Annotated in this window: 51 protein-coding genes (2 of these 51 running past the window's edge); 20 read left to right on the top strand and 31 right to left on the bottom strand. The window is 31.9% G+C overall.

Annotated elements, in window-relative coordinates:
- From PQF96_RS20240 to PQF96_RS20220, 5 genes are all read left to right on the top strand, one after another.
- Positions 1-582: the 3' portion of an o-succinylbenzoate synthase gene (locus tag PQF96_RS20240; protein ID WP_271768005.1), read on the top strand. It extends 459 nt beyond the left edge of the window; only the last 582 of its 1,041 coding nucleotides appear in the window; its start codon lies off the left edge, out of view; it ends in the stop codon at positions 580-582.
- A 17-nt stretch (positions 583-599) separates the two neighbouring features.
- Complete coding sequence (locus PQF96_RS20235) at positions 600-1,532, top strand: CPBP family intramembrane glutamic endopeptidase (protein WP_271768004.1); 933 nt, start codon at positions 600-602, stop codon at positions 1,530-1,532.
- A 58-nt stretch (positions 1,533-1,590) separates the two neighbouring features.
- Positions 1,591-2,706 (top strand): AMP-binding protein, encoded by a 1,116-nt coding sequence (locus tag PQF96_RS20230; protein ID WP_109434911.1) that lies wholly within the window; start codon positions 1,591-1,593, stop codon positions 2,704-2,706.
- Between the two features lie 129 nt (positions 2,707-2,835).
- Complete coding sequence (locus tag PQF96_RS20225) at positions 2,836-4,932, top strand: YfbK domain-containing protein (RefSeq protein ID WP_271768003.1); 2,097 nt, start codon at positions 2,836-2,838, stop codon at positions 4,930-4,932.
- A 118-nt stretch (positions 4,933-5,050) separates the two neighbouring features.
- The gene (locus PQF96_RS20220; protein WP_271768002.1) at positions 5,051-6,373 is read left to right on the top strand and encodes a M24 family metallopeptidase; all 1,323 of its coding nucleotides are present in this window, start codon (positions 5,051-5,053) and stop codon (positions 6,371-6,373) included.
- 113 nt (positions 6,374-6,486) lie between these two features.
- On the opposite strand, the gene PQF96_RS20215 is transcribed toward PQF96_RS20220, so the two are convergent.
- From PQF96_RS20215 to PQF96_RS20175, 9 genes are all read right to left on the bottom strand, one after another.
- Positions 6,487-6,678, bottom strand: a complete 192-nt coding sequence (locus tag PQF96_RS20215) for a hypothetical protein (protein WP_271768001.1) — start codon at positions 6,676-6,678, stop codon at positions 6,487-6,489.
- A 204-nt stretch (positions 6,679-6,882) separates the two neighbouring features.
- Positions 6,883-7,194 (bottom strand): ribonuclease H family protein, encoded by a 312-nt coding sequence (locus PQF96_RS20210; protein WP_271768000.1) that lies wholly within the window; start codon positions 7,192-7,194, stop codon positions 6,883-6,885.
- Between the two features lie 120 nt (positions 7,195-7,314).
- Positions 7,315-8,388 carry an OmpA family protein gene (locus PQF96_RS20205; protein WP_271767999.1) on the bottom strand — a complete coding sequence of 358 codons (1,074 nt, stop codon included), beginning with the start codon at positions 8,386-8,388 and terminating at the stop codon, positions 7,315-7,317.
- Between the two features lie 24 nt (positions 8,389-8,412).
- On the bottom strand, positions 8,413-9,114 hold the full coding sequence (locus PQF96_RS20200) for a TapB family protein (RefSeq protein ID WP_143917375.1): 702 nt from the start codon (positions 9,112-9,114) through the stop codon (positions 8,413-8,415).
- A 5-nt stretch (positions 9,115-9,119) separates the two neighbouring features.
- The gene (locus PQF96_RS20195) at positions 9,120-9,821 is read right to left on the bottom strand and encodes a VWA domain-containing protein (protein WP_109434918.1); all 702 of its coding nucleotides are present in this window, start codon (positions 9,819-9,821) and stop codon (positions 9,120-9,122) included.
- Between the two features lie 45 nt (positions 9,822-9,866).
- Positions 9,867-10,490, bottom strand: a complete 624-nt coding sequence (locus PQF96_RS20190; protein ID WP_271767998.1) for a hypothetical protein — start codon at positions 10,488-10,490, stop codon at positions 9,867-9,869.
- 118 nt (positions 10,491-10,608) lie between these two features.
- The gene (locus tag PQF96_RS20185; RefSeq protein WP_109434920.1) at positions 10,609-11,358 is read right to left on the bottom strand and encodes a LytR/AlgR family response regulator transcription factor; all 750 of its coding nucleotides are present in this window, start codon (positions 11,356-11,358) and stop codon (positions 10,609-10,611) included.
- Positions 11,359-11,383: 25 nt separating this feature from the next.
- Entirely contained in the window at positions 11,384-13,222 is a 1,839-nt protein-coding gene (locus PQF96_RS20180; protein WP_271767997.1) for a tetratricopeptide repeat protein, read from the bottom strand.
- Between the two features lie 2 nt (positions 13,223-13,224).
- On the bottom strand, positions 13,225-14,853 hold the full coding sequence (locus PQF96_RS20175) for an acyl-CoA carboxylase subunit beta (RefSeq protein ID WP_143917379.1): 1,629 nt from the start codon (positions 14,851-14,853) through the stop codon (positions 13,225-13,227).
- A gap of 232 nt (positions 14,854-15,085) precedes the next feature.
- On the opposite strand from PQF96_RS20175, the gene PQF96_RS20170 reads away from it, so the two are divergent.
- From PQF96_RS20170 to PQF96_RS20135, 8 genes are all read left to right on the top strand, one after another.
- A complete protein-coding gene (locus PQF96_RS20170) occupies positions 15,086-16,519 on the top strand; it encodes a DNA/RNA non-specific endonuclease (RefSeq protein ID WP_271767996.1) in 1,434 nt (477 codons plus the stop codon).
- 232 nt (positions 16,520-16,751) lie between these two features.
- Positions 16,752-18,161 carry an alpha/beta fold hydrolase gene (locus tag PQF96_RS20165; RefSeq protein WP_271767995.1) on the top strand — a complete coding sequence of 470 codons (1,410 nt, stop codon included), beginning with the start codon at positions 16,752-16,754 and terminating at the stop codon, positions 18,159-18,161.
- Positions 18,162-18,388: 227 nt separating this feature from the next.
- Positions 18,389-18,571 carry a CAL67264 family membrane protein gene (locus PQF96_RS20160; protein WP_101449145.1) on the top strand — a complete coding sequence of 61 codons (183 nt, stop codon included), beginning with the start codon at positions 18,389-18,391 and terminating at the stop codon, positions 18,569-18,571.
- Positions 18,572-18,621: 50 nt separating this feature from the next.
- A complete protein-coding gene (gene ettA, locus PQF96_RS20155; RefSeq protein WP_109434925.1) occupies positions 18,622-20,313 on the top strand; it encodes an energy-dependent translational throttle protein EttA in 1,692 nt (563 codons plus the stop codon).
- 6 nt (positions 20,314-20,319) lie between these two features.
- Positions 20,320-21,012: an HAD family hydrolase gene (locus PQF96_RS20150; RefSeq protein ID WP_109434926.1), complete on the top strand. Its 693-nt coding sequence runs from the start codon at positions 20,320-20,322 to the stop codon at positions 21,010-21,012.
- Between the two features lie 2 nt (positions 21,013-21,014).
- A complete protein-coding gene (locus PQF96_RS20145) occupies positions 21,015-21,644 on the top strand; it encodes a chloramphenicol acetyltransferase (RefSeq protein WP_109434927.1) in 630 nt (209 codons plus the stop codon).
- 91 nt (positions 21,645-21,735) lie between these two features.
- Positions 21,736-22,860, top strand: a complete 1,125-nt coding sequence (locus PQF96_RS20140) for a helix-turn-helix domain-containing protein (RefSeq protein ID WP_271767994.1) — start codon at positions 21,736-21,738, stop codon at positions 22,858-22,860.
- A 109-nt stretch (positions 22,861-22,969) separates the two neighbouring features.
- Entirely contained in the window at positions 22,970-24,460 is a 1,491-nt protein-coding gene (locus tag PQF96_RS20135) for a S41 family peptidase (RefSeq protein WP_271767993.1), read from the top strand.
- A 16-nt stretch (positions 24,461-24,476) separates the two neighbouring features.
- Here the strand turns inward: PQF96_RS20135 and PQF96_RS20130 are convergent, their stop codons facing one another.
- On the bottom strand, positions 24,477-25,055 hold the full coding sequence (locus PQF96_RS20130; protein WP_271767992.1) for a pseudouridine synthase: 579 nt from the start codon (positions 25,053-25,055) through the stop codon (positions 24,477-24,479).
- A 341-nt stretch (positions 25,056-25,396) separates the two neighbouring features.
- Here PQF96_RS20130 and PQF96_RS20125 point away from each other — a divergent pair, with 341 nt between their 5' ends.
- The gene (locus PQF96_RS20125; protein ID WP_109434931.1) at positions 25,397-25,846 is read left to right on the top strand and encodes a cold-shock protein; all 450 of its coding nucleotides are present in this window, start codon (positions 25,397-25,399) and stop codon (positions 25,844-25,846) included.
- 98 nt (positions 25,847-25,944) lie between these two features.
- On the opposite strand, the gene PQF96_RS20120 is transcribed toward PQF96_RS20125, so the two are convergent.
- The 4 genes from PQF96_RS20120 to PQF96_RS20105 form a co-directional block, all read right to left on the bottom strand.
- On the bottom strand, positions 25,945-27,342 hold the full coding sequence (locus tag PQF96_RS20120) for a M16 family metallopeptidase (RefSeq protein WP_271767991.1): 1,398 nt from the start codon (positions 27,340-27,342) through the stop codon (positions 25,945-25,947).
- Positions 27,339-28,760 (bottom strand): M16 family metallopeptidase, encoded by a 1,422-nt coding sequence (locus PQF96_RS20115; protein ID WP_271767990.1) that lies wholly within the window; start codon positions 28,758-28,760, stop codon positions 27,339-27,341. Before PQF96_RS20115 ends, PQF96_RS20120 begins: the two co-directional genes overlap by 4 nt.
- 54 nt (positions 28,761-28,814) lie before the next feature.
- Positions 28,815-29,612, bottom strand: a complete 798-nt coding sequence (locus PQF96_RS20110) for an MBL fold metallo-hydrolase (protein ID WP_271767989.1) — start codon at positions 29,610-29,612, stop codon at positions 28,815-28,817.
- 179 nt (positions 29,613-29,791) lie between these two features.
- Entirely contained in the window at positions 29,792-30,547 is a 756-nt protein-coding gene (locus tag PQF96_RS20105; protein WP_143917387.1) for a sulfite exporter TauE/SafE family protein, read from the bottom strand.
- A gap of 126 nt (positions 30,548-30,673) precedes the next feature.
- Here PQF96_RS20105 and PQF96_RS20100 point away from each other — a divergent pair, with 126 nt between their 5' ends.
- Positions 30,674-32,407 (top strand): SulP family inorganic anion transporter, encoded by a 1,734-nt coding sequence (locus tag PQF96_RS20100; protein ID WP_333968165.1) that lies wholly within the window; start codon positions 30,674-30,676, stop codon positions 32,405-32,407.
- Positions 32,408-32,444: 37 nt separating this feature from the next.
- Here the strand turns inward: PQF96_RS20100 and PQF96_RS20095 are convergent, their stop codons facing one another.
- The 3 genes from PQF96_RS20095 to PQF96_RS20085 form a co-directional block, all read right to left on the bottom strand.
- On the bottom strand, positions 32,445-33,410 hold the full coding sequence (locus PQF96_RS20095) for a peptidase associated/transthyretin-like domain-containing protein (protein ID WP_271767988.1): 966 nt from the start codon (positions 33,408-33,410) through the stop codon (positions 32,445-32,447).
- 148 nt (positions 33,411-33,558) lie between these two features.
- On the bottom strand, positions 33,559-35,172 hold the full coding sequence (locus PQF96_RS20090) for an FAD-binding protein (protein ID WP_271767987.1): 1,614 nt from the start codon (positions 35,170-35,172) through the stop codon (positions 33,559-33,561).
- Between the two features lie 77 nt (positions 35,173-35,249).
- Entirely contained in the window at positions 35,250-35,537 is a 288-nt protein-coding gene (locus tag PQF96_RS20085) for a hypothetical protein (protein WP_143917391.1), read from the bottom strand.
- Positions 35,538-35,909: 372 nt separating this feature from the next.
- Here PQF96_RS20085 and PQF96_RS20080 point away from each other — a divergent pair, with 372 nt between their 5' ends.
- Genes PQF96_RS20080 through PQF96_RS20070 form a run of 3 tightly spaced genes read left to right on the top strand, consistent with a single transcriptional unit; the run spans position 35,910 to position 38,367 of the window.
- Positions 35,910-36,239: a helix-turn-helix transcriptional regulator gene (locus PQF96_RS20080; protein ID WP_109434939.1), complete on the top strand. Its 330-nt coding sequence runs from the start codon at positions 35,910-35,912 to the stop codon at positions 36,237-36,239.
- Complete coding sequence (locus PQF96_RS20075) at positions 36,233-37,519, top strand: type II toxin-antitoxin system HipA family toxin (RefSeq protein WP_143917392.1); 1,287 nt, start codon at positions 36,233-36,235, stop codon at positions 37,517-37,519. The genes PQF96_RS20080 and PQF96_RS20075 overlap by 7 nt, the downstream gene beginning before the upstream one ends.
- Before the next feature lie 20 nt (positions 37,520-37,539).
- Positions 37,540-38,367 carry a DMT family transporter gene (locus PQF96_RS20070; protein WP_235010912.1) on the top strand — a complete coding sequence of 276 codons (828 nt, stop codon included), beginning with the start codon at positions 37,540-37,542 and terminating at the stop codon, positions 38,365-38,367.
- A gap of 45 nt (positions 38,368-38,412) precedes the next feature.
- Here PQF96_RS20070 and PQF96_RS20065 read toward each other — a convergent pair whose 3' ends face one another.
- The 4 genes from PQF96_RS20065 to PQF96_RS20050 form a co-directional block, all read right to left on the bottom strand.
- Positions 38,413-38,664 carry a hypothetical protein gene (locus PQF96_RS20065; RefSeq protein ID WP_143917393.1) on the bottom strand — a complete coding sequence of 84 codons (252 nt, stop codon included), beginning with the start codon at positions 38,662-38,664 and terminating at the stop codon, positions 38,413-38,415.
- 232 nt (positions 38,665-38,896) lie between these two features.
- Positions 38,897-40,042 (bottom strand): PQQ-dependent sugar dehydrogenase, encoded by a 1,146-nt coding sequence (locus tag PQF96_RS20060; RefSeq protein ID WP_271767986.1) that lies wholly within the window; start codon positions 40,040-40,042, stop codon positions 38,897-38,899.
- 100 nt (positions 40,043-40,142) lie between these two features.
- Entirely contained in the window at positions 40,143-40,649 is a 507-nt protein-coding gene (locus PQF96_RS20055; RefSeq protein WP_271767985.1) for a GNAT family N-acetyltransferase, read from the bottom strand.
- A gap of 8 nt (positions 40,650-40,657) precedes the next feature.
- Positions 40,658-41,293, bottom strand: a complete 636-nt coding sequence (locus tag PQF96_RS20050) for a LysE family translocator (RefSeq protein ID WP_271767984.1) — start codon at positions 41,291-41,293, stop codon at positions 40,658-40,660.
- A 128-nt stretch (positions 41,294-41,421) separates the two neighbouring features.
- Between PQF96_RS20050 and PQF96_RS20045 the strand changes: the two genes are divergently transcribed.
- Positions 41,422-41,871 carry an Lrp/AsnC family transcriptional regulator gene (locus PQF96_RS20045; protein ID WP_271767983.1) on the top strand — a complete coding sequence of 150 codons (450 nt, stop codon included), beginning with the start codon at positions 41,422-41,424 and terminating at the stop codon, positions 41,869-41,871.
- Here the strand turns inward: PQF96_RS20045 and PQF96_RS20040 are convergent.
- From PQF96_RS20040 to PQF96_RS20005, 8 genes are all read right to left on the bottom strand, one after another.
- A complete protein-coding gene (locus PQF96_RS20040) occupies positions 41,868-44,246 on the bottom strand; it encodes a TonB-dependent receptor domain-containing protein (RefSeq protein WP_271767982.1) in 2,379 nt (792 codons plus the stop codon). The two genes, PQF96_RS20045 and PQF96_RS20040, sit on opposite strands and share 4 nt — an antisense overlap.
- A 312-nt stretch (positions 44,247-44,558) precedes the next feature.
- Positions 44,559-45,302, bottom strand: coding sequence for a hypothetical protein (locus PQF96_RS20035; RefSeq protein ID WP_109434948.1), 744 nt, complete (start codon positions 45,300-45,302; stop codon positions 44,559-44,561).
- Complete coding sequence (locus PQF96_RS20030) at positions 45,302-49,099, bottom strand: T9SS type A sorting domain-containing protein (protein ID WP_271767981.1); 3,798 nt, start codon at positions 49,097-49,099, stop codon at positions 45,302-45,304. Before PQF96_RS20030 ends, PQF96_RS20035 begins: the two co-directional genes overlap by 1 nt.
- A 332-nt stretch (positions 49,100-49,431) precedes the next feature.
- Positions 49,432-50,565, bottom strand: a complete 1,134-nt coding sequence (locus PQF96_RS20025; RefSeq protein WP_109434950.1) for a helix-turn-helix domain-containing protein — start codon at positions 50,563-50,565, stop codon at positions 49,432-49,434.
- A gap of 28 nt (positions 50,566-50,593) precedes the next feature.
- Positions 50,594-51,742 (bottom strand): helix-turn-helix domain-containing protein, encoded by a 1,149-nt coding sequence (locus PQF96_RS20020; RefSeq protein ID WP_271767980.1) that lies wholly within the window; start codon positions 51,740-51,742, stop codon positions 50,594-50,596.
- 141 nt (positions 51,743-51,883) lie between these two features.
- A complete protein-coding gene (locus PQF96_RS20015; RefSeq protein WP_271767979.1) occupies positions 51,884-52,450 on the bottom strand; it encodes a Crp/Fnr family transcriptional regulator in 567 nt (188 codons plus the stop codon).
- 127 nt (positions 52,451-52,577) lie between these two features.
- Entirely contained in the window at positions 52,578-53,303 is a 726-nt protein-coding gene (locus PQF96_RS20010; protein ID WP_271767978.1) for an MBL fold metallo-hydrolase, read from the bottom strand.
- A gap of 116 nt (positions 53,304-53,419) precedes the next feature.
- On the bottom strand, positions 53,420-54,448 hold the full coding sequence (locus PQF96_RS20005; protein ID WP_271767977.1) for an Acg family FMN-binding oxidoreductase: 1,029 nt from the start codon (positions 54,446-54,448) through the stop codon (positions 53,420-53,422).
- Between the two features lie 212 nt (positions 54,449-54,660).
- Here PQF96_RS20005 and PQF96_RS20000 point away from each other — a divergent pair, with 212 nt between their 5' ends.
- Positions 54,661-56,172 (top strand): beta-lactamase family protein, encoded by a 1,512-nt coding sequence (locus tag PQF96_RS20000; RefSeq protein WP_271767976.1) that lies wholly within the window; start codon positions 54,661-54,663, stop codon positions 56,170-56,172.
- Between the two features lie 95 nt (positions 56,173-56,267).
- Here PQF96_RS20000 and PQF96_RS19995 read toward each other — a convergent pair whose 3' ends face one another.
- Positions 56,268-56,624: a YciI family protein gene (locus PQF96_RS19995; protein ID WP_143917831.1), complete on the bottom strand. Its 357-nt coding sequence runs from the start codon at positions 56,622-56,624 to the stop codon at positions 56,268-56,270.
- A gap of 44 nt (positions 56,625-56,668) precedes the next feature.
- Positions 56,669-57,671, bottom strand: the 3' portion of a protein-coding gene (locus tag PQF96_RS19990) for an RNA polymerase sigma factor (RefSeq protein WP_271767975.1). It continues 257 nt past the right edge of the window; 1,003 of the gene's 1,260 nt are visible here — the last part of the coding sequence; its start codon lies off the right edge, out of view; it ends in the stop codon at positions 56,669-56,671.

Genomic DNA, 57,671 nt, shown 5'->3' with positions numbered 1-57,671 from the left:
GACTTTGAAACTGAGTTAAACTTGTTATCCTATATAAGATCACAGTTTTCACCAGAACAAATAGAGCTAAGAGTTGATGCTAATGGTGCTTTTAAACCCCAGAATGCGTTAAAAATATTAGACCGTCTTTCGATCTATGATTTACATAGTATAGAACAACCCATACGACAAGGTCAGTACAAAGAAATGAAGAACTTATGTGAAAAAACCCGATTGCCTATTGCTTTGGATGAGGAATTAATTGGTGTTTTTGATGTAACGGAAAAGAAAAAAATGTTACAAACTATACAACCACAATATATCATTCTTAAACCAAGTTTGATAGGTGGCTTTAAAGGGACTATGGAGTGGATTTCAATAGCAGAAGACCTCAATATTGGTTGGTGGATCACTAGCGCATTAGAAAGTAATATAGGTCTGAATGCAATTGCTCAATTTACGTACACATTACAAAACAAAATGCCCCAGGGGTTAGGTACGGGAGGTTTGTACACCAATAATATTGATTCTCCCTTGGTTGTTGATCAAGGAACTTTAATCTATGATCAAAATAAAGATTGGGCTATGGATTTTTTTAATTAAATATAGAGTATAATTATATGTATATCACACAAGGAAGACAAGGAAAATTAGGAATGTGGAAATATTTGCCGATCCCGATAGTGTTTATGGGATTAATGGGGTTTAATTATTTGGCAATTAAACTAATGGGAATTGATATTGCTTCTATAATGGAAAAAGAAATCCTTGCAAAAGGAAAAAATAGATTTTTTGCAGAAAATATGGTATTTTTTGTGGTTTTATTAGGTGGTTTGTTTTTTTGGGTTAGGTATGTTCATCAACAAAGTCTTTTATCACTTACTACTAGTAGGAAAAAAGTAGATTGGGGGCGTATTTTCTTCATTTTTATTCTGATGGCCTCATTTATTATTATTTCTACACTAATTGTATATTTTGTGACTCCAGAAAACTACGAGATTAATTTTAAGCCTATTCCGTTTCTTATTCTTACGGCTATTGCTTTGATATTAGTTCCTATACAAACAAGTTTTGAAGAGTACTTTTTCAGAGGATACCTAATGCAAGGGTTGGGGTTAGCTTTTAGGAATAAATGGATGCCATTATTTTTTACATCTATACTTTTTGGTGTTATGCATATTGCTAATCCTGAAGTGGATAAAATAGGGCCTATATTGATGATTTACTATATAGGCACAGGTCTTTTTTTAGGAATTATTACCTTAATGGACGAAGGGATTGAATTAGCATTAGGTTTTCATGCGGCTAATAATTTAGTGACAGTTCTTTTAGTAACTGCAGACTGGACGGCGTTGCAGACAGACTCTATATTTCTAGATAAATCTGATCCAACTTCTGGATATGAAATCTTACTACCTATTTTAGTGATTTTTCCAATGTTCTTATTCATATTGTCAAAAAAATATAAATGGACAGGGTGGAAAGATAAACTTTTTGGATCCTTGAATACATTTAATAATGTTCAAGAAGAGGCTTCTGGGATAACAGAATAATAATATACTGTTTACACACTGTTAACCTGTGGATATACTAGAAAATTGAAATTTGAGTATGCAAACTGATAGCGAATTTTCTTTACCAGAAATACACCAGAGTTTTTCAATAAACAAGAACTCCTTGGATAAGGAAGGACTAAGGTATTTTGCCTATAATTTTGTAAAAGATGGAGAAGTATATGAACAGGATGCAGGAAACTTTTTATTAGATTGGTTAAATGAAAAAGATCATATAATTGTACAAACATCTGGATCTACCGGGAAACCAAAAAAGATTAAGGTGTTCAAGAAACATATGATTAATAGTGCAAGAGCTACTGGTAAATTTTTTAAAGCAGAAGAAGGTACAACAGCGTTATTATGTCTTCCTGCAAATTATATAGCCGGTAAAATGATGCTGATAAGAGCAATGGTACTAGGATGGAAGATAGATTTAGTCCCTCCAAAAACAATTCCTCTTGATACAGTTTATAAGCAATATGATTTTTGCGCTATGGTCCCTTTGCAATTAGATAATTCTCTAAACAGGCTTCATTTGATTAAAAAGTTAATCGTAGGAGGGGGACCTGTTTCAGAAAACCTAAAAGAACTTGTTCAAGGTATTAAGACTAAAATATTTGAAACTTATGGTATGACCGAAACGGTATCTCATATTGCCGCACGTAGGATAAATCCAAAGAAAAAAGATAAAAAAGATGCTAATTTTTTTAAAGCATTACCCAATATAACGCTGAACATAGATAATAGAAATTGCCTAGTTATTAAAGCTCCTCAGCTCAATGAAGAAACTATCATTACCAATGATGTTGTAGAACTTAAAACATATAAAAAATTTTTGTGGAAAGGACGACATGATAATGTAATTAATAGTGGAGGAGTAAAGTTATATCCAGAAGAGATAGAAACAAAATTACAGTTATTAATTGGACATCGTTTTTTTATTACCAGTGTACCAGATGATGCATTAGGTGATAAAGTAATTTTACTCATAGAACGTGATTATGATAAAATTGCATATCTCACACTTCGGGAAGGAATACAAAATTTAAATACCCTAAACAAATACGAAATCCCAAAAGAAATTCATTTCCTCCCTCAATTTATAGGAACAGAAAATGGAAAAGTACAAAGAAAGCAAACAGTAGAGTTAGCTTTAAATTCTAAATTCTAATCTGAATTTTAAGGAATATTAAAATTAATTATATCCTTTTTACTCATCAGAAAGCCTACTTCACTCATTTTTGATTGCTAGCTCATAGAAGAACATTTAGTTTTAGTTTGTAATTAAAAACTATCCACTATGAAACTATTAAATTATATGTTTTTATTCTTCTTTTCTATAGGAGTTTTAAATGCACAAGAAATAAAAGTTACAGGAAAAGTAACGGATAATCAAAATTTAGCTTTACCAGGGGTTAATATTTTGATCAAGGGCAGTCATAAAGGAGTACAAACCGATTTTGATGGAAACTATACTATTCTTGCACATATAGGGGATACATTGATGTATTCTTATCTTGGATATGAAACCGAAGAAAAGAAAGTAGACTCCCAATCTACTACTATGCATGTAACTATGCAAGTGTCTGCTGCTCAATTGGAAGAAGTAGTAGTTGTAGGCTACGCACCAGTATATAAAAGACAAATCACCGCTTCTGCTACTGTAGTGTCTAGTGAAAGTATTTCTCGTAAACCTAGAAAACGTAGACGGAAACTATCGCGAAAACAAACTATTAATAAGGGGTATACAAATCAGAATAATAGTACGATTAGAATTCGTGGAATGAATTCAATTTCAAATGTTAATCAACCATTATATGTAGTTGATGGAGTACCTGTAAATAGTAGGGATATTGCTTTAGTAAAAGCCATAAAACCAGAGAATATTATAAAAACTGAAGTACTTAAAAATAAAAAAACATCTGCGATTTACGGCAGTCGAGCATCAGGTGGAGTAGTCTTGATTACTACAAAATCGGGCAATTATAAAGTGCAGAATGATGAATCATACAAAGAGATTATAGAAAATGATTTTAAAAGAGTCAATTTATCTCCCCTGTCTACTTTTTCTATAGATGTAGATAAAGCATCTTATAGTAATATTCGAAGAATGATCAATAATGGAACTAATATTCCTGCAGATGCAGTTAAAATTGAAGAAATGATTAATTATTTTGATTATGAGTATGAACAACCTACAGGAAAACATCCTTTTGCAATTCATACAGAATATACATCGACTCCATGGAATGCAAAAACTCAATTGGTTAAGATCGGATTAAAAGGAAAAGAGATTCCGCAAAATGAGATCCCTCCTTCCAATCTTGTGTTTTTAATTGATGTGTCTGGATCTATGAGTAATAGTAACAAATTACCATTACTTAAGAAGGCATTTAAACTCTTGGTAAAGCAATTAAGAGAGAAAGATAAGGTTTCAATTGTGGTATATGCAGGAGCAGCAGGAATGGTATTAAAACCTACATCGGGTGCAAATAAGCAAGAAATCAATCAAGCTTTACAAAATCTTCAGGCAGGAGGTTCTACAGCAGGAGGAGAAGGAATTCAATTAGCGTATAAAATAGCTAAAGAAAACTTTATAAAAAACGGAAATAATAGAGTAATTCTTGCTACAGATGGGGATTTTAATGTTGGAATAAGTAGTGATAAGGAAATGAAAGATTTAATCGAAGAAAAACGAAAATCAAATGTATTTCTTACATGTCTAGGATTTGGTATGGGAAACTATAAGGATAGTAAATTAGAAACATTGGCAGATAAAGGGAATGGAAATCATGCATACATTGATACAATGCAAGAAGCACAACGAGTATTGGGTAAAGAATTTGGAGGCACGTTATATACTATTGCTAAGGATGTGAAAATACAAGTTGAGTTTAACCCGGGAAAAGTACAAGCATATCGTTTAATCGGATATGAAAATAGACTTCTGGAAGATGAAGATTTTGTAGATGATACAAAAGATGCTGGAGAATTAGGAAGTGGTCATACAGTTACAGCACTTTATGAAGTAGTTCCTGTAGGAGTAAAAAGTGAATATGTTAAGGATATTGCAAATCTAAAATATACAGATTCAAAAATGAATACAGATTATGGAGATGAGCTATTAACAGTAAAATTTAGATATAAAAAACCGAAGGAAAGAAAAAGTATCGAAATGATTCATGTTTTAAAAACCGATAACAAATCTTCTGTTTCACAAGACTTTAATTTTGCAGCCTCTGTAGCTTGGTTTGGAATGAAATTAAGAAATTCAAAATATATTGAGAATGAGGATCTTAATACTATAATTTCTTTAGCCAGAACAAACAAAGAAAAAGATGACCAGGGATATAAAGCAGAATTTGTAAGATTGATGAATAGTTATAATGGATTATAAAGGGTTAGAATAAATGATTGAATATGAATAGACACTTGCAAAACATTGCAGGTGTCTCTTTTTTGTAATACATTTAATTTTTAATACACCTTATTAATTATCTCACACTAATCTTACAATGAAAAACCTCATTTTAGTCACGATATTTCTTTTTAGCATAACTATTCAATCACAAATCCTTAAACAAAGAGAAAGAGCGGCAGCTATTGATATGGTTCTAAAGGAAAGGTTTGATAATCTCTTACCTCAATTGATGGATAGAACAGAGTTTGATATGTGGATTTTGATTTCACGAGAGTATAATGAAGACCCTGTGCTTAAAACAATGCTACCCGCAACATGGTTGAATGCCAGAAGAAGGACAATATTAGTTTTTTATAGAGATAAAGTCAAGAATACTATAGAAAAAATGGCCGTAGCTAGATATAGTGTAGGTAAAAATATTGATTCTGCATGGGATAAAGAGAAGCAACCTGATCAATGGAAAGCACTGATCGATATCATCTCAAAAAGAAATCCTCAAAAAATAGGAATTAATTACTCTAAAGACTTTGGGATATTAGATGGTATTGTAAAAACGGACTATGAAGAGTTTATGGAGGTATTACCACAAGAATATAAATCTCGAGTGGCTTCTGCTGAGAAGTTAGCCATTGCCTGGATAGAAACTCGTGTCCAACAAGAGATGGAAATATATAAAGAGTTGGTAAAGATTACTCATGATATTATTGAAGAAGCATTTAGCACTTCGGTAATACAACCAGGAACTACAACTACAGATGATGTAGTGTGGTGGTTAAGACAAAAAGTAACCGATATGGGATTAAAAACATGGTTTCATCCTACAGTAGATATTCAACGATCTGGCGAAGTACTTAAAAGTCATATCGTTTCCTTTTCTGACCGACCAAAAGATAAAGTAATTAGACCTGGTGATTTGATTCATTGTGATTTTGGAATTACGTATTTGAGGTTAAATACAGATTGTCAACAACATGCTTATATTTTAAGAAACGAAGAAACTTCCCCTCCAGAGTATTTGGTTAAAGCTTTTACAGATGGAAATAGAGTGCAGGATATTTTTACATCAAATTTTGAAACAGGGAAGACAGGAAATGAGATATTACTGAAATCCCTGGAGCAAGGAAAAACAGAAGGGCTAAAACCATCAATATATACTCATCCACTAGGGTTATATGGACATTCTGCTGGACCTACTATTGGTATGTGGGACTCTCAAGGAGGAGTTCAAGGAACGGGAGATTACCAATTGTATGAAAATACGGTATATGCTATCGAACTGAATACCACAGTCAATCTACCAGAATGGAAGAAAGATATTCGTATTATGCTTGAAGAAGCAGGCTTTTGGGGAGAATCAGGTTTTAGGTATGTTAATGAAAGACAGACAGAGTTGATCACAATTCCTAAACGAAAGTAAAAAATAAATAATACCTCTTGTCTTGTAAAAACGAACTCCAATTATTAGAAATCTAATAATTGGAGTTTTTAATTAAATTATAGGATAATGATTTATCCTAATTTTTTACCGCTTTAGAAAGCACATAAATCAGGTATATAAAAACCATTTACCGTTACACCACATCCTCCGCAAGGGCAGTCATTATCATTCCAACATGGTCGGAATTCTGGACATACGGCTTCCAAAAAACCAGCATTAATTGATTTTTGGTCTTCTTTTTTAAGAATTGTGACCTTTTCTAAATTTAAAATGTTCTTAATCATTGCGTAAAATTTTAGATGTTAATTTAAATTAGTTTTATCCCTTACTAATTTTGAAATTCCTTAAAATCTTGCAGATAAAAAAATATAAATTAATATTCTATGTTTTATCCAATTACAATGATGAGTATTATTATGTATTGAAAATAGTAATAAACAAAATAGGTTGTTATAGTTTATACATGATATTTATAAATTCGGACTTATTTATATAAATTGTTTGATCAGCATTAGTATGCCAATACCTCCAAAAATAATTCCCCAATATTGCATCTTAATCCAAAAGAGGCTGTGATTTGGTTTTATAATAATTTCTTGCCCTGTTTGCTTGTCTATTACAATTCTCCCATCAGATTCATTCCATTTTTTGCCCATGAACCAACTAAAAACTCCAGCTATGAAGAGTCCAATAATATAGGCGTAATCACTTTGTTCTTTTGGCAAAATAGATGTAAATACGACAAGGATCACGGCCAATACTAATACCGAAAGGAATCCTCTTCCTGACCATACTATCATTTCTTAAATATTTTTAATGGTACCTACTCCTTTTTTTAAGTCCTTTTTCGGTAAGTTCAGACTTTGGTATATTTAATTATGAAAGTAAAATAATCATAATCAATATCCAGTAGTTTATCGTTATTGCTTTCTTAATTCTACTCTTCTGTTTTGTGCTTTTCCATCTTCCGTAGTATTATCTGAGACAGGTTTAGTTTCACCAAACCCCTCGCTACTTAACCTGGATTCTTCAATTCCTTCATCTGTTAATGCCATTAAAACTGCTCGAGCTCGATTTTTTGATAGTTTTAGATTTGAACTATCATCACCCACATCATCAGTATGTCCTTCGATACTAATTTTTAGGTCAGGTGAGTTTTTGAGCATTTTAACAATTTCGTCTATGATAGAGTAGGAGTCTGTTTTTATTCTTGATTTTCCAGTATCAAAATTAATATGAAGGGCTACAAATCCGTTTTTTTCAATCTCTTCTTTAATTTCATTAGCAGTAATTTTTTCAATGGTTTGTTCAAAATCTTTAACTTCAACAATACCTATTTCGCCTGTAGCAGTGTTTGAATATACCTGGAAACCTATTTTTTGAGATTGCGTTCTCAAAACATACATTCTGACTTTATCGTTTACCACATCGCCAATGTAAAAATCATGCATATGGGCATATCTTTCGTTTGGGGTATCCCCAAAATTGACCATGAGTTCTTCAGGAATTTTTTGATCAGAAATTAACTTCGCTCCAATTGATGTAAGATATTCTGAAACACTTTTATCAAATAAATACTGATTCCAGTCTTGATCAGAATTATCCTTGAGACTCATCTTAATACTCATTTTTTCAACACGTCCTTCAAAAGCAAAGAAAGAAGTGCCATCAAACATCTCTAATTTGTGGAAATCATAAGATTTTGTAGCGCTACTACTTTCACTCACCTCCATTCCCTTTGGAGGTGTTATATATGGATAATCACCAATATCTTGATTGGTAATAGGGATGTCATTCCAGTTAAATTCTTTGACAGGTTGTTTTTCTGTTTCTGTATTTTTAATTACTTCTACAGTTTCAGTTGTTTTACTATCAGGAATAGAAGTTTCTTCTTCTGTCTGTATTCGTTCTTCTTCTTCTTCTGTTTCTCCAGTGTTATTTTTACAATTCGTTAATAGTAATGATAAGCAGATTACCCAAATTACTTTTGTCATTTCGTTATATTTTTATGATTTAGATTACTGGACTTTTGTTAATTGGTGATATCCAGTCAACTTTCCTTTTTTATTGTAAGATTCAGATTTTATGACCACAACATTATCATGATACCATTCTACACCACTACCTTTTACTTTTATGATTCCGAATTTACTTTCAAAATCAAACGTTACTTTTTGGCAATCAAAAGTTCCTGCTGGAGTAGTAATACTCTCCTCTCCAACGATTTTTCTATTTTTGATATCAAAAGTCATAGTAATAAGTGTAAATCCTTCACTGTTTAGTTTTATTGTGATGTGGCCATCATCCATTTGATCTCCAACTTTACTGTTTACAGGAAATTCTAGAACATCTCCATCTATTTTCAGTTTAAGTCCTTTTTGTTGTTGTTCTGATAACTTATCGTAGTTAAAGAAACGCATCATGTCTACACTAAACAGTCCTCCTTCACATCTTGTTTTAAAGCTGGTAGTAAAAGTTTCTTTGTTTTTTTGATCTTTTCTGGTAGCTTGAATTATGGCCGTGTAGAGATTATTTTCTTGCGTAACTGATGTTGTTTCATGTACCGTTGAGTTAAGCTCTTTTCCTTTTTTATTGTAATCAGTATAAGTAAGGATAGCACCTTTTTTCATAAATAATACTTCATCACAGTTCTGAGCATATGAACGTATACAAAAAAGAGTAACAAGTATGGTTATAAGTATTCCAATTTTAATTTTCATTTGTATTACATTTTAGAAGTGATGAATGTACCTTGGTTCTCCTGTGCTAACGTTCTCATAAAGTTGTGATCAGCATCTTCGCCAAAAGCAATAGTATGTATGATAACTCCCTTGGTATTTACTTTTCGTATTTCCTCTAGTACTGCTTGAGGACCTCCATTAGGAAGACCATCACTCATTAATACAATTTCTTCAACTCCTTCTGTAGATAAGGCTTCTAATAGACCATTTAATGTATTTGTACCTCCTCCAGCTTTTAGATTTTCAACAAAAATATTTGAAGAGGTTCTAGATGTATTAGTAGCGATTCTAAGTTCTATAGATTGTTTGGTTACATTATTGTTATAAGCAAAAACAACAAATTTTTTACCATCAGGTAATCCTTTTATTGCAGGTATTAGTTTTCGTTTTACAGCACCTAATTTGGTTGCTTGTTTGGTTACCTGCTTACCAAGAATGTTACCTATCTTCCCCCCAATAGTTTTACTTACTACATTTCCAGCTTTATTGCCAGCTTCACGCATTACCTGATCTTTTACAGATCCTTCATCAATACCTTCCATACTTCCGGATATATCAATGAGATATAGTGTATTTCGATTTGATGTTTCAATGCCGAAAAACTGATCAGATTTTTTCATGACATAACATGACTGAAACATGGCTAGTAGTAATAAAAGTGATAAAATTGATTTTATCTTTTTCATTTTTTATTCCAATTAAATATTTGTGTGATGTGCTATTCTTTTTTTTTATTGCCCTAGTTGATTTAATTTAAGTTCTTTAATGGCGTTCTTTAATTGATCCATAGAGACTCTTTCTCCGTCTAGAGTAACAATGAATCTATTGGAGATTAGAAGTTCTATTTTAGAATCCTCACTACCATCGTAGCTATCTTTTTCTACTTCTTCTATAGCTTTATATCCGTTTATAGTTATGGATTTTCTATATCCAGAATCACTCTGTTCTTCGAAATCCCTGGAAAAACCTAATCGGGCAAGTGTTACCATTGCACTACCTGTTTCTCCCGCGCCATCAATTATAGAATAAGAAATAAGATCTCCATTTTCGTTTTCATATTCGGCTTCTGCCATATTCATATCGGGCATAAATTGATTTCCGATAGAGAATTTTTTTCTTGGATACCCCAATAAACTTTCTGGTAATAAAGCTTTTAGTTTTTCTTTGGAGATAGGTGTGGCATTTTTTAGTTGTTCGCTTTCTTCTTCAATTTTTTCTGCTTCATTGGCCATTTGATTAAGATCCGAAACACTTTCAATTACGTCAAATAGCCCGGGTTCTTTTTCTCCACTTTTATCTTTTCCGCAGGAAAATAATAACGCAATACATACTATTGTGATTGCAGTTTTTTTCATTGTTTTTTCTGTTTTAAAATAGTTTTATGAACTAATTTAAATCTATTAAAAACAAGATTTTTTATAAATGTGAATTTGCAGAGGAGTATTTAGAAATCAAGGGAGTTTAAAGAGAATCTTAAAACAATTGGTTAATATATTCTATTAGATTCTTTTTTCTGCTTTGTGCTACTGGTATGCAATGTTCTTGTTTAAGGATTACTTCTTCATTGCGTTTATCAAACTTAGATATATAGCTAAGATTAATTAGAAAGCTCTGATGTACACGAAAAAAATTATAACTACCTAGCTTTTCATCAAAAGATTTAAGAGGTTTTGAGACCAAAATTTCTTTGTTATTTACAAGAAGGAATGTAGTGTAGTTATTATCTGATTTTGCATATAAAATGTCTTTAATATCAACAATGTGAATAGCATCGGCATTTTTTAGTACAAGTTTTTTTGACTGATCTTTATGAGAAAGATTATGAAGAAGTGTGTTTAATTGTGATTGATAGTTTGTTTTGTGGATATCCTGAATTACTTTATCCAAAGCCAAAGTTAATTCTTTCTCTTCATAAGGTTTTAAAAGATAATCTAATGCGCTGAACCTAAAAGCATCGATGGCATATTTGGCAAATGAAGTAGTGAAAATAATTTTGAATTCGATAGTGTTAAAAAGAGCAAGAAATTCGAATGCATTTCCATCGGTTAAAAAAACATCGAGAATGATAAAGTCAGGTTTTAACTCTTTTATTTGGTTTGAAGCTTTTATTATAGAGTCACAACTCCCAATAATGTTAATGGTACCATATTTTTCTACAATAGCAGATGCATAGGTAAGTGCTTGTGGATCATCTTCAACAATAAAGCAAGATATATTACTCATAGGATAAAGGTAGTATACTTTTTGATTATGCCGCAGTAAAACTTAGAATAACCTTTGTTCCCTCGTTAGAAGAATCAATAGAAATATGTCCATCAAAATGTTTTGAAGTTTTATTGAGGTTTTTTAACTGTTCTCTAATAATCCCCATGCTCATGGATTTGTGTAATCGTTTGGCATTTTCTTTTTTAGTTTCAAAACCTTTACCATTGTCTACAATAGATACATATAATGTATTATTGTTTTTATAGTATTTTACTACGATGTTTCCTGTGTCACTATCTTTTAGCCCATGTAATATTGCATTTTCTACAAAAGGTTGGGTAATGAGAGTAGGTAACATGTCAAAATCTTCTTCTACAGTACTATCAACATCAATAGTATAGTCAAATTTACTATTATAATTAAGCTGTTGTAGATTAAGATAAGATTCTAAAGCGGTTTTATCATCTTCAACGCTAGTAAAGTTATCATCTGATTTTTCTAAAATTAGTCGAATTAATTTTGAATAGCTAGCTAAATACGAACCAGATTTTTCTTTATCATTTTGATAGATAAAATTTTGAATACTTTGCAAAGCATTAAATAAGAAATGTGGATTCAACTGTGTTTTTCTTAATTTTTGTTGCAATAACACAGTATCCAGTTGTTGTCTGGTTTTGTAACTTTTAAACCCAAAATACCCTAAAATTAATACCAGTACACCAAAAATAATCAATACGATAAGTATATAATTTTGTTGTTTTATGGTAAGTGCTTGTAATTCATTTTTTGTATCTAAAATATCAATTTGTTGTTGTTTCTTTTCAGATTCAAATCTTTCTGTTAGTTCAGCTACTTTTTCCTTTTGCTCGGCATTAGTAATAGAATCTTTGATTTGATCTTTAAGGTCGGCGTATAGAATTGCAGTTTTGTAATCTTTTAAACCAGAATAGGATTCTTTTAGATTATTGTAGATATATGACTTTAATACACCTTGCGTACCGGGCACTGCGCTATCCAGATATTGTATCGCTTTTCTATATTCTCCTTTTTTGAGATAAGAATGTCCTACATTATTATAGGAAACATTTAAAGTACTCGTCTGATTAAGTTCTTTTTTTAATATAATTGCTTTTTTTCCGTAATCAAGAGCTTTGTTATAATCAGCTCCTTCTTCTGTATAATAAGGAGCAAGGTTATTATATATTACAGATAAGATATTTTTTGCTTTATACTTTTTTGCTAAAGCTTCGGCTTCAAAGATATTATCTGTAAATTTTTTAAAGAGTTTTTGTTCCTTATAAATGTTACAAAGATTCACGAGGATCTGTAATCTCAAAATTTCATTAAATTCACTTAATGGTAAAGCTCTCTCCAAATACGTTTGCGCATTTTTGAAGTTTTTAAGTGCTGCATTAATAGAGCCTATATTCGTATACGTATTTACAAGTTGTTTAGAATTATTAGTTTGTTCTAAGATCTTTGCTGCTTTTAGGTAAATATCTAACGCTCTTTTAAAGTCTTGTTTGTAATATTGAATAGTGCCTAGATTATGTAATGTTTGCCCCTCAATATGTTTTGGTAATTCATTCTTAAGATTGTTTTGAAGTAATGAATCTGCTTCAGAAAACCCTTTTTTAAAAATAAGAACACTACTTTTTTGTAAACGAGATTTGGCTAATAACGTATCATTAGCAATTAGTTTGGATAATTTTAGAGCTTTTTCAACATAAAAAAGAGAGCTATCTAAATCTTTTTGTAATAAAGCTTTAGATTTTAATAAGTGTTGTTCTATTTTTTGAGTTTTTTCTACTTCAGATTGTGCATGTATCCCGTGTAAACTGAGTACTAGTGCATAAATAATAACAATAAAAGATACTTTCATTTTTATACCTGGATAATCCCTAAATTAAACTTCTTTTCGATAGGGGCATGGTCTGCAGCTTCAATACCCATAGAAATCCATTTTCTAGTATCCAAGGGATCAATTACACCATCTGTCCATATTCTTGCTGCGGCATAATATGGAGAGGTTTGAGCATCATATCTGCCTTTAATCTTATTAAAAAGAGCTTTTTCATCCTCTTCAGATAATTCTTCACCTTTCTTTTTTAAAGAAGCCGTTTCAATTTGTAATAATACTTTTGCAGCTTGGGCACCTCCCATTACAGCGAGTTCTGCACTTGGCCATGCGGCAATTAACCTGGGATCGTATGCTTTACCACACATGGCATAATTCCCTGCTCCGTAAGAATTACCTACTACAATAGTAAATTTTGGAACAACACTATTACTTACAGCATTTACCATTTTTGCACCATCCTTGATAATACCTCCATGTTCACTTTTACTCCCAACCATAAATCCAGTTACATCTTGCAGAAATACTAATGGTATTTTCTTTTGATTACAATTAGCAATAAATCGAGTGGCTTTATCTGCAGAATCTGAATAAATAACCCCTCCAAATTGCATTTCTCCCTTTTTGGTTTTTACAATTTTACGTTGATTGGCAACAATACCAACAGCCCAACCGTCAATACGTGCATATCCAGTTATAATAGTTTGTCCATATCCAGCTTTGTATTCTTCAAATTCAGAATCATCAACCAATCGACTAATGATTTGCATCATGTCGTATTGCTCATTTCTGGCTTTTGGTAATATGCCATAAATTTCTTCTGGGTTATCTTTAGGTTTAGCAGGTTTAACACGATTAAACCCAGCTTTTTCAAAGTCTCCGATTTTTGAGATTATATTTTTAATTGTATCCAAAGCATCTTTGTCATCTTTGGCTTTATAATCTGTGACTCCTGAGATTTCACAATGTGTAGTCGCTCCGCCTAGAGTTTCATTGTCAATAGTTTCACCTATTGCAGCTTTTACCAAATAGCTTCCTGCTAAAAAAATACTTCCGGTTTTATCAACTATCAATGCTTCATCGCTCATAATAGGAAGGTAGGCACCACCAGCAACGCAACTTCCCATAACCGCAGATATTTGGACAATACCCATACTACTCATTACGGCATTGTTACGAAAGATTCTACCAAAATGTTCTTTATCAGGGAATATCTCATCCTGCATAGGGAGATATACTCCGGCACTATCAACAAGATAAATAATGGGTAGTTTGTTTTCTATAGATAATTCCTGAGCTCTTAAATTCTTCTTTCCAGTAATAGGAAACCATGCACCGGCCTTAACCGTTGCGTCATTTGCTACGACAATACATTGTTTACCACTAATATATCCAATTTTGACAACAACACCGCCACTGGGGCATCCACCGTGTTCTTGATACATTTCTTCACCAGCAAAAGCAGCAATTTCAATACATTCAGAATCTTTGTCTAATAAATAATCAATTCTTTCTCTGGCGGTCATTTTACCTTGAGAATGAAGTTTTTCAATTCGTTTTTCACCCCCTCCTAATTTTACTTTGGCTAGTCGCTGCCTTAGGTCTGATGCTAAAAGTTTATTATGATCTTCGTTCTTATTGAAGTTTATATCCATTTGTGTGTATTGTTTGCACGAAAATACAAAAAAGGTACAGTTTATAAAGAATACATATTGAATTTAAGAATAGTTATAGTAATGTTTCTAAAGTGTTATTTTTTCATTAATTAAAGTGTTGATTATTAATTGTTTGATAACGTTTTTTTGGTAAGTGATTAACAGTGTTGTGATGCATTTACGATTATTTTGAAATTAAAATAACACAAATCAATAACCTAAAAATTCAACTATGAGACTTTTGAATGTCAATTTTTTCCCTTTTCTTTTTGTAATTACTTTACTAATTGCAGGTTGTGATACCAATGATGATTCTGTTTATGAACCCATTGAATCTGTCCCCTTAGCCATTAACGGTGAGTTTGATGTGACAACTAATTTTTATGATAATGAAGGTCCACATGAGCATAATTTTTCTGCAAAACGGTCATCAGGCTTTACAGAAGGATATGAGTCTGGTTCAAAACCAAGATATGCGAGTGGAAGTGTTAACTTATCTTCTGGAAACTGGTCATTTAACGATGCTTTGATAGGTACACTATCAAGAGATAGAAAGTTTGGAAGAAAATCTATTAGAATGAGAAATACAGGATATGCTGTAATGTCCTTTAATATGGATAATGGGGTAAGAACTGTTCGTGTTCGCCATGCCAAATACGGTAATGATGGAAATTCTTCCTGGAGATTAATAGCTTCTTATGATAATGGATCCTCGTGGTCTTTTGTAGGAGAAACTGTAAATACAACCTCTACAACATTAAACACCGTTTCTTTTGAAGTGAATGAAACCCGTAGTGTACGATATGGTATTTCCAAAGCTTCAGGAGGACGTAACAGAATTAATATCGATAATCTAGAAATTGTTACTGGTACTACCGGAGGTGGTGGTGATGGCGGCGGAGGCAACCAAGGTGGCGGAAGAAATAGTAATATTGCTTTTGGAAACCCTTCTAATGCAAATTCTAATGCAAATAATTATTTCTTGTCTAAACCAGAATTTGCTTTATCCTACAATAATAATAATGGTACACCAAATTGGGTGAGTTGGCATCTAAATGCTGATTGGTTAGGAAGCAGAGGACGTTGTAACTGCTTTCAGCAAGATACATCTTTGCCAAGTACCTTTAATAGAATAACAGAAAATGAATATAGAGGTTCTGGATTTCATAGAGGACATATCTGCCCATCTGCAGACAGAACCGTTACGGCTCAAGAAAATGAGAATACTTTTTTTATGACCAATATGGCACCACAAGCACCTAGAAATAACACAAGACCATGGGTAGGACTTGAGAGATATTTAAGAACATTGGTAGATGCAGGTAACGAAGTTCATATCGTATCAGGTGTCACAGGTACTGGTGGTACCGGAAGTAATGGTTTTAGATCAACTTTAAGTAATGGAAGGGTTAATGTACCCGATTCTTTTTGGAAAGTTGCATTGGTATTACCAAATGGCTCTAACGATATCAATAGAGTGACTACCTCAACTAGAATGATTGCTATCAATGTTCCTAATGATCAAAATGTTAGTAGTGACTGGAGACAATATATAACAACAGTTGATGATATTGAAAACCTTACAGGGTATGACTTTTTTGAAAATATACCTAATTCTATTGAATCAGTAGTAGAATCAAGATTAGATAATAGGTCTTTTAATTAAAAACATACCTTATATATTTTAAAACGGATGTTCTTATAATAGGGCATCCGTTTTTGTGTATTCTAAAATTGAAATTTAAGATAGAGATGGATCAAATCGAAAAAGTAACGTTAAAAAAAGCAAAAATAATTTGGTAGGTTTTTAATATTTATACATTTACTCCAGTTCTATTGCCATTTTAGTTTTATTGGAAATAGATGAATCAATTAAAGTAAGAATAAGAATAACAATAATGATTAGAAAATTATTTTTTTCCTTTGTCGGGATAGTGTCTTTTGTGTCCACCTCTAATGCTCAATTTGAAATATGTAATACCTCTGAAACTATACCAGAATTAAAATTATCTCTGTGTGCATTAGTAAAAACTCCGTTATTTCATGAACCTGGAAAAGAAGAAACCATTGATTTATTTATAAGGAAGTTCCCCGCAAAAGAAAAAAGAGAAGGTTCAATTTGGTTAATTGCTGGTGGGCCAGGTGAATCAGGAGCAAGCTTTTATCCTTTAATAACAAAATTTAAAGAAATATTTCCTCATTTAGATATAATTGTTCCTGATCATAGAGGTACAGGTGCCTCTAGTAAGATATGCCCAGAACAAGAGAGTTTGGAATCTGCAAATGGTATTGCATTGGCAAATGATGAATGGGGTCCATGCTTTGGACAAATGTTTGGTAATATACCGTATACCCAGGCATTTTCGATTACCAATGCAGCAAAGGATTTAGGGATACTAATAAATAACTTGAGTGGAGAAGGAAAAAGGTACATATACGGTGTTTCTTATGGTACACAATTAGTCCTTAGATTAATGCAGCAAAATATGGTAAAAGTAGATGGAGTTTTATTAGATTCTCTAGTGCCTTTACAAGATGATGGTGATTTTGATTTGAGTAAACGATCTCAGGTTACAGATAAAGTAGGGCGTATGGTTTTAAAGAATTTTGATACAATTAATCCCAAAGGAGTTAATTTAGCTTCAAGGTTAGAAAAATTGATCGAACGTTCACAGAGCGATAAGAAATTTGCAGAACAGATACCAGGTCAAAATTTATCTTCAATCTTGGGGATGATGCTTGATATTCCTGATGCTAGAAATAAGTTACCTTCGATAATAGAAGGTTTAGAAAAAAATGATTTTAAAGTATTAAATGATGCTGTGCAAGATATTACTAAATTTTATAAAGATTATGGTTCTAAATATGATACATCTCCAAGTTCAATTCCGTTGGTGCAAATAATAACAGCCTCAGAAAATAATCTAAGACCAGGAATGAAAAAAGTTGATGTTGTAGAAGAAGCTAAAGGGTTATTGTTTACAAGTCCTTTACCTAATCTTATTGCAGAAAATACGATGCCAACCTATCAACGTGATCAGTATTTTGCCACTATACCTCAAAAAATGCCTCCAACGTTAATATTTCAAGGCACTTTAGATCCTAAAACAGATTATGATGGTGCAGTTCGACATGTTAAGAAATTATCTAAAGTAGGAGAAGTGACATTGGTGAGTGTAACAGATGCTCCTCATTTTGTAGCTCTTTTTGCGCAAAATAGTTTTGCCAAAATAGCTGCAGAGTTTATTGAAGGAAAATCAATTACTCAAACTATAGTAAATGATGAATACGTAGCTTTAAAAAAATAAGTAATCTTAACAAAGAAATTTAATTTGATTTTTCTTTTGATTGTATTTAATTTTTCGATCTTATTGTAATTATCAAAACGACTTAAATGTTGTTATTGAGTGTTTTACATGCTTTACGTTATAATAAGTGGATAAAAAATCACTTTTTTTGACTATAAAATACCGATATTTGCATCTGCTTATATTTGAAAAATTACAAGTGTTAGTACTAAACTAAATAATAATTTATGGGAATGAATAAAAATACAGTATTGGCTTGGGCAACTTTTATAATGATATTAGTTGGCCTTGCACTTATTGCATTAGGAGCATTTAGATATAGAGATGTGTCAGGATATGGTTTTGCAGCTGTAGGAGTTGGCTTTTTTGCAATTGCCTGGGTTTTTAATGCTTTAAAAGGAAGAGTATAACTCTTTTTACATACAATCAATCATCAAATAAAAATATAATTTAAGGGCATATGTCAGACGATAAAAAAGTAATCTTCTCAATGTCCGGAGTTAGTAAAACGTATAAAAGTGCGAATACTCCGGTATTAAAAAATATATATTTAAGTTTTTTCTACGGAGCCAAAATTGGTATTCTGGGGCTTAATGGTTCTGGTAAGTCTACTTTATTAAAAATTATAGCTGGGGTAGATAAAAACTTTCAGGGAGATGTTGTATTTGCATCAGGATATACGGTAGGTTTTTTAGAACAAGAGCCACAGTTAGATCCAGAAAAAACAGTATTAGAAGTTGTAAAGGAAGGAGTTGCAGAAACGGTTGCTGTTTTGGATGAATATAATAAGATTAATGATATGTTTGGCCTTCCAGAAGTATATGAAAATCCTGATAAAATGCAGGAACTTATGGATAAGCAGGCAAATCTACAAGATCAGATTGATGCAAGTAATGCTTGGGAGCTAGATACCAAACTAGAGATAGCAATGGATGCACTTCGTACTCCCGATTCTGATAAGAAAATCAGTGTTTTATCAGGTGGAGAAAGACGAAGAGTTGCATTATGTCGTCTTTTACTAAAAGAACCAGATGTTCTTTTATTGGATGAACCAACAAACCACCTTGATGCAGAATCTGTTCATTGGTTAGAGCATCACCTTCAAAATTATAAAGGTACAGTTATCGCAGTTACGCATGATAGGTACTTTTTGGATAATGTTGCAGGATGGATATTAGAATTAGATAGAGGAGAAGGGATCCCTTGGAAAGGAAATTATTCTTCTTGGTTAGATCAAAAGGCAAAGAAATTAGCTCAAGAACAAAAACAAGCATCCAAACGTCAAAAAACATTAGAACGAGAATTAGAATGGGTGCGAATGGCACCAAAAGGACGTCAGGCAAAACAAAAAGCTCGTCTTAGTAATTATGATAAATTATTAAGTCAGGATCAAAAACAAGTTGACGAAAAATTAGAAATTTATATCCCTAATGGCCCTAGATTAGGAACCAATGTTATTGAAGCCAGTGGAGTAAGTAAAGCTTTTGGGGATAAGTTGTTGTACGAAGATTTAAACTTTAACCTTCCTCAGGCAGGTATTGTAGGAATTATAGGTCCCAATGGGGCAGGTAAGACGACAATATTTAAGATGATTATGGGAGAAGAACAACCGGATAAAGGAAGTTTTAATGTAGGAGAAACAGCATCTATTGCCTATGTAGATCAAAGTCACAGTAATATAGATACAGAGAAAACCATTTGGCAAAATTTTAGTGATGAGCAAGAATTGGTTATGATGGGAGGAAGACAAGTAAACTCCAGAGCGTATTTAAGCCGTTTTAATTTTAGCGGTAGCGAACAGAATAAGAAAGTATCTACACTTTCTGGAGGGGAACGTAACCGATTACATTTGGCAATGACCTTAAAAGAAGAAGGTAATGTATTGCTTTTGGATGAGCCAACCAATGATCTTGATGTTAATACCTTAAGAGCATTAGAAGAAGGTCTTGAAAACTTTGCAGGGTGTGCTGTTGTTATTTCTCATGATAGATGGTTTTTGGATAGAATATGTACACACATATTAGCTTTTGAAGGAGATTCACAAGTGTATTTCTTTGAAGGAAGTTTCTCTGATTATGAAGAGAATAAAAAGAAACGTTTGGGTGGGGATTTAATGCCAAAACGTATTAAGTACAAGAAACTAGTAAGATAGTATTAGATGTCATTTCAAAATATAAAAGTCATTGCATTTGATGCTGATGATACTCTATGGGTTAATGAAACTTTTTTCAGGAAAGCAGAAGAAGAGTTTTGTGAATTATTAGAACAATTTTTACCTAAAGAAGAGGCAAATAAATTACTTTTTGATGTGGAGATGAAAAACCTTCCATTATATGGATATGGTATCAAACCATTTACGCTTTCGTTAATTGAGGCTGCTATTACTATTTCTAATGGAGAAATGAATATTGGTTTAGTAGAAAAGCTTATTGAGAAAGGAAAGCAAATGCTTCAGGAGCCTATAGAACTAATCGATGGAATTGATAAAACTCTTAATGAGTTATCCAAGAAATATCGGTTGGTAATGGCTACAAAAGGAGATCTATTAGATCAAGAGCGTAAATTGATGAAATCAGGATTGGAAAAATATTTTCATCATATTGAAATTGTTTCCGATAAAACAGAAATGCATTATCGTAAATTGGTAAAACATCTTGATATTACAGAAAAGGAATTTCTAATGGTAGGTAATTCATTAAAATCAGATGTTTTACCCGTTTTAAATATTGGAGCACACGCCTTTCATATTCCTTTTCATACTACATGGGCTCATGAAATGGTGCATGAAGAAGTCAATCATCCTAATTTTAGAAGTTTTACTAAAGCAAGTGAGCTTTTACAAGTGTTATAATAATGAAAACAGTACTTGATTTTAATTCCTGGAGCCGAAAAGAACATTTTGAGTTCTTTGGAAGTTTTGATGAACCATTTTTTGGGATTACAACTACTGTTGATTTTACAAAAGGATATCAAAAAATAAAAGATTTTGGATATCCTTACTTTTTATATTATTTACATAAATCTCTTCAGGCGGCTAATGCAATCGAAGAGTTTAGGTATAGAGTAGAAGATGATAAAGTATTTGTATATAATAAAATTCACGCATCTCCTACTATTGGAAGAGAAGATCATAGTTTTGGTTTTTCATTTATGGAATTTGATAGTAATTTCGAGATTTTTATGGCTAAAGCCCAAAAAGAAATTGAAGCTGTAAAAAATAGTACAGGTTTACGTCATAATGATAATGCAAAACGAATAGATACGATTCATTATTCATCTATTCCCTGGTATTCTTTTACAGGACTTACTCATGCCAGACATTTTCAATATAAAGATAGTGTACCCAAAATTTCATTTGGTAAATACTCAAAAGACAATGGAAAATTAAACTTACCCGTAGCGATTTATGTACATCATGGTTTGATGGATGGATATCATATTGGTCAATACCTGGAGGAGTTTCAAAAATTATTGAATGAATAGTAATAAAAGCTTTTGAAATCTTTAATTCATTGATTAAGAATTGTTTATTTTGTTTTTTATATTTTTAATAAAATAATCAATCTATTGTAATGTGATTCAGTTACCTGTAAATATTTTAAATTTCACAATACTGGTCTCTGTTATTATTGGTATCACTTTTGGAATTCTATTAATTTTCACAAAAAGATTTAATTTAAAAGCAAATCGTTTTCTGGGCTTGGTTCCAATAATTATTTCGTTATGGAATTGCTGGGTACTGTTAATAGATTTTGATTTATATACTTTACATAATGTTTTAAATTTGATTCCTCTTCATTATGCTCTGGCCTTAGGCCCATGTATTTATTTTTACACCAAATACATGACCGAAAGGGAATTTAGTCTTAAAAAGAAACATTTTTTACATTTCACACCTGTTTTAGTAGAGTTCTGTATTTCTATTATTCAAGGGATTGAAAGTATACATAAAGAAATACCAAATTATGATACCATAACTTTCCTTATATCGAGTCCATTATTACAATTAATAGCTATTATTTCTGTACTCTTATATAGTTTTTATGCATTAAAATCGATAAAGAACTATCATCAATGGGTTAAGAATAATTATAGTAATGATCACAAGTATTATTTAGGTTGGTTGTATCGCTTACTCATTATCTTTGCTGTACTCTGGTTTCTTTGGGTTCCTTATACGTTTATAGATTATTTTGTTTTTGATTACTCCTTAGGGGTAATACACTATTATCCACTTTATATCTTAATGGCAGCAGTTACTATTTGGATAAGTGCAGAGGCGTTTTTAAGACCTGAAATTATTTTATTAGAGGATAGAGAAAAACCACTTGAGAAAAATAATATCCCATCTAAAGAAATCATTGAACAAGCTAAATGGTTAAAAATACAAATGGAAACTAATTTATTCTTTCTAAATGCAGAATTAACCCTTAGTGCTCTTGCCAAAGAATTAGATATTCATCCAAATGTGACTTCCAGGATTATTAATGAAGGTTTAGATAAAAGTTTTTCAGATTTTGTAAATGAATACCGTATTGATGCCGTAATTAATAGACTTAAAGATGTTGAGTATAACAGAATAACATTATTAGGTATTGCTTATGAATGTGGTTTTAATTCTAAAGCTACTTTCAATAGGGTTTTTAAAAAAACCACAGGAAAGACACCTTTTGAATTTAGGAAATTGAATAAAGATTGATTTTTTATGTATCATATTATAATTTGATACGATTGGCCTTTGTTTATTCCTTTTTTTTATGCTTCAAAATATTTATTAAGGTCATCATCAATCAAACAATAATTCACAAATGAAGCATTTTCATCTTATTTTCGTTTTTCTTATTTTTTGTCAGAGTAGTTTTTCCCAATTTGATAAAGGTATTCAGGGCTATTGGTTACAAGAGGGATATGGGGTGTATTTAGAAATATCTGAAACCACCTATAAAATGTATGATGTAACTCAGATCTCGTGTCAGCCATCATCATCTAGTGCATTAAACAATTGGACAGGTTCTTTAGAAACTTTATTCGATCTGTATAAGATTGAAGAAACTGACGAGGTATCAATGATTCTTAAATACGGCATCACAAGATATAAGTTTAATAAACTTAAAGAACCTCTTGCATTATGTGAAAATCCTATTTTTTCTTCTAAAGATCCAAAGCTTAACTTCAATGTTTTATGGCATACTTTTAAAGAAAACTATGCATATTCTGCACTAAGAGGGGTTGATTGGGATAAGATATATAGGGATCATATACATCTTATTACAGAAAACACAACCGAGATAGAGTTATATGGTTATATAGGAGAAATCTTAGATGCAATTCAAGACGAACATATTAGCCTACGTGTACCTGATGATATAAGCGAGGCATATCTAAAAATTAGAGAACTAAAAAAAGAAGAGAGTGAACCTTCTGATAATGAAAAAGAGGTTTCAGATTCGAATAAAGAATATGATTATACTTCCTTGAGAAGCAATGCACTAGAAAATATTCTAAAACTCTACAATACAAATAATTTTAAGCGATATCATAAGGACTTACTGATATGGGGAAAATTAAAAAAAGAGGTGGGATACATTCAAATTAATAGTATGAATGGTTATTCTCAAGATGTTTATGTTGCAGAAAGCTATAATTCTAATGAGTATTGGGATAAACATTGGGAAAAAGTTTTTGATGATATTAAAAAAGGAAAAACACTTGGGCAATATCTTAGAGGAGAAAGAAAAGGAGTGAAGGTTATGATGGATTCTATTATTACGCAGTTGTCTGATACTCCAAATCTAATAATAGACCTAAGATTTAATCCTGGGGGTACAGATCAGGTGGCTATGGATATACTGTCATATTTTGCAACAAACAAAACTAATATTTTTACAAAAAAGATATGGACTGGGGTAGAAAATTCATTCGAAAGTAAGGTGTATGTTGAGTCTTCAGATAAACTATACCAAGGAAAAGTTATACTTCTAATGGGATCTCAAACTGGCAGTTCTGCAGAAGCAATGGTTTTAGGATCACTTGGTTTTAAAAATATAATTAGAATTGGTTCTAACACCATGGGGATTTTTTCTGATGTCTTACAGAAAAAATTGCCCAATGGATGGAGTTTTGGTTTATCCAATGAGATATATGAGTCTCGCAACAATAAAAACTATGAATATGTAGGGATTACTCCTGATTTTTTAATTCCATATTCTAGAGAATGGGTAACTTTTCATAAATCCATGGTTATGCTTAATGATAAGGACCCAGCAATAGAAAAAGCTTTTTCTATATTTAATAAATAAAATTTTAAAAATAAAATTATAACATTAATTTTCTAACTTCTCCTATCTGCATGCTATCGAGGTAGATTTCTCCAACTCGAACTCTTACAAGTCGTAGTGTAGGAAAACCTACCGCAGAAGTCATTTTACGAACCTGACGAAATTTACCTTCTTTTAATGTAATTGATACCCAGCTTGTAGGGCCATGCCTATCATCTCTTATTTTTTTGCTCCTTTTTGGAAATTCAGGAACAGTTTTTAATTTAAAAGCTTTGCATGGAGCTGTAGTGTATTTTTTTCCTTCAAAACCAATCTCCACTCCTTGTGTTAATAATTTTATAGCATCTACAGTAATATCTCCATCTACCTGTGCATAATATTCCTTTTCGACCCCACCACTGCATATATAATTACTGGTTTTTCCATCAGTAGTAAGTAATAATAATCCTTCTGATTTTTCATCCAATCGTCCTATAGCCATTATTCCTTCTGGGAAATCGTATAGTGTTCCTAGTAATTTCTTTGAATTTTGTTTTTGCCCATTATTGATGAATTGACTTAGAAATCCATAAGGTTTATAAATCATAAAATGATGATGTTTTTCTTCTTTTTCCATATGGATTTGCTATTCGCAATGCTTTAGAATCACTTTTAATATAGTTTGATAAAAGCGAAATTAAGGATTTAGTTTTTTATGGGTCTAAATTCTTATATCCCGCAATTTATGAAAGAGTCTTTTTTAAATTAAAATGTATACCCTATCTTTGTATATATTTTCAGCTCATATTCACGTTTTATATATACGCTGTAGCAAGTTATTGCGACAACTGGGTAAATTTTCGGTAAATCAATCTTAAGTATTGTTATTTTCCAATCATTCGTTTAGTATTTCAATGACAAATCATAGTGAATGATAGGGTTAAAATGTAAATTTAGTAAAACAGTATAAAAAAACGAATGGCAAAATCACAACAAACTTTTAGTAAAATAGAGAAAGAAAAAAAGAAATTAAAAAAGCGCGAAGAAAAGCAAAAAAAGAAGGCAGAACGTCTAGCCAATTCTAACAAAGGAAATGGTTTAGATAGTATGATTGCTTATGTGGATGAGTATGGCTATACTACTGATGCTCCGCCAGATCCTTCTAAAAAGAAAAAAATTAAAGCTGAGAATATAGAGATAGGAATTCCTAAAAGAGAAAAAGAAGAATTTGACCCAGTAAAAAAGGGAAGAGTAGCTTTTTTTAATGATTCTAAAGGATATGGTTTTATTAATGAGGATGAAACTCAGGAAAGATATTTTGTACATGTTAACGGTTTAACGCAAGAAGTAAAAGAAAATGACAGGGTTACTTTTGAATTAGAGAAAGGACCTAAGGGTATGAATGCGGTAAGAGTTAAAAAAGTATAATTTTTTTATTATTGATCGATTTTGAAACCTTCATAATATCTAAATCAAAAAGGTCTGCTCCAGAGCAGACCTTTTTGATTGTCTCTTTTTTTAAGGTATTATTGTTTTAATGACTCAGGTTTTATAACCTCTTGCACTTGTTGCTGTACTTTCTTTTTATCACCAACTATTATTAATGTCATTTTATCAGGATTAATATACTTTTTTGTCATTTCCACAACTTTTTCTGGAGTAACACTTTGTATGTTTTTTACTCGATCTTTTAAGTAAGACTCATCTAAATCGTGTCTATCTAAAAATGATAATTGATTAATGATTCCTTGTGGGGTGGAGTTTCTAAGTACAAAAATCCCCGATTCATAGTTTTTAATTCCGTCAAGTTCTTCTACAGAAGGAGCTTCTTTTTGAAGTCGTATAATTTCTTTATTGATTTCTTGTATAGAAGCCCCAGTATGTGTAGTGGTTACGTCTGCCGATTCATACCAAATTCCGCTTTTGTAATTAGCTGATATTGTACTTCTGGGTGAATACGTGTATCCTTTATCTTCTCGTATGTTACTTGTTATTCTGGAGCCAAAAGATCCTCCTAATAAGGAGTTTGTAACTTCTAATGATATAAAATCAGGGTCTGAAGGGCCAACAACCGGTAATCCGTAGTAAATAGTCGACTGGGGTGCGTCAGGTCTGTCAATTATCTGTACTGATGGATCAGTTTTTGCCTGCGCTACAGGATAATTAGACTCAGGGCCTTTTCTCCAGTCTCCAAGGGCTTTTTCAACTGCTTCTTTTACTTTGTTTTTATCGAACCTACCTGTAATATAGACCGTGGTGCGTTGTGCTCCATAGTTTTCTGTAAAGAAGTTTTTAACGTCTTCAATAGAAAAAGAATCAATTATTGTATTTGTTGAATATGATTGTCCATAGGGGTGGTCAGGATATAGTCTTCCAAAAAACTCTTTATTAGCTTGCGCTTGTGGTCTTGATAGAGCAACAGTTAAATTACGTTTCATATCGTTTTTTAATCGTTCAATTTCTGTCTCAGGCCATTTTGGATTTTTAAGAATATCACCAATCAGGTGTATTGCATCAGGTGCAAATTCGAATAAAACAGAAGTATTTAAATTTGTGTTATGAGGTCGAACAGAGACATCCAAATTACCACCCATTTCTGCCATTTTATTAGCTATTTCCTTTGCATTCATGGAAGTAGATCCTTCTTTGAGGAGGTCAGCCATAAGATCTGATAACCATACTTGATCTTTCTTCTCGTGAATATTTCCTGACTTAATGTTTACAGCAATGGTAGCTTTTGGAATTGCACCGTAAGGAATCATTACCAGTTTTAATCCGTTTTCTAAAGTTATTGTTTCTTTTTTTGGTAGCACAAAATTCTTCGGAGCACTACCAATAGGTGGTTTTTCCTTTTCCTTTTCTTGGCTAAAAGTTATAGTCACGGTTAGAAGTACTGCCGTTATTATTGAGAGAGTCTTTTTCATGATTTTGTGTTTTCAGCGTTAGTTAAAAGAGGATTTACTGTTAAAATGGTCCGATTGGTAGGTCTTAAATATTCTTTGATAGTTTTTGTTATCAGTTCTGGAGTTACCTTTTTGAATTCTTCTTCTATACTGTTTATTCTATTGGGATCGTCATCAAATAAGGCAAAGCTGCATAATAAATCCGCTCTTCCTAGTCCAAAAGTACCACCTAAGTCATCATATAGTTTCGAACGCATTTTTATAATAGCACTATCGATCATTTCTTGGGAAACCCCTTTACTTATTTCTGTCATTACTTCTTCTATTGATACTAATATATCATCTCGAGATGTTTCATTATCGTAAGTGAAATTATACATCCAAAGCATTGGGCCTTTATAGTTAAACATGTTTCCAAGATAATTAATGCCTCCTGCAACACTAGAAGTGTATCCTTTTTCATTTTCTAACTTTTGAACTAATAATGCATTGTCACCTTGAACCAATATTTGATCTATTAATCCCATCGCATAATATTCAGGAGTATTACGGTCAGGCATATGATATGCTAATGCTATTGCAGGTTTGTTTGCTAAAGGATCGTCTTTTGTAAATTCTTTTTGTTCTTCTTGTCTTGGTTCTGAAATATCAGGTGTATCTGGTAATTCAGAAGTAGAAAGATTTCCAAAGTATTTTTGAATCCAATTTTTTACCTGTTCAGTGTCAAAATCTCCAACTACAGATATTGCGGCATTATTAGGAGCATAAAAAGTTTTAAAAAATTTATCTACATCTTCAAGATTAGCTGCATCTAAATCTTTTAAATCTCCATAAAAGTTATGGGCATTATACCAATTTGTATTTGCATATTGCGGCATATCTAACCAAGGAAAACCTCCATAGGGTTGGTTAAGTACATTTACTTTAACTTCATTTTTCACAACACCTTGTTGATTGGTTAGATTATCTTGTGTTATTGCTAAACCTTTCATTCGATCGGCTTCAGCCCATAACATAGTTTCTAACTTATGAGAAGGCACAATTTCAAAATAGTTAGTAAAATCAAATCGGGTAGAACCGTTTAAGATTCCACCATTTTTTTGAACCAATTGAATGAATTCCATTTTACCAAGGTTTTCTGATCCCTGAAACATCATATGTTCAAAAAGATGTGCAAATCCGGTTCTGTCCTTTGGTTCATTTCTAAACCCTATATTATAATACACAGCAACTATTGCAGTTGGAGAGGTTTTATCTTGTGAAAGGATTACCTTAAGACCGTTGTCTAATTTGTAATACTCAACAGGAACTTTAAACTCAGAAACCACTTCTGAAGTATTTTCTGTTGTGTCGATGTTAGGTTCTTCTTTTTCCTTTTTACACCCTATGATATTTATAAATAGGCAAAAAAGAAAGACTGTTTTTAATGTAAACTTCATTTTTTGAATAGATTAAGATGAATATTGCGTGATAATTTTGATTTTATTTTAATTCTATATTTTTGGATACCAATCCAATTGTACTACTTCTATAGTTGAATCTTTGGCTATTAGTTCCTTGAATTTTTTTACATCACTTAATCCTTCTGTTCCTCTATAGTGATATGGATATACTTGTTTAGGTTTGAATTCGAGCACTGCATCAGCTGCACTTTCAACGGTCATTGTATATGGTAAATTCATGGATATAAAGGCTATGTCTATATATTTTAAATTTCTCATCTCAGGAATATCCTCAGTATCTCCAGAGAAGTACAACCGTTTTTTTCCTAAGGTAATTACATATCCATTGCCTCTTCCTTTATTATGAAATTTTAAAGCTTCTTCTCGTAGGTTATACATGGGTATCGCTTCAATTGAAATTCCTTGTATTTCTTTTGTTTCTCCATTGTTAAGGATTATCAATTGATCGGTATATTGTGCAGGAAGTTTCTCTGCTACAGCTTGAGGTACTATGAGTTCTGCATTCGATAAATCCAAGCTGTCTAAAGTGTCAATATTCATATGATCTCCATGGATATCTGTAATAAGTACTAGGTTTGGAGTTTTTTTACCTTTGAAAGCTTTGGCGCCTCCTGTTGGATCGATATAAATTGTTTTTTCTTTCCATTCAAGAATAGCTGTCGCATGGATGATTGGATCAATAGTAATATCGCTTATTGGTTTTTTCGGAATCTCTTCAGGTATTTCAGTAACAGTTTCATTAGTAACTTCAATATCCTCTTTTTTTTGAGATTTACAGTTTAAAAATAGAAAACAAATAAACGTGACATAAAAGGGGGAAAGTTTCATGAGATGATGATTTTTGTGTTTTTTAGATTTAAAAGATAAGAATAATGCTTGAGATATGGGAGATTTATAATGTTGTGTTGCTATTATAAAAATGATTCTCAAACTAGATTTAGTATAACAAGTTGTGATATTGGGAAATAAAAACTAGATATCTTTTAAATATGTGCTATGTTTTTGAGTTAACTATCTATCCATAATTTTATTGCCATTGCGATAACCATGATCACTAAGAAAACCTTTACTAAACCATCTCCTTTTTTAACTGACCACCTGCTTGCAATCCAACCTCCTGTAGCGTTACCAAAAGCAAGGATAATACCGTATAAATAATCGATCTGTTGATTGTAAATAAAAATAGCAAGCGCTCCTACTGTATAAATGAAAACAACTAATACTTTGACAGCATTGGATTTAACTAAGCTTAAATAGTTGATAGAGGTTAAGGCTAATAGGATAAATATTCCAACACCAGCTTGAATAAATCCTCCGTAAATTCCTATAAAGAAAAAGACAATAATAGATAGCCATAGGTATTTACCTTCTGTTCTTTCTGCCAGGTTTTTAAGATTAACTTTAGGTTTGAACACCATAAAAAAGACTACTATTACCATTACAATAGCTAGTATTTTATTGAAGCTGTCTCCTTTTATATCTACCGCTATCTGTGCTCCAATGATTGATCCAATCAAAGCAGATATACCAAGATAAACTCCAAAAACTGTAGGTTTGATTCCTTTGCTCTTAAAACCAGCCACTGAGGTAATACATTGAATAAAAATACCGATGCGGTTTGTACCATTGGCTACAGCAGGAGGGAGTCCCATAAAAATGAGCATAGGTAGCGTGAGTAATGAACCTCCTCCTGCTATGGTGTTAATAACTCCAGCTACAAATCCAATAACAGCAAGAAGGAGAAGAAGTAAAGTTTCGTTCATCTATTTTTATGAATATATAAGAAAATGTAAGATAGTTTATATTCAAAAATAGGGATAACTTCTCAAACTATTGTAGATTTACGGTATCAACTAAAATTTTAATAAAAAGTCAAAACACTACAAAAAATAATTCCGTTTCTTCTAATCTTTAAAAAAAAAGAATACAATAGTGCTATTCTTAAATCAGATATCTTAGCAGGTATTACAGTTGGAGTAATATTGATACCTCAAGCTATTGCATATGCATTATTAATGGGTGTCCCTGCTATTTATGGGCTGTATGCTTGTTTGGTTCCATTACTGCTATATGCTTTCTTTGGGACGTCAAGACAATTAAGTATAGGCCCTGTAGCGGTTACTGCCATTTTGGTGATGAGCGGAGTTAGTCAGTTAGCTGACCCTTTTTCAGACAAATTTATTTCCTTAGTTCTGTTTACAGGTTTTCTCATTGGTGTGTTACAGATTATTATGAGTGTATTGAGAATGGGGTTTTTGGTGAATCTTATTTCTCAGCCGGTTATTTCTGGTTTTATCTCTGCTGCGGCCATAATTATAATTGTTTCTCAGTTAGAAGAAGGTTTAGGAATGACTATTCCAGATTATAAATATACACATCAGACTATTGGGTATGTCATAGGTCATTTTTCTAATGTAAATTGGATCACTTTAGCAATCTGTATTGGTTCGATTACCGTAATTGTAATACTGAAGAAGTGGAAGCGTTCTTTTCCGGGAGCACTTACGGTACTTGTTATTACAACCCTGTTAACCTATGTTTTCAATCTAAAAGAAAAAGGACTGGCGATTATTCAAGATGTCCCTAGTGGTTTACCATCTTTCAGTATTCCAGAGATGAATTATGATACTATGGTTACTTTAATCCCTACGGTGCTTACAGTTACTTTTATTGGATATGTTGGCAGTATTGGTATTGCTAAATCTATGGAGATGAAAAATAGGGATCATATTATACGCCCTAATCAGGAGCTATTGGCTTTAGGAATAGCAAAGGTAATTGGAGCATTCTTTCAGGCAGTTCCTTCATCGGGAAGTTATAGTAGAACGGCAATTAATGATGAAGCAGGAGCGAAGACTACGGTGTCCTCTATTATTGCCGCAATAATGGTTATACTTTCATTGTTGTTTCTTACTTCGTTTTTCTATTATATTCCAAAATCTACTCTTGCTGCAATTATTCTTGTATCTGTATTTGGGTTAATCAATTACAGTGAGGCTAAATATCTTTTTAGTTTAAGGAGACGAGACTTTATTGTAATGATTATAACTTTTTTAGGAACTTTAATTTTTGGGGTAGAGAATGGGATTTTTATTGGAGTGCTTCTGTCTTTTGTTTTCCTTCAATATTATAGTGCTCGTCCTCATATAGCAGAATTGGTAAATATTCCAGGGACTATGTATTATCGTAATATTAATAGATTTCCTGATGCTGTTCAGTCTAAGGAATATTTAATTATTAGATTTGATAATCAGTTGTATTTTGGGAACTCAGGATATTTCAAGGATACTATTTTTAAATATGTGTCACATCGTGATGTGCATCCAAAATTTTTAATCCTGGATAATACAAACATGCATGATATTGATAGTACAGGTTTACACGTTTTGGAGGATATTCATCAGTATTTGGAAGATCTTGATATACAACTATTAATGGTTGGAACGATTGGTCCAGTAAGAGATTTTCTAAAGAGGTCAGGATTTACTGATAAATTGGGGAAGGATTATTATTACCTTACAATCTCAAACGCTGTTGATTATGCCGAGAATAGAATGGAGCATGAAGATATTCATGAAGCTGCAGTACAATTTAATCAAAAACGAAGATCTTTTCTTGATTAGAAGTGTAAAGTGTTTTTTTAAGTCTAAATTTTATAAGTTAATTATCTTCGTATAAATGTAATTTTAGACCCATTCCATAATTAGTGTTGTTATTTTTGATAAGATTATTATTATTGCTATATTCTTTATCAAAACGTTGCCAGGCTCTATTTTTAAAGAATATTCTTCTTGTAAAAGTTTTGTAACCGCTAATCTTATCGGTAAAAGGGAGTAATGGCCTAAAAGTAGTAGAAACCTTTACAATGCCTTTTCTGGTTTCGATCTCGCTATATTTTTTTGTTTGTTGGAGCTTTCCTTTAGTATCAGCATAGCCAAGTACCTGTATAGATACAAAAAAGCCTTCTTTGGGTACGAAAACCCTATGTTCTGAAACGTTCAGTTCAAAATTAGATTTGTCTTTATCTGTAACCTTAAATATAATATCCTCATAGGATAATCTTTTCCCGGGAAAACCATTGTCATTTTCATAGAATTGCATCTTAAATAATGTAGAGAATGATCCAGTACTATTAGAATTTCTATTGGATGACTCTGTTTTAATCGGGAGGTATACAGAAGCAATTTTTGTAGATTTTTCTGAATTTCTAGGAAAGAAAACTGCAATTTCTGATTCTACAGTGGGGAGCCAACTTTTAAAATAGTCGTTATGTACTTCTGAAGCAATCTTCTTTGTTTTGTATTTTCTTTTCTTTTCTGCAGTAATATACACTTCTTTTAGTTCAGCTATATCTTCAACTAAGAGTATGTATTTATCTAAGGATGTGGTGGGTATGGTTTTTTCTTTATGTCCTACTGCAGAAATGTATAAGGAGTCAATATCAGAATACCATTTTTTAGAAAACTGAAAGCGACCATCTGCATCTGCAAAAGTACCATTACCATTGCCAAAAGATATTGTGGCATAAGATATGGGGGTCTTTTGCACAGAATCCAGCACAGTATAGGTCTGAGAGCAGACTATTTGAGCTAAAAAAAGCAATAGTAGGGGGAATAGCTTTTTCATTGTGTGATTGGGGATTAAAAATCTAAAATAATAAAATATATTTATAATAAGCTATTATCATGCCAAAGAGTATAAATACAGGTTTAAGTTTTATTGTTTATTTTTTTAAACATAACTATCTATTTTTTAATAATTTAAATTCTTTTATTTAAACAATAGCTCCAATTTTTTTATCAAGACCACATCGCTCGATAAAACCATTAGTAAACACTTGCATTGCCTCTGGGCTTAATAATTCATTACGTGTGTCGATCCAGTGTTGTACTGTTGCAGATCCATACATATTTTGAATTCGTTGAAAGTTTAAATTAAAATTAATTTTCCCCCAGTGTAATGTGTATGGTATGTTTATAGCTTCTAATCGATTCCATACCTTTTCATAGAATTTACGAGTAACATCAGCATCTACTCCGTCTAATTCTAGTACACAGGTTTTTGTAAACTTTGTAAAGCCTAATAAGGCTTTTGTTCCTTTTACATAACGTAATGATATTCCTCCAGGAAAAGGATCTCCGTTTTCAATAATGTTAAGAATTTCTTCTACAACACGTACACTGTCTTTAATGTCAATACCAAGAGCTGCACTCGCTACTTTACCTCTAAATTTTGTGTTACTAAACGTTTCTCCTATTGTGCCTTCTATTGGAGGGACTTCTTTATATGCTAAAGGAAATAATATGTTTACCAGTTTGGGAACTAATAAAACTGATAATCCTCCAAGACTGTCCATTACTGTTTGTATAAGACCTAATAAATCATCACCATAGGTAAGTCCTTTGTCATCAGTAGTTCTTCTAATGTAATTCTCTCTATAGCTACGTTTGTATGATGCTTTTAAGAACACTCCTTTTTCTGTGTTATTAGGTTCAAAATCATAAGGATTGATAATTACTTCAAAATGATACAATTCTCGGTCTGGGGAGAATTGGGGAAAGGGGAGGGTGTTGTTTATTGATGAAAAGTCTAATGTTTTCATCGTGTTTTTTAAATTGTTATCATATGCTATTCCTTCTATTCGATGTTCTTCTAACAAGAACTTAGGTTCTGTTTCTATCATAATGCCATGTATAATTCCGAAACTACCAAAACTTACTAGTGCGGCGTTAAACATAGTGTCATCTCTAATCAGTTCTGCTCCTAACCAATTTATAAATTTATCTGATACAACAGGATTAGAATCGCGTTCTAACCACACATGTCTGTCTTTACTTACAATTAGGTGTATTCCTGTTACAAAATCCTGAATTGATCCAACATTAAAAGCGGCTCCGTGTGTTCCTGTGGATAGAGCTCCAGCTACAGTTTGTCCATTACTGGCACCGGATGCTTTTATAGATCGATTTGGTCGTTTTTCTTTTTCTAATTTTGAGTTAAGTTGAAGCATGGATACCCCGCATTGTGCAAAGAATAAATTATCCGCTGATCCTCCTTTATTTAAATATGTGTTAGAAATATTAGGTTTGCTGACAGAAAAATTGAGGCGTAATGATTTAGTGTCTAAAATGCCCCCTTCTGATACGGCAACTTTAGAAAATGACCATCCGCTCCCCATTGCTCTTAATCGTGTATTGTTGTCGGTTGCATGTCCAATCAGCCATTGTAAGTTTTTAGTAGTAGCGATATATCTATCAGTTCCTTTTGCAAGAGTGTTATCGTTACGAACCTTAAAAGAAGCATTTGGAGTGAGTTTTTGCGTGAAGTTTTGATGTTTATTTTCCCATTTCTGAATAGGAAGTATTTCAATGCCTTTTGGTAGTACCATGATACTGTTTTTTATATTTTTATGTGTATTTGATGCTTTTTACCTAAGTACAATTAGGTAAAGTAGGGTGTTGAGTGTTATAACTCCTCAATACCTGGATCTGGCGGAGCGCATTCCCATTCTATAGTTTGTGGTACTACAATGCCTAATGTGATGGCGGATAATAAGATGTGTCCTATGTTAGTGGAGTTAGTAGCTGAGCTCATTCGTTTAGTTTCACAATCAGCGTCAATATCTTTGGGAGATACTAGTCCCCAGGCAAAACTCCATGTTGTTTTGGTGTTTTTTACTACAGAGTCGTTATCGTAGATACTTACAACTTTTGTTGTCATGCAACTTGAGCAGCAAAGTATTATTGCTAGCATAATGCAAGTGCTTTGTAATTGAATAGAATGTTTTATCATGCCTTTTAGTATTTAGGCAATCAGACGATATAGTGGGGTATACCGGTAAAATATTAAAATTAACGATATTTTAAACAATATAATAGGGGGATTTACCTGTTTTTTTGGTTAATAATAGTGTGTTTTGTTTTTGGATTTCAAAAGAATATTTATAACATATTTTAAAGTATATTTTTATATACTTTAAAATATGTTATAAATATCTAGGTATATAGTAGTGTACTTTATGTATATTTGTGTATATGTTGTTTTAAAAGTATATTAAGTTATACATAATAAATATAAAAAAGTATTTAAGGTATATTTTTATATACTTTAATTTAAAGTTAGGCTATGGATATAAATAATCTTTCAGACGAACAAATTTTAACTCAGTTAACCCAAAGGGTAAAACAGAGAAGACTTAATCTTAATATTACTCAAGAAGAGCTTTCAAAAAGAGCAGGAGTACATGTGCAAACGATTAAAAATTTTGAATCAGGTAAAACGACTACTTTGTTAACCTTTATACAAATATTAAGAGCGTTTGGTGATTTGGATGCATTACATACATTGTTCCCAGATCCAGGAATCAGTCCAATAGCATTATTAAAACTTAAAGGCAAAGAGCGGGAGCGAGCATCACGTAGTTCTAAAAATCAAAATGAAGATCCATCATGGTAGATGTTATTAAAATTACACTTTGGGGGGAAGAATTAGGAGCATTAAGTTGGGATAGTACTAAGAATTTTGCTTCTTTCGAATTCTTTTCTTCATTTTTAAATAAAAACCTGGATGTATCACCAATACATATGCCGATACGATCTTCTGCTAAGAAAATATATAGTTTTCCTAATTTAAATCAGGAAACGTATAAAGGATTACCAGGAATGTTATCAGATGTATTACCAGATGACTTTGGAAACCGCTTAATTGATCAATGGTTAATACTTAATAATATTCCTAAATCAGAATTTACACCGTTAGATCGACTGTGTTACATTGGTAAAAGAGGAATGGGAGCTTTAGAATTTCAGCCAGCAAAAAGTATTGGTCAGGCGCAAACAACAACACTAGAAGTTGATAAACTTACAGAATTAGCCGAAAAGGTGCTAAATACAAGAGAAAAATTAACACTTAACCTTTCTGAAACCGAACATCTTAATGAGTTAATCAAAGTTGGGACTTCTGCAGGAGGGCAAAGAGCAAAAGCCATAATTGCCTATAATCCAAAAACAAATGAAATACGTTCTGGACAAGCAAAAGCTCCTGATGGATTTGATCATTATATCTTCAAATTTGATGGAGTAAATGATGCTTCTCTTGGGGATCCTCAGGGATATGGTAGAATTGAGTATGCATATTATCTTATGGCGATCGATTGTGGAATCGATATGGAGCATTCCTTGCTCTTTGAAGAGCATGATAGAGCTCATTTTATGACGAAACGTTTTGATCGTCTTGATCATAATGAAAAAGTGCATATGCAGACATTATGCTCAATAGCACATTTTGATTATAAGTCTCCCGGAACCTATTCTTATGAAAATGCTTTTGAGGTGATGCGTCAATTGCGATTACCTCATACCGACGCCATTCAACTATATAAAAGAATGGTATTCAATATTATTTCTCGTAATCAGGATGATCATACTAAGAATATTTCTTTCTTGATGAATAAACAAGGGGAATGGAGGCTTTCTCCTGCATATGATATAACATATTCTTATAATCCTATGGGGATATGGACCAGTATGCATCAGATGTCAGCAAATGGTAAGCGAGATGATTTTACAATGAAAGATTTAACGTCAGTGGGGGATAAGATTAGTTATAAGAATCATAAAGATACCATACAAAGAGTGATTGAAGTATTATCAAATTGGGATTTTTATGCAAAAAAATCAGGGATTCCGCAATCTCAAGCAGATAAATTAAAGAAGGTATTTCGATTAAGGCTATAGTGTGTATATTTGACGCCTCGATGAAAAAAGCTATATACTTCATGTTACTTAGTGCTGTATGTTTTACAGTAATGAATCTATTTATAAAGTATTTAGCACATTTTGGAGGGGGGCAATTAGTACTGTTTAGAGCTTTTGGATCATTGTTCTTTACAACAAGTTACTTGTTATGGCATAAGATCCCTATTTTGGGGAATCAAAAGAAATTATTGATATATAGAGGGTTAGCCGGAGTGACTTCTATGGGATTGTTTTTTATGTCTGTTAGTTATCTACCCATAGGTTCAGCAGTTTCGTTACGATATTTATCTCCTATTTTTGCTACTATTCTTGCTGTGTTTTTTCTAAAAGAGAAAGTAAAATCATTACAGTGGTTATTTTTTCTGATGGCCTTTATAGGAGTGTTAATGATAAAGGGGTTTGATCCTAATATTGATTCTTTAGGATTCTTATTGATCTTAGGATCTGCAGTTTTTAGCGGAGTAGTTTATGTACTGATTAATAAAATAGGTCAGGGAGATCATCCGGTAGTTATAGTAAATTACTTTATGTGGATCTCAATTATAGTAGGAGGTATCCTATCTATATTTAAATGGACAACACCAGTAGGTCTCGAATGGGTATTACTGCTTAGCCTTGGAGTGTTTGGATATTTTGGACAATTATTCATGACTAAAGCCTTCCAATCACAAGCAACCAATAGGGTAGTGTCCCTTAAATATGTAGAAGTTATTTTTACTATGATTGCGGGAGTATTCTGGTTTAGTGATGCGTATCCTCTATTTAGTATTGTTGGGACATTATTGGTGATTACCGGATTAATACTCAATATCTGGTATCGTAGGTAATTATAACAATACTATATTAAATTAGATAATTTCTCCTGATGATCATCAAGAGAAATCTTCTCTAAGATAAAACATTAATTTTCCTTTATCACTAAAACTTTTGATTGTAAGAATTTCTCCATTAATTTTATTATAAATTACTTCTACAAATAATAAGTCTACATAAAAAATGGAATAATAAAAATCACGATTTCTATCGTTTACACTAAAGAGGTGGATTCCTTTATCCCAAATATCTCTGTATTTGAGATCTAAGTGACGAGCATTGAATTGTTGCTCCATGGTAATTTTGCGCATAAGCTATCAATTTTATAAATTTAGGGTGATTTAAATTTACGGAAAAACCGTAATATGTGCAAGTTTTTACCGGTAAAAACTTGAAAAACAGTAAAATGTAGTTAGAGCAATTGGTTAATTAGTGAGCGTTTAATTTGTACTGTTGTCTTTGTATTATACTAATACAGGCAATATATCCTATTGGATAGTTGTAGATATTGTTTTTTGATATAGGAGTTATTATTTTAGAAAATTAAGGTTCGATTCTATTAATTTCTATAATACGATGAGTGGCACTAGTATCTCCATATGAGTTCCCGTTAGTTGCAATAAAAACTCTCCCGGTTGGAGAGACTACTATATCTCGTAAACGTCCAAACTCCCTGTTAAAAAATATCTCCTCTTGTGTAATAGAGGTTCCATCTCCATTTAATGTGAGTGCAATTATCCTTTGATCTTTTAAAACTGTCATTAAAAACTTATTGGTCCATTCAGGAATTCGATCACTTGTATAGAATATAAGATCAGAAGGTGCTATTGTTGGAGTCCAGTTAAAAATAGATTCTATTACTTCTGTCCCTGCTGCAAATGATTGTTCACTTGGAGTATCAATAATTCCTTTTACTTCTGGCCAACCATAATTTTTTCCTGATATAATTTGATTGATTTCATCATCAGAATTTGGGCCGTGCTCAGAACTGTATAAACCGCCATTAGGATGAAATGTAAGTCCTTGAGGATTTCTATGCCCATAACTATATACATAACTCCCTGTAAAAGGATTATCTACAGGGATAGTGCCGTCCAGATTTAATCTTAAAATTTTACCTCCAAGAGAATTCATATTCTGAGAAAGATCTGTATTTCCAGCATCACCAGTAGTCATAAGAAGGTGTAAATCTGAAGTTATAAGTAAACGAGATCCGTTATGAATAGAATTTGCCGGAATTTGATCTAATAATATAGTCTCATCTGATAATGTATTATTATCAAATGTAAATCGAACCAATCGCTCTAATAATCCGCTGGAACCATTATAGGTGTATACTACATAAACATATGGATTGGTGTCAAAATTTGGATGATGAACCATACCTAGTAATCCACTTTCCTGAACTTGAGCTACATTGCTAATAGTTAATACCTCTTGTTGTTCTCCAGTATCAGGATGTATTCTACTTATTTTACCATTTCGTTCTGTTACCCAAAGAAAATCATCTGGACCCCATACTAATTCCCAAGGAATACTTAACGTACTTATTAAGGTTGTAGCAGCCTCAGTAGGTTCTTCACCATCTGGATCAGGATCAGGGTTTGATGTGCTATTATCATCACTAGAACAGTAAAAAAATAGAGATGAAAATAGTGCAATACCAATAAATTTGAATATTGTTTTCATAGTATTTTTTTTAAGTAAGGAAGTACTATGTGTTAATAACCAATAGTTTTGGATTTTATTTTATACACTACGCAGTTTTAGTATAATTATTAAATTAAGTTTATACTTTCATTTCAAAAAGATTAATAGGTGCATTTTTATAATGTACAGGTAATTCTTTTGTGTTTTTAAGTGTATTTGCTCCGATAAAAGTAAAACCACATTTTGTATAATAAGATATCAATTTGTCATTATGACCAGCTGTATCCATTCGAATGAAAGATTTTCTGTGTTCTTTGGCATAATCGCATGCCCAGCTAATAATGCTTTTAACAAAATGATATCCTCTAAAAGCTGGGTTTGTAGCAATACGATGAATGTATACTGATGGGTCTTCATTTCTTTCTTCCCAAATATAGGGGTCATCAAAAGTAGTCATCCAAATACAGGCAATTTGATTGTCGATTACGATTTTCCATTGTTGTTTTGCATCAATTTCTTTTTGAATCATTTCCTTTCTAAATTTTGGCCACGGGATAGCACCCATACAAATTTGATAAGAGGTGGCATAACCATATAATTTTAATATCACTGAGATATCATCTAAAGTAGAATTTTGGATATTCATTGTTGTTCTTATTTTTTGCTTAAAGCTAATCGAATTCCCAGGAAAATGAATAAGATACCAGTAGATTTATCTAACCAGATCTGTATCTTGTTGTTGCTTTTTATTTTGTTAGCGAGTTTTACCGAAAATAAAGCTAATAGTAAACACCAGATTGTACCAGTAGCAACAAAAGTTAATCCCAAAATCAGAAAAGGTAAAGCATTTGTTGTATAGTTTGGATCGATGAATTGAGGTAAAAAAGCTAAAAAGAAAAGAGCAACTTTTGGATTTAGGAGATTTGTCATTACACCTGATAGGTATATTTTTAGATAGTTTTGTACTACCTTGTTTTTTTCTGTTATTGTCACCTTTTGTGAAGATTTAGATACTAATGATTTAATACCAAGATATAATAGATATGCAGCTCCCACATATTTGACAGTGTTAAAAGCAATTGCAGATTTTGCTAATACTAAAGATAATCCCAAAGCAGCAAAAATACAATGTAACAAAGCTCCAGAAGAAATCCCAAGTACAGATACAATTCCAGATTTTTTACCTTGTGATATACTACGGCCTAAAATGTACATGGTATCAGCGCCGGGAGTGAGATTAAGGAGTATTCCTGCTAAAATGAAAGTGCTAAAGTTAAGAATGCCAAACATAATATTTAAATAGTTATGATTAATACATCAAAATTATAGTTTACTAAATAAATTATAAAGTTGAATCAATGGTATATATTTGTTTTTTCCACGATATATAGGGATTTAATAAGCATAAACTATTGATTATGGTAAAAGATGATTTAGATTGGAAAATTTTAGAATTATTACAAGAAAATGCACGTATGCCTTTTGCTCAAATAGGAAGAGTAGTTGGGCTTTCTCCTTCAGCTATTGCAGAACGAGTACAACGCATGGAGGAAACAGAAGTAATTACTGGTTACACCGCTCAGGTAGCTCCTGATAAATTAGGATGGTCCTTATCTGTAATTATTATGATGAGTGTAAATAGAATTAATTTTGAATCTTTTACCAATGACCTTAGTCATGAGTATCCTGAAATGGTAGAATGTACTAGAGTCACCGGTAAAGATTGTTTGATTATGAAATTTCATGTAAAGAATAGTAATCATCTGGAAGAAGTTGTTAATCGCTTGTCAAGACATGGTGATCCGACAACCCTGTTAATCCTTAATGAACTATTAAAAAATGGACCAATAAGAAGGAGTATAAATTAGTTACTCCTTCTTCTTTCTTCATCATTTCCAAAATTACGTTGCTTGTTTTTGATTTTAGAATTTCCAAAACTATAGGAGATTGATATTCTTGCAAAACGAGTGCTGTAATTTTGAGCATAAACAGTTTCTACATTATTTACTATAGAAGTTAGTTTTCCATCATTTGCTTTATCAAAAATGTCATTTAATGCTAAAGATAACTGTAACTTATCTTTAAACATGCTGTGCTTTATAGCCAAATCAAAACTATAGGATTCACTAATATCAAACAGGACAAACTTACTCGGTGACCTATACCAAAAATTAGCTTGTAACTTTGTGTTTTTACTTAGTGAAAATGTGTTATTTGTTGCTAAATATAACTGAGTACCATTTTGTGGTACACCTGTTACATTGTCATCAACAACTGTTTTACTTCCTAATAGATATATTTGATTTTGACTTTTCCACCAGGAAAGTGTATCAAATGAATATATTTCTCCAATTCCCCAATTATAATTCGTATAATAATTTTCTCTAATAATAGATTGAACTTCGGTTTCTTCATCTGCGCTAAATATGGTTCCGAAACCATCAGATCTAATATTAAGAAATGCGTTTGTAGTTAATTTACCTTTATAGGTATGATTAAATTCAAAATTATCAGTAAATGAAGGTTGTAGGAACGGATTCCCTTCAGAGAAGGCATTACTATTGATGTAGATTCTAAATGGATTCAGATTTCTGAAACTAGGACGATTAATTCGTTTTCCATAATTAAAAGAAAATGTATGATTATCATTTTTTTGATACGATATATAAGCAGTAGGGAATAATTTTAAATATTGATTGGTGTTTTTTTGATTTAAAGTTTTAGAAAACCCTTCTGTATCTGTATTTTCTAATCTTAAGCCAGTCTGAAACTCCCAATGATCACCTATCTTTTTTGATCCGTTTATATATGCTGCCTGTATCTTTTCTGTATATTCAAACTCATTAGATGAATTTGGATTAAACAAAGGAGCTGCAGATTGTATTGTAAGGTTTTGTAGATCATTTATTGTTTTTATAAAGCTAATTTTACCACCATAATTAATATTGATATTTGAAAAAGGATGTTCTACATCTACTTTAAAACTAACATTATCTATACGTTGATTTCCCAAATTTTGTGATTGTAGATTGATTCCGATAAAATCACCGTTTGGAGAAAAACTATTTACCAAATCATTTTGTTTTAATTTATTATCATAGTCAAAGTAGTCAAGGTCAAAAGATATTCTTCTATCCAAAGTGTCCAATTTGGTAGTCATGTGTACATTATAAAGATGACTATTTATACTTCTACCAGAAAGGCTATTATTAATGAGTGTAGAGTCTATTTGGTTAGTTGCATTGAAGATTTGGGTATTGGCTAATATGTCATAATCTGGAGTGCTATAGTTTCCAAGATATTGTGCTCCAATAGTTGTTTTTTCTGTGATGTCATAATCTATAGATAAACGGCCAGAAATATTATCTCTACGGGCTTTTACATTTGCATCTGATAACCATTGCCCATCTGGATATAATACGTCTATTTCTTCATCTTCTCTTCTGTTTCCAAGAGTTCCATTAGTACTTAATGAGAATCGCAATCGGTTTTTATTATAAAAAAAGTTGTTGCGTAGGGTGGTAAATTGATACTTATTCTGATTATAAGCTAGAGAAGTATTATTTTTCCAGGAATTACGAGCTCCTCTTTTATATACAATGTTAATAAGTCCACCATTTCCGGCAGCTTCATATTGAGCGGGTGGATTGGTAATAATTTCTATTTTCTTGATATCATCTGCAGCTATAGAAGCCAAGAAATCTACTAATTCTTCTCCTGATAGTTGCAAAAGTCTACCATCAATCATTACTCGGGATTCACCTCTTCCTATCATAGTAATAGCATTGTTTTGTAATGCGATACCAGGAGCTACTCTTAGTGCGTCCATAGCATCTCCGCCACTAGCGGCAATACTATTTTCAACATTAAAAATTAGACGATCTGGTTTGCGTTCAATAACCTTTTTTGTAGTTTTTATAACTACTTCGTCCAAACTGGTTGTACTATCAGTAAGGGTTATGGTTCCTAAATTAATGGTATCAAAGAGTTCTATATCCTGATTCATATCAACATATCCTATAAAACTTATGATTAGCTTATAATTTCCTTTTTTTGCTGTTATACTAAAGTTACCGTCCTCATCGGTAATGCCCCCATTGACTATATTGCCATCTTCCTGAGTTAAAATTACATTAGCAAATGGTATGGGTTCTTTTTCATTCATTACTTTTCCTGTTATATCGTATTGAGAAAAGCTTAGTATTGGAATTAAAAAGAAGAATAAAATAAAGAATGGTCTCATTATAGTTTTATGTTTTTAGATTATGATGAGACAAATATCATTTTTGGATATTGGGTATGCGACCGATTAAAATAATCGAACCATTTTTATAGTAAAAAATGAGTTCGACTTTTTACAAACAAACGTTCGACTTTTTGTAATTACTTGATTGTGAGTTGTTATTGCAGAGTTTAGTAGGGGAGGGTAGTATGTTTTTAAAATGTAGTATTAAAGAAGATTTAGAGTTAAAACCTATTTAAAACAATATATTAAGCTCTAAAAAAATAAAAGGCTACCCGTTAAAGTAGCCTTTTGAAAGAATTTTTGAATTTTTTATTGAACTGCAAATTTAAAGATTGCTGAGCTAGATTCATTTCCAGCCTCATCTCGAGTAATAATTCTCCAGAAATATAGTTTGTTTGAAGCAACTGTAACATCTTTGGTGGTTATAGTGTTATCTATCGTTGTTTCAATTTTAGTTGCAGGAGGATTATCCTCTCCAAAATAAACATCATATTCTCTAATATCATTGTCATCGTCTTTACCTGTCCAGTCTAATGTTACTGATGTAGTTGCAGCTAAAGCAGCGTTTTGTTTTGGGTTATTTGCTGTCGCAGGGTTAGGAGCAAAAGATATTTCAGCGATTCCAGCTGCAGTAAATGTTTGCTCATTGGATTCTGCGGTTTCTGTTGTTCCACTTTTAGAAGCAACCACTTGCCAGTTATATTTTGCTCCGGGGATTATCCCATCAATATCCAAAACGACATCAGTGGTTGTTGCCGTAATACTTTCATTTCGTACTGTATTATCCGCTTCATTTGTAAGTGAAATCTCATATATGTTATCTACAACACCTGTCCAACGGAAACTTATGGTATACGTTCTATTGGCCTCTCCAGGATTTCCTGTTAAGTTTTTGGCTTCTGTACATAATGAATTATTTTCAGGAAAGACTAAACTAGCTGCTGTAGGTGGTGAAACGACAACAGGTGGTTCGGGTTGAGGAGCAGGATTGTCATCAGAACTACAAGCAACTAATACTATACTGGAAAATATATATATAAATATCTTTTTCATTATTTAATAATTTTAAACGTTGATGATAAATCCGTAGCATTCACACTTACAAAATATATACCAGAGGCTAAATCCTGTACATTTACTTGATAAATACCGCTTGCGGAAACAGAAGATTGTGAGATCAATAATTTTCCGGAAATATCAAATATTTTAATATTTGTATTATCAGTAGTATTTGTTTTTATTGTAAGATTGTCTTGTACGGGGTTTGGATATGCGATAACGCTATTTCCAATTATAATTTTTTGGGTGAATTTACCCTGACATTCTTTTTTACCAACGACCTCTATAGTATTAGTACCATTTTCTAAAGGTAATGTTAGCTTATTTTCTTCAGTTGTAAACGTATTACCATTAAGGTTAATTTTATAAGTATCACTTCCCGAAAGTTCTAAAACTACTAGTTGATCAGATTCCAAAACTTTTGTTTTTGTTTCTAATTTTTCCGGTTCAGATATAACCAGATCAAAATTAAGTATGTCTTGAGAATTATTATCGGTGATGACAAGATTATAACTGCCTGCATCTAAGTTTTCAATTGCAGTTTCCCCTGTGAAATTTACTTTAGATGAACCATTGAGTTGGTAGGAATAATCTCCGATTGTTTGAGTAGAAATTTCGATCCTTCCATTATTTTCAGAAGCACAGGACTCTCCAATATTCTTAACTGTAAAATCAGCCAAAGTAAATTCTGCATAAGTGACAGTAACTGTAGCTGTATCACTTAGACCTGTTCCTGTTTCTGTGACCTTGTAGGTAATAGCAGGAGGATTTACAGAAAATGTTGAATTTGGAATAAATAATATACCTCCTGATGATGGGTCGTATCGCCAATCCCCCAAAAAACCGGCACTTAACGTATTTTCAATAGCTACTGTGTTGGGATCCAAATCTACGGTAACATTGTTAGATGCCAGAGTAGCTCCACTACTATCGGTATCATTATCTAAAATGTTAACAAACACATTACCAGGATTATTATTAGTACTCTGATCGTTACCTGCTATTGGAGGTCCGATTACTTTAAGTTTTAGTTGAGGAGATGGACCGCCAAAAAATTGAGGGTCATCTCCCGGTGAGTTAATAAAAATCAGCATTTCGTATTCTCCAATAGGTAAAGGACCACTTAGATTTACATTAAGAGTACCTGTAGTTGTGATAACAGCACCAGGACGAATAGAAGCAAAACCACCAGTTACGCCTGTTGATCCTGTTCTAAGATTTAGATCAACAGATTGGGTTGATTTAAGTGTTGCATAATTTACATCAATAGAAAAAGAAGTTTGAGTATCTCCTATAGTTAAAGCAATATTATTGGACTCAGGAGTGTCATATCGAACAAAAGCTTCATTAGTTGTAAATTCAAAAGAATCAATGGTAAACAAATCAATACCCGTAGCACCGCTATATTCAAAACGAAGTCTATTCAAACGAGGTTTACTAATTGTAACAGTACTCTGAAAATCCTGAAAAGTAGAAAGACCTCCGGTATCGGTTATGTTAATTGTTGCAAGTTGATCTGTACCATTAAATATTGTAACCACACCACCACCACCGGACGGGGTACTAGCTCTTACGGAAATATCAAAACTACCAGGAATTATAACATTTGTATTATATGTAGAAGAATCTCCATCATTGATAGCATCAATTACGTTTCCATTTATATTGACTCCATTACTATCTGTATATTCTTCGGCTTGTATAATTCCAGGAATCTCAGCCGCTATACAAAGGTTTTCTACATCATCAATACATTGATCATTATTATTGTCAACAAAACCATTTACGGGACCACAACTTTGTATAGTGACAGCAGGATTTCCTAAACCATCGCCATCTTCGTCTGCATAAAGGGTTGTAGGAGTACAAGCCGCTTCGTCTGTTTCTAATGATAGGATAACCGAAGCAATTCTTCCTCCCGCTTTTGCATATGTAACCGTAACTGTATTTGTACCATTGTTAATTATAGAATGGGGGACATCTAACTCGATAACCCCAAAAAAGTCGATACGCCCGGTTTGATCATAACCTTTCCAGTTCGAAGGAATGGGTAGTGATGTTCCATTAAAAGTAACTTGACTTGGTAATCGATCTAAATTAGTTGGTGTTGTACTACCAACACCTGTAGTTAATGGAATACCCACACCAAGACGTAGGGTTGCATTACCCGAAGCGCCTTTAACAATATTCTCTAAGGTAAAAGTCTTTGCTTGATTAGCAGTTATGACCACTGTTGGTGCTTTATCCATAGAAGCTTGATTAGAAGTAGCATAGTATTTTTTCCTTACAATACTACTTGTAAATTGTACCGGTGAATCGTAGATAATCTTAAACATTCGGGTTTCTCCCACTCTTAGTGTAACATTAGAAGGTATAGAATTACTATTTGTGCCCGATTCATAAATAGGTGTGTTTTGGCCATCTATAACCAAGAAAGAAGTGTTTACGTTGAGAACTGTACCTGGGTTACCAAGAAAATCTAAATTTACCGTTTTTTCATTACTATCCAGGTTATTCAAGACCACATATGCCTTATTTCCATCAACAAATGCTTGAACCTGAACATCAAGGTTATCACTTGTGATTTTTGCTCGATCTCCTTTAAGATCTTTCCAAAATTTAAAGAAATTTTCTTTAAATGTTAATACAAATTCATTATTTCTACGCAAACCGGTTTGTGGATCTGGAGTATCTAGTAATTCTGTAGGACGTAAATAAGCTGGTGTATATGGTCTTACCGTTCCATCCCCACCGTCTTGCATAAAATCTTGATACCAAAAATCTGCTCGACCAGTTATAAAAGGGATACAGATTTCGATATTATCCTGTCTTTCAAAAAAATTAAACAACATACTATTTAAGCCATTTATAGTAATGGCAGAAGCTGATTCGTTATAAAAGCCTGGAGCAGGACCCGGAGGAAATCCTCGTTCGATAACACCAAACTCTGTTATGGCTAGTTTTTTTGGAGCACCCAAAGTCTCATTTGTATATGCTTCTAACAAATCTAGTATGGCTTCAGAATTACTTCCTGATCTTCCATTGGATTGTCCAATTTGATTAACTCCATCATAAGGATGGACAGAAAGTGCGTCTATTTCTGCTCCAGCTACATCTATAAAAAGTTTCATATGATTTTGCCAGGTTTCAGAAAAATCTCTCCTTGCATAAGACGGAAAAGCACTAGAGAATCCTATTACTTTCATTTTAGCTAACTCGGGCGTATCATGAATACCTTTGGCCATATCACGAAACCATTCACTCATTTTTCTTACTACAGCTTGACCTGTAGGTGCGCTTGGTCCAATAAAATTGTTAGCTTTAATAAAAGGCTCATTAAACGGCTCCCAATATTCTGGTCTGTTTTGATTATCGACTTCATCAACAAAATATCTTGCTGCAGATAAGGCTCCGGTAACCGGTTCTGAGTCCGCTTTCCAGGAATTTTTTGGATTACTAGTCGCTATAAACCTTCTAACGGGTCTTACGATACCATCAGAAGTAGGAGGGGTATTTGGATAATTTCCTACAGGATTTACAAAACTTCGATCAGAATGAGGATCAAAAAAACGACGACCGAATCCAAAATTATTATTTCTTAGAAAATTAGGAAAAGCAGGCTCTTCACTTGCATTGTGGAGATTAAAATATTTAGATCGATCAAGATTTGATTCTTCGCCTAAAAAACGTTGCTTTTCCAGATCTATTGAAACGTTAACTGTTTGAGAAAAAAGATTAAGTGTATTTAGTATGAAGATGAATATTAAGATTTTTTTGCAAAAATTATTCATACATTTTGTTTTTAAGTTTGTGAATAGTACTAACAATTTTACCAAATAATTAATATAACAAATACAACAAATCAACAAATACCTGCCTCATATTACCAAAAAACAAGTCTTCTGTATAAAATTTTGATAGTGATCTACATCCTAAATTAATAGATTTATCTATAGAGTTTTTTTTCTGATCATAGGATTTAAAAATTTACAAGAGCCTTTAAGTTTTATAGGTTGTCTTATAAACTTTATGTGATAGTGTATAACTGTTTTAAAAACAGGTTTTAAGCCAATGTAGTTGAAGATAAATAAACCATAGGTTTAAAAAATGTATTCTTCTTTATTCATATAAGATTTGCTCTCTTGCGATATTCGGTTGGAGTCACATTTGCATATTTTTTGAATGCCGTATTAAAAGATGATTTAGAATTAAAACCTACTTCATATAAAATTTCTAATATGGTGAGCTGTTTTTTTGAAGGATCTTTTAGAATATTCATAGCATGATGTATGCGATACTCATTTATAAAATCAAAAAAATGCTGGTTAAGATGATGATTAATTAATACAGATAATTCTCTGGAAGGGATATGTATTTGTTCTGCTAAATTTTGAATGGTTAACGTAGGGTTTAGGTAGGGGTGTTTTTCGAGCATATATGTTTTTAGAAGATTAATCTGTTTTTGTATAGACTCATCGATAATTTTATTGATTGTCGAAGATGACTCATTAATAGTAATAAGGTTATTTACAGATTTTAGATTAGAATCAATTCCTCTAAAAATTTTGGGATTATAAAGCCCTTTTAATATAATCCAGCATATAAAACCTAATAAGAGCAATGTTATGATAATTTTCGTAACATGAAGAGATTGTATATCTGTACTAAAAGCTCTAAATACATTTTTAAAAATCCCAAAACCAAGAACAATACTAATCAATATGTTAAGCTGAAACAACCATTTGTAGATATCGGTGTTTGCTTGAGAGTAATTCTCTAAAAATATCTTTTTGGCTTTATATAGTATTATAAATATTGCTATGATATATATTAAAAATTGAATATGAATGGCGGTAATAAAAATTCCTTTTTCATATGTTTCACCTCCCAGATATGATACTATAGTTTGATGATCAATGAGGTTCGGAAAAAAAAGAATGGTTATCAGAACAAATGGGATACTATGTAATAAATGCTTGTATTGTAATTTAAAATCAGCATATAACATAGAAAGAACATATAAAAAAAGGAATGGACTCTGTAAAAAGCTAATATTATCTCTTAATACGTCAATTACAGGATGAGTATCAATATAAAATTCATAGAAAAACACACTTATTTCTGTAGCAATAGCTATTAAAAAACACCCAATAAAAACGTTACTTAATTTATTTGTAGTCTTTACTGTAAATAAAAAGAATGCAAAGAAAAAAGAAATAAAAATAATGATTAAAGTTATGGATGATAAATAGTTCATAGACTTTGAAACCTTAGATTATTTGGTTCTATACATGATTTGTTTTTTTACGATATTCTGTTGGAGTTACATTTGCATATTTTTTGAACGCTGTATTAAAAGATGATTTGGAGTTAAAACCTACTTCGTATAAAATTTCCAGAATAGTAAATTGTTTTTTTGTAGGATTTTGTAAAATATCTTTGGCATGTTGAATGCGATATTCGTTTACAAAATCAAAAAAATGTTGATTAAGATGATGATTAATCAAAATAGAAACTTCTCGTACTGGTAGCTGTAAATCATCTGCCAAATTTTGAATAGTTAACGTAGGATTTAAATACGGTTTTTGGTCAAGCATGTGTGCTCTTAATCTCTGTATTTGCTGTTTGACTTCTTCATCCTCTTTATGTTCAATAGGTATTTCTTCCTTGGCGATAATATTCTCGACAGGCTTTAACTTAGAATCAATTCGTCTAAAAAATTCAGGATGATAAAGTGCTTTTAAAATCAACCAACATATAAAACATAATACCAGAAAAGCCATGATGATGCGCACTATATTTACAGTATCAAAATCATCATTGATAAATTTGAATATGGTCTTTCCTGTACTAAAAGCAAATAAAATTATAGAAATAATATTTAATTGAAATAACCATTTATGTTTTGCGGTAGTAGCATTAGAGAAATTCTCAAGCATCACTTTTTTGGATTTTTTCAAAACAATGAAGATGGCAACAATGTAAATTATAACTTGAATATGACCTATTATTATTGAAAATAAAACTTCTGGATTATCAAGATAAGTTTCAAAAAAAGAATTTCGAGCTTCAGTATTTGATAAATAAAATCGCGGCATAAAAACCAAAGTGCTTGCCAGAAAAGGAATAGCATGTAATAAGTGTATGCGCTTAATTTTAAAGTCACTATAGATTACTGATAATACAAAAAGGTACTCTAGTGGGCTAGAAAGTAATGGAAGATCCATTCTTAACATTTCTAACACCATTGGCATATCAATAAATCTATGGTAAAAAAAAGAGCTAATATCAATGGCAATGATAATAAGAAAAGCAGCAATAAGGCGGTTACTGGTTTTATTTTCTGTTTTTACTGTAAATAAGAAAATAGAAAACAGGGATGATATAAAGACTATCATAAAACTAATAACACTTAGAATGGCATAGTTATCCATTTACAACTTACTTATTTATCTCTGTGATTTTTTGATAGAAAATTTTTCTTGAGATCAAATATACCATAAAGTAGAATAAACCATAATAAATCCAAATCAAAATATAGTAAGATTAGAGTTCTAGTCAGTAATACACCAATATTAATGTATGATTATATCTTTCATGGCTCTATTGAGGCTGCGTAAAGTGATGCCTAAATAATCTGCTAAATCTTGTTTAGAGAGCATTTTGGATTCTTCAGAAGAAAAGGAAATTAATTTTTCTAGATTATATGCAATAGAATGAGATTGCTGCTGTGAAGCTCTTATAGCTGTATCTCGAACTTTATTAGACAATGCTTTTAATAATAATAAATTAAATTCTGGTTGATCCTTTAGTAATGTATAAAAATCCTTTTGATCAATTTGATAAACAATAACTTCTGTCATTGCTTCTGCATTACAAAAACTGATAATGTCGTTTAATACTTCTAATTCTCCTAAAATCTCTCCTTTACTAAAAAATTCCTGAATAAAATCTCTTCCATTATCTTCATTAACATAGCATTTTACAATACCATGTTTGATAATAAAAATAGAAGAAACATGCTTTTCTTGAGTAATAATTTTTTCCCCTAAAGAATATTTCCTCTCTTTTATTGTGGTTTCAGCAATAGGTATGGATAATTTGGAAAAGAAATCCAATAACTCTTTATCACTTCTAATCATTTGTATATACTTACTTCAATCTCTTTTTATTACAAAAATAGATAGGTTTATATGCAATATACTAAAGAAAAAAAAGGTAACAAATTTGATTAGTTAGCCTTGCTATATTCTATATATGATTCGTTGATTATTCAAAAATTTTCACCTTAATTTCTTTATCAACAAGATTTTTGAAAGTGATTATATCATTCGAATTCCTAAGTTCGTAGTGCATTGGTATCACAAAATTGGGCTTAATGGTATTGATCATTTTTGCAGCTTCTTCAATGTTCATAGTCAAATTATCTCCCCCAACAGGAATCATTGCGATGTTAATGTTCTTTAAGTTTTTCATTTCGGGGATATAATCAGTATCACCGGCATGATAGATACGAATACCATTTTCCAAAGTCAATATAAAACCAACATTCTTTTTGGATTTTGGATGTGCTTTGATCCATAAAAACACATTTTTGGTATTATATGCGGTTATAGATTCACTAGTTATAGTATCTAAAATAATAACGCTTCCTGGTTTAACTTGTTTAACCAAATATTTTTTTTTAGATAGTTTTTTAAAAACGCTTTTAGAACAGATAAGTATTGTTTCTGAAGTTGCTATTTGTTCTATTGTTTTTAAAGAGAAATGATCTGGATGAGAATGAGTAATAAAAATATAATCTGCTTTCTCGGCATTAGTTACTTCTACAGGGTCTATATAAATTATTTTTTCTTTTGTTTTTATTTGAAAACTTGAAGGAAAAAAATCTGAGTTATTTACCTGGATTGCTCCCCAAGAGGTTATTCTGATATCATACAATATGATGTTTTGAACTTCGGGATTTCTTTTGCTGCTTATTGTTACGTTTACCATTGTGCAACTTTGAGTTAATATAGCTAATAAACAATAGATGTAATAAATTAATTACCTAGATTATAAATTACATCTTATAGATAATATGTTAATTTTAAATTTTTACATTCTATATTTTAAATAATAACATGATCAATAGAACGCCTTAATGATCTTGGGAGCTTAGGGCCATAACCAAAACGAACCAATAGACTTATTTGTCCTTTTTCAATATTTAAATAACTTCCTAATTGTGTTTGTATTTTTGGTACTTCTACAGGTTGATTGATGAATGCATGTTTTAACCCAAATGCAGTTGCTTGTAGCGCAAAACGTTGATAAGATCTGCCCGTATTAATCCAATTTTCTTTGGTGTTGTTTTGAGATGAGAATGCAATTACTCCCGAGGAACTCTTTATGTGATCTATATATTTGTTGTTCTCTTTTTTGATATTATATCCATATGTAAAAAAAGCATTACCAATCCATGTAGGGAGAGTTTGGTTACCTGTAGCAGCAGAAAAAAGGCCATCACGATGTGATATTGCCGAAGATGTATTAAAGCGTAACCACTCTTTTAGCTCTTTTACAAAGGCTTTATCTTTCATTTGAAAAGTGTTAGCTTCAATTACATATTCCAAAATGTTTTTCAAATCCTTTTGATCGGTTGACAAAAATATAGATACATTATTACTTTGTGAAATATTCTCAAGTGTCTTCAATTGTTCAATAGGTACAGGTTTGTTATTGTATAGGGTTCGAGTACATTGTCTGTTGGTAATTGCTTGAAATAGAATAGATTTGGATACAGGATAAGGTTCGAAATTAATGAATATTGAATTACTTTTTTTCATATCTATAGATACATGCCCTTTAAGCCCATAAGCTTCAGCAGCTAATAACATATTTTCTGTAGCACAGCCTAAACTTGCAAATAGGTGGTGATTATTTGGATCTACAACAGGACACTCTCTGGTAAAATCTGGTAAGATAGTAATACAATCAGATGTAATTTTAAAACGCCAGGGTTGGGTGTTATGACTATTTGCTGCTAATGTAGCATACCTAACTAACTCTCGCATGATATCTTGTCTATTATCAATTTTATCTCTGGAATGTCTCCAGGTATCTAATACCAGGTGATTATAGGTTTGATCAGAATTCATAGAGTATGTTGTTCTTTCTTTAATAATCTCTTATTGGAGTAGATAGCATTAGGTACGTTTTTATTGAAAACTAAAATAAAGCTTAGAACAAACGATTAAAATGATAATTATCATAGAATCAGATATATGTAGATATTGTTAAAATATTTTAGGTTAAAGACTGTAACAGTTTTTTTAAAAAGCTATCTTTAAAAGCACGCTAACTCACAAAAATGAAAAATAAAATAATTTCCCTACTCATTATTATTGTTTTTATAAGTTGTAAAAATGAGAAAGACCCAGTAAAAAGTGAACCCCTTCAAAATAAAGAAGTTGATTCGGTTCAGGTATCAATCGATACTAATGCGGCCTTAGCCTTAAAAGATTCTTCTATTACATCCCTTTCTGTTGCTGTGTATACAAAAGAAAAAGAGTATACAGCACATTATGGAGAATTAGAAAAAGGAAAAGCAAATCCACCTACCGATCAAACGTTTTATGAAATAGGTTCGGTGACTAAAACATTTACCGGTACTTTGGTCGCACAAGCAGTACTCGATGGTAAATTAAGTTTGGATGATGATATTAGAAAATATTTGAAAGGGGATTATGATAATCTCAAGTATAATGGTAATCCTATTTTGATAAAACATATAATTACTCATACTTCGAGTTTACCAAAAAATAATAAAGGAATTGATGAATTATTCGAGAATAGAGACGATAGTTTAGCTTTTAGAGTACATGAAATAGAGAAGGAGTATACAAAAGAAAAGCTATTTAATCACTTAAAAGAAATTACCTTGGATACACTTCCTGGGGAAAAATATGGATACTCTAATTTGGGAGCTAATCTAATGGGGCATATTTTAGAAACTGCTTATGAAAGAACATATCCAGAGTTGTTAGAGCAATTTATTTTTAAACCTTCAGGAATGACGCAGACCAAGATGCGACTTAATGCTGAAGAAAAAAAACGACTAGCAAGAGGATATAATAAAGGAGTTTTAATGCCAAGTCTTCCTTTACCAGAAACATTATTGGGAGCTGCCGGACATTTAAAATCTACAATGCCTGATTTGATTTCATATATGAAGTTTCAACTAGATTCTACTAAAAAAATAGTACAAGAATCTCATAGTAAAATATTAATGCTCGATGAAGATGAGTGGATTGGATATTTTTGGCCAATAGATAAAGACAGTGAAGGGATTTACTATAGTCATCATGGAGGAGCATTCGGAACCAATACATTTTTCTTTGTATATCCTCATTTTGAAATGGGAATTGCGGTGAGCACAAATTCTAGTAGCCCGGGTGCAACTGGTAATATTAGGGGAGTAGTAGAGGGAATACTGGATGATATAAAACCATTTGGTAAAAAATCTATTGGAAGAGCGATTTTTCAAAAATGTTTGGATAATGTCGATGATGGTATAGCGTATTACAAACAATTAAGAAAAGACCAATTAGAAACGTATAATTTTGAGAATGAGTTTGAACTTAATAGTGTGGGATATACATTATTAAATAGAGGAAAAATTGAAGACGCGATCAAGATCTTTGAACTATCGGTTTCTGTATTTCCTTCTGCTTCTAACCCTTATGATAGTTTAGGAGAAGGGTATCTTGAAAATAAGCAATACGATTTAGCACTTCAGAATTATAAAAAATCATTAGCACTAGATCCAACAAATGAAAATGCCCGAGTAATGATCAGTAAGATTGAAAGTATAAAACAATAAACTTTTTGAGCATATTAAAATTTGCTTAGAATGAATTGTAAAAAAGATTAAATGTAAAAGGGCATCTTTTAATGCCCTTTTACATTGTTTCAGTTTTAATTGATTCCTTCTACTCGTTTAACCGGACGAACTTCTATGCGCCAGATACCTTCTTCGAATCGAGGGTCTTCCTTTGTGATTTCGATTGCCTCTTCCAGACTTTCTGCCATAAGATGATAATAACCAGAAATAACCTCTTTGGTCTCATTGTAAGGTCCGTCAATAATTTTTCCATTTTTATACGATAACATACGACCTTCCATTTCGAGAGGTTGAGCAGATTTCATTTTACCTTCTTCAGTTAGTCGTTTTATAAAACCACCAACTTTTTCGATATGTTGTTGTAATTGTTCTGGAGAAAGGTTTGCTTTTGGACTCTCCTCACTTCTGATAAATAACATGAATTCTTTCATTGTTCTATTTTTTAGATTATACCCTTACAACAATCGAGTAGATATTATAGGGACATTATTTTTATTTTTTTTTCTAGTTGTTGGAGATCTCTTGGATTGTTACATGCTATAATGGCTTGCTGTAAGTGTTTTATCGCATTTTTATTTTTGTTTTCTTGTATATAAAATTCTGCTAATGTAGCATGAAAAAGATGATGATTACTGATATCAGAGTTACGTTCTAATTGTAATAATTCATTAATTGCTGTAGTATTTCCTTTAACCTTTGCCAGAGGAATACTTCTATTGAGGCGCACAAGAGGTGTGTTTTCTAATTCTAGAAGACTATCATAAAGAGAAAGTATTTCTCTCCAGTTTGTAGCTTCAAAATTGGGAGCAATACAATGATGAGCAGAAATAGTTGCCAGAATAAGATAAATAGAGATTGTATCTTCTTTAGTTGTTTGGTTTAAATATTGAATTCCTGTATTTATTAATGAAGTATTCCATTTTTTTCTATCCTGTTTATGCATTTCTATAATAGTACCTGTATCACTTCGGGCTTCAAAACGAGCAGCATTTAGATACATCAATGCTAATAAGGCATACACATCAGATTTGAGTTGAATATGGGTATTATATACAAGAATTTCTGCCAACCTTATGGCCTCCAAACAGAGATCATATCGTATTACTTTATTTTGTTGTGATGGACTATATCCTTCATTAAAAAGAAGGTAAATTGTTTTAAGCACAATATCTATATTTTCTGAAATATTCTTAGGGATTTCAAAGGAAATCTCAGAAGTTCTTAGCTGTTTTCGACCTCTAACTAATCGTTTGTTAATAGTTTCTGTTGTAGTAAAAAAAGCATTGGCTATCTCTTGAATACTAAAACCACAAAGTATTTTTAATATAAGTGCAATTTGAGAATTTTCTGAAATATCAGGATGACAACAGACAAACATCATTTTTAGCTGCTCATCTTTAATAAGATCCTCAGAAATTTCAAGTTTTTCTAGTGCGATATGATTTCCCTCTTGTTGTAATAGTGATTCGTATTGAACT

It is taken from the genome of Aquimarina algiphila (assembly GCF_947494415.1).
GTDB lineage: Bacteria > Bacteroidota > Bacteroidia > Flavobacteriales > Flavobacteriaceae > Aquimarina > Aquimarina algiphila.
The sequence above is the reverse complement of the archived record's forward strand: the minus strand, read 5'-3'. Positions and strand labels throughout refer to the sequence as shown.

Excerpts from the sequence above, each read along its gene's own strand:
- PQF96_RS20235 (WP_271768004.1), top strand. The coding sequence starts at position 600 with ATGTATATCACACAAGGAAGACAAGGAAAATTAGGAATGTGGAAATAT.
- PQF96_RS20230 (WP_109434911.1), top strand. The coding sequence starts at position 1,591 with ATGCAAACTGATAGCGAATTTTCTTTACCAGAAATACACCAGAGTTTT.
- PQF96_RS20225 (WP_271768003.1), top strand. The coding sequence starts at position 2,836 with ATGAAACTATTAAATTATATGTTTTTATTCTTCTTTTCTATAGGAGTT.
- PQF96_RS20220 (WP_271768002.1), top strand. The coding sequence starts at position 5,051 with ATGAAAAACCTCATTTTAGTCACGATATTTCTTTTTAGCATAACTATT.
- PQF96_RS20215 (WP_271768001.1), bottom strand. The coding sequence starts at position 6,678 with ATGATTAAGAACATTTTAAATTTAGAAAAGGTCACAATTCTTAAAAAA.
- PQF96_RS20210 (WP_271768000.1), bottom strand. The coding sequence starts at position 7,194 with ATGATAGTATGGTCAGGAAGAGGATTCCTTTCGGTATTAGTATTGGCC.
- PQF96_RS20205 (WP_271767999.1), bottom strand. The coding sequence starts at position 8,388 with ATGACAAAAGTAATTTGGGTAATCTGCTTATCATTACTATTAACGAAT.
- PQF96_RS20200 (WP_143917375.1), bottom strand. The coding sequence starts at position 9,114 with ATGAAAATTAAAATTGGAATACTTATAACCATACTTGTTACTCTTTTT.
- PQF96_RS20195 (WP_109434918.1), bottom strand. The coding sequence starts at position 9,821 with ATGAAAAAGATAAAATCAATTTTATCACTTTTATTACTACTAGCCATG.
- PQF96_RS20190 (WP_271767998.1), bottom strand. The coding sequence starts at position 10,490 with ATGAAAAAAACTGCAATCACAATAGTATGTATTGCGTTATTATTTTCC.
- PQF96_RS20185 (WP_109434920.1), bottom strand. The coding sequence starts at position 11,358 with ATGAGTAATATATCTTGCTTTATTGTTGAAGATGATCCACAAGCACTT.
- PQF96_RS20180 (WP_271767997.1), bottom strand. The coding sequence starts at position 13,222 with ATGAAAGTATCTTTTATTGTTATTATTTATGCACTAGTACTCAGTTTA.
- PQF96_RS20175 (WP_143917379.1), bottom strand. The coding sequence starts at position 14,853 with ATGGATATAAACTTCAATAAGAACGAAGATCATAATAAACTTTTAGCA.
- PQF96_RS20170 (WP_271767996.1), top strand. The coding sequence starts at position 15,086 with ATGAGACTTTTGAATGTCAATTTTTTCCCTTTTCTTTTTGTAATTACT.
- PQF96_RS20165 (WP_271767995.1), top strand. The coding sequence starts at position 16,752 with ATGATTAGAAAATTATTTTTTTCCTTTGTCGGGATAGTGTCTTTTGTG.
- PQF96_RS20160 (WP_101449145.1), top strand. The coding sequence starts at position 18,389 with ATGGGAATGAATAAAAATACAGTATTGGCTTGGGCAACTTTTATAATG.
- ettA (WP_109434925.1), top strand. The coding sequence starts at position 18,622 with ATGTCAGACGATAAAAAAGTAATCTTCTCAATGTCCGGAGTTAGTAAA.
- PQF96_RS20150 (WP_109434926.1), top strand. The coding sequence starts at position 20,320 with ATGTCATTTCAAAATATAAAAGTCATTGCATTTGATGCTGATGATACT.
- PQF96_RS20145 (WP_109434927.1), top strand. The coding sequence starts at position 21,015 with ATGAAAACAGTACTTGATTTTAATTCCTGGAGCCGAAAAGAACATTTT.
- PQF96_RS20135 (WP_271767993.1), top strand. The coding sequence starts at position 22,970 with ATGAAGCATTTTCATCTTATTTTCGTTTTTCTTATTTTTTGTCAGAGT.
- PQF96_RS20130 (WP_271767992.1), bottom strand. The coding sequence starts at position 25,055 with ATGGAAAAAGAAGAAAAACATCATCATTTTATGATTTATAAACCTTAT.
- PQF96_RS20125 (WP_109434931.1), top strand. The coding sequence starts at position 25,397 with ATGGCAAAATCACAACAAACTTTTAGTAAAATAGAGAAAGAAAAAAAG.
- PQF96_RS20120 (WP_271767991.1), bottom strand. The coding sequence starts at position 27,342 with ATGAAAAAGACTCTCTCAATAATAACGGCAGTACTTCTAACCGTGACT.
- PQF96_RS20115 (WP_271767990.1), bottom strand. The coding sequence starts at position 28,760 with ATGAAGTTTACATTAAAAACAGTCTTTCTTTTTTGCCTATTTATAAAT.
- PQF96_RS20110 (WP_271767989.1), bottom strand. The coding sequence starts at position 29,612 with ATGAAACTTTCCCCCTTTTATGTCACGTTTATTTGTTTTCTATTTTTA.
- PQF96_RS20105 (WP_143917387.1), bottom strand. The coding sequence starts at position 30,547 with ATGAACGAAACTTTACTTCTTCTCCTTCTTGCTGTTATTGGATTTGTA.
- PQF96_RS20095 (WP_271767988.1), bottom strand. The coding sequence starts at position 33,410 with ATGAAAAAGCTATTCCCCCTACTATTGCTTTTTTTAGCTCAAATAGTC.
- PQF96_RS20090 (WP_271767987.1), bottom strand. The coding sequence starts at position 35,172 with ATGGTACTACCAAAAGGCATTGAAATACTTCCTATTCAGAAATGGGAA.
- PQF96_RS20085 (WP_143917391.1), bottom strand. The coding sequence starts at position 35,537 with ATGCTAGCAATAATACTTTGCTGCTCAAGTTGCATGACAACAAAAGTT.
- PQF96_RS20080 (WP_109434939.1), top strand. The coding sequence starts at position 35,910 with ATGGATATAAATAATCTTTCAGACGAACAAATTTTAACTCAGTTAACC.
- PQF96_RS20075 (WP_143917392.1), top strand. The coding sequence starts at position 36,233 with ATGGTAGATGTTATTAAAATTACACTTTGGGGGGAAGAATTAGGAGCA.
- PQF96_RS20070 (WP_235010912.1), top strand. The coding sequence starts at position 37,540 with ATGAAAAAAGCTATATACTTCATGTTACTTAGTGCTGTATGTTTTACA.
- PQF96_RS20065 (WP_143917393.1), bottom strand. The coding sequence starts at position 38,664 with ATGCGCAAAATTACCATGGAGCAACAATTCAATGCTCGTCACTTAGAT.
- PQF96_RS20060 (WP_271767986.1), bottom strand. The coding sequence starts at position 40,042 with ATGAAAACAATATTCAAATTTATTGGTATTGCACTATTTTCATCTCTA.
- PQF96_RS20055 (WP_271767985.1), bottom strand. The coding sequence starts at position 40,649 with ATGAATATCCAAAATTCTACTTTAGATGATATCTCAGTGATATTAAAA.
- PQF96_RS20050 (WP_271767984.1), bottom strand. The coding sequence starts at position 41,293 with ATGTTTGGCATTCTTAACTTTAGCACTTTCATTTTAGCAGGAATACTC.
- PQF96_RS20045 (WP_271767983.1), top strand. The coding sequence starts at position 41,422 with ATGGTAAAAGATGATTTAGATTGGAAAATTTTAGAATTATTACAAGAA.
- PQF96_RS20040 (WP_271767982.1), bottom strand. The coding sequence starts at position 44,246 with ATGAGACCATTCTTTATTTTATTCTTCTTTTTAATTCCAATACTAAGC.
- PQF96_RS20035 (WP_109434948.1), bottom strand. The coding sequence starts at position 45,302 with ATGAAAAAGATATTTATATATATATTTTCCAGTATAGTATTAGTTGCT.
- PQF96_RS20030 (WP_271767981.1), bottom strand. The coding sequence starts at position 49,099 with ATGAATAATTTTTGCAAAAAAATCTTAATATTCATCTTCATACTAAAT.
- PQF96_RS20025 (WP_109434950.1), bottom strand. The coding sequence starts at position 50,565 with ATGAACTATTTATCATCCATAACTTTAATCATTATTTTTATTTCTTTT.
- PQF96_RS20020 (WP_271767980.1), bottom strand. The coding sequence starts at position 51,742 with ATGGATAACTATGCCATTCTAAGTGTTATTAGTTTTATGATAGTCTTT.
- PQF96_RS20015 (WP_271767979.1), bottom strand. The coding sequence starts at position 52,450 with ATGATTAGAAGTGATAAAGAGTTATTGGATTTCTTTTCCAAATTATCC.
- PQF96_RS20010 (WP_271767978.1), bottom strand. The coding sequence starts at position 53,303 with ATGGTAAACGTAACAATAAGCAGCAAAAGAAATCCCGAAGTTCAAAAC.
- PQF96_RS20005 (WP_271767977.1), bottom strand. The coding sequence starts at position 54,448 with ATGAATTCTGATCAAACCTATAATCACCTGGTATTAGATACCTGGAGA.
- PQF96_RS20000 (WP_271767976.1), top strand. The coding sequence starts at position 54,661 with ATGAAAAATAAAATAATTTCCCTACTCATTATTATTGTTTTTATAAGT.
- PQF96_RS19995 (WP_143917831.1), bottom strand. The coding sequence starts at position 56,624 with ATGAAAGAATTCATGTTATTTATCAGAAGTGAGGAGAGTCCAAAAGCA.